59 protein-coding genes (1 of these 59 only partly in view) are annotated in these 54,171 nt (G+C 67.6%); 29 read left to right on the top strand and 30 right to left on the bottom strand.

Annotated elements, in window-relative coordinates; translation table 11 throughout:
* Positions 1–211: 211 nt before the first annotated feature.
* Positions 212–1,789 carry a lysine--tRNA ligase gene (locus NMP03_RS12360; RefSeq protein WP_256505727.1) on the bottom strand — a complete coding sequence of 526 codons (1,578 nt, stop codon included), beginning with the start codon at positions 1,787–1,789 and terminating at the stop codon, positions 212–214.
* A gap of 110 nt (positions 1,790–1,899) precedes the next feature.
* On the opposite strand from NMP03_RS12360, the gene NMP03_RS12355 reads away from it, so the two are divergent.
* The 4 genes from NMP03_RS12355 (at position 1,900) to NMP03_RS12340 (ending at position 7,527) form a co-directional block, all read left to right on the top strand.
* Positions 1,900–2,790, top strand: coding sequence for a bestrophin family protein (locus NMP03_RS12355; RefSeq protein WP_256505726.1), 891 nt, complete (start codon positions 1,900–1,902; stop codon positions 2,788–2,790).
* A gap of 38 nt (positions 2,791–2,828) precedes the next feature.
* Positions 2,829–5,534: an ATP-dependent DNA helicase gene (locus NMP03_RS12350; protein WP_256505724.1), complete on the top strand. Its 2,706-nt coding sequence runs from the start codon at positions 2,829–2,831 to the stop codon at positions 5,532–5,534.
* Between the two features lie 11 nt (positions 5,535–5,545).
* Positions 5,546–6,085: a SixA phosphatase family protein gene (locus NMP03_RS12345; RefSeq protein WP_256505723.1), complete on the top strand. Its 540-nt coding sequence runs from the start codon at positions 5,546–5,548 to the stop codon at positions 6,083–6,085.
* 83 nt (positions 6,086–6,168) lie between these two features.
* Positions 6,169–7,527, top strand: a complete 1,359-nt coding sequence (locus NMP03_RS12340) for an ABC1 kinase family protein (protein WP_256505722.1) — start codon at positions 6,169–6,171, stop codon at positions 7,525–7,527.
* Here NMP03_RS12340 and NMP03_RS12335 read toward each other — a convergent pair.
* The 5 genes from NMP03_RS12335 to rpmF all read right to left on the bottom strand — a co-directional run bounded on the left by NMP03_RS12335 (position 7,496) and on the right by rpmF (position 10,460).
* Positions 7,496–7,846: a MerR family transcriptional regulator gene (locus tag NMP03_RS12335; RefSeq protein WP_256505721.1), complete on the bottom strand. Its 351-nt coding sequence runs from the start codon at positions 7,844–7,846 to the stop codon at positions 7,496–7,498. The genes NMP03_RS12340 and NMP03_RS12335 overlap by 32 nt on opposite strands.
* An 11-nt stretch (positions 7,847–7,857) precedes the next feature.
* Positions 7,858–8,157 (bottom strand): integration host factor subunit alpha, encoded by a 300-nt coding sequence (locus NMP03_RS12330; RefSeq protein ID WP_256505720.1) that lies wholly within the window; start codon positions 8,155–8,157, stop codon positions 7,858–7,860.
* A 95-nt stretch (positions 8,158–8,252) separates the two neighbouring features.
* Positions 8,253–9,224, bottom strand: a complete 972-nt coding sequence (locus NMP03_RS12325; RefSeq protein WP_319937594.1) for a beta-ketoacyl-ACP synthase III — start codon at positions 9,222–9,224, stop codon at positions 8,253–8,255.
* A complete protein-coding gene (gene plsX, locus NMP03_RS12320; RefSeq protein WP_256505719.1) occupies positions 9,221–10,252 on the bottom strand; it encodes a phosphate acyltransferase PlsX in 1,032 nt (343 codons plus the stop codon). The genes NMP03_RS12325 and plsX overlap by 4 nt, the downstream gene beginning before the upstream one ends.
* Before the next feature lie 28 nt (positions 10,253–10,280).
* On the bottom strand, positions 10,281–10,460 hold the full coding sequence (gene rpmF, locus NMP03_RS12315; protein WP_256508120.1) for a 50S ribosomal protein L32: 180 nt from the start codon (positions 10,458–10,460) through the stop codon (positions 10,281–10,283).
* Positions 10,461–10,674: 214 nt separating this feature from the next.
* On the opposite strand from rpmF, the gene NMP03_RS12310 reads away from it, so the two are divergent.
* Entirely contained in the window at positions 10,675–11,112 is a 438-nt protein-coding gene (locus NMP03_RS12310; RefSeq protein ID WP_256505718.1) for an MAPEG family protein, read from the top strand.
* Positions 11,113–11,133: 21 nt separating this feature from the next.
* Here the strand turns inward: NMP03_RS12310 and NMP03_RS12305 are convergent, their stop codons facing one another.
* On the bottom strand, positions 11,134–11,796 hold the full coding sequence (locus NMP03_RS12305; protein ID WP_256505717.1) for an MBL fold metallo-hydrolase: 663 nt from the start codon (positions 11,794–11,796) through the stop codon (positions 11,134–11,136).
* 94 nt (positions 11,797–11,890) lie between these two features.
* Between NMP03_RS12305 and pabB the strand changes: the two genes are divergently transcribed.
* The 5 genes from pabB (at position 11,891) to NMP03_RS12280 (ending at position 16,235) form a co-directional block, all read left to right on the top strand.
* Entirely contained in the window at positions 11,891–13,639 is a 1,749-nt protein-coding gene (gene pabB / locus NMP03_RS12300; RefSeq protein ID WP_256505716.1) for an aminodeoxychorismate synthase component I, read from the top strand.
* Positions 13,640–13,674: 35 nt separating this feature from the next.
* Complete coding sequence (locus NMP03_RS12295) at positions 13,675–14,877, top strand: pyridoxal phosphate-dependent aminotransferase (RefSeq protein ID WP_256505715.1); 1,203 nt, start codon at positions 13,675–13,677, stop codon at positions 14,875–14,877.
* A gap of 174 nt (positions 14,878–15,051) precedes the next feature.
* Complete coding sequence (locus tag NMP03_RS12290) at positions 15,052–15,198, top strand: hypothetical protein (RefSeq protein ID WP_256505714.1); 147 nt, start codon at positions 15,052–15,054, stop codon at positions 15,196–15,198.
* A 49-nt stretch (positions 15,199–15,247) separates the two neighbouring features.
* Positions 15,248–15,907, top strand: a complete 660-nt coding sequence (msrA, locus tag NMP03_RS12285) for a peptide-methionine (S)-S-oxide reductase MsrA (protein ID WP_256505713.1) — start codon at positions 15,248–15,250, stop codon at positions 15,905–15,907.
* A gap of 55 nt (positions 15,908–15,962) precedes the next feature.
* Positions 15,963–16,235 carry a CsbD family protein gene (locus NMP03_RS12280; protein WP_256505712.1) on the top strand — a complete coding sequence of 91 codons (273 nt, stop codon included), beginning with the start codon at positions 15,963–15,965 and terminating at the stop codon, positions 16,233–16,235.
* 150 nt (positions 16,236–16,385) lie between these two features.
* Here NMP03_RS12280 and dinB read toward each other — a convergent pair whose 3' ends face one another.
* From dinB to mgtE, 3 genes are read right to left on the bottom strand one after another with little or no spacing between them, the layout of a single operon-like run.
* Positions 16,386–17,426: a DNA polymerase IV gene (dinB, locus tag NMP03_RS12275; protein ID WP_256508119.1), complete on the bottom strand. Its 1,041-nt coding sequence runs from the start codon at positions 17,424–17,426 to the stop codon at positions 16,386–16,388.
* Positions 17,427–17,467: 41 nt separating this feature from the next.
* Positions 17,468–17,872, bottom strand: a complete 405-nt coding sequence (locus tag NMP03_RS12270; RefSeq protein WP_256505711.1) for a DUF1489 family protein — start codon at positions 17,870–17,872, stop codon at positions 17,468–17,470.
* Between the two features lie 31 nt (positions 17,873–17,903).
* Positions 17,904–19,313, bottom strand: coding sequence for a magnesium transporter (gene mgtE / locus NMP03_RS12265; protein WP_256505710.1), 1,410 nt, complete (start codon positions 19,311–19,313; stop codon positions 17,904–17,906).
* Between the two features lie 133 nt (positions 19,314–19,446).
* Between mgtE and NMP03_RS12260 the strand changes: the two genes are divergently transcribed.
* A complete protein-coding gene (locus tag NMP03_RS12260) occupies positions 19,447–19,902 on the top strand; it encodes a peptidylprolyl isomerase (protein WP_256505709.1) in 456 nt (151 codons plus the stop codon).
* A 56-nt stretch (positions 19,903–19,958) separates the two neighbouring features.
* On the opposite strand, the gene NMP03_RS12255 is transcribed toward NMP03_RS12260, so the two are convergent.
* Complete coding sequence (locus NMP03_RS12255; RefSeq protein WP_256505708.1) at positions 19,959–20,849, bottom strand: LysR substrate-binding domain-containing protein; 891 nt, start codon at positions 20,847–20,849, stop codon at positions 19,959–19,961.
* Between the two features lie 297 nt (positions 20,850–21,146).
* Here NMP03_RS12255 and NMP03_RS12250 point away from each other — a divergent pair, with 297 nt between their 5' ends.
* Positions 21,147–23,438, top strand: coding sequence for a CDC48 family AAA ATPase (locus NMP03_RS12250; protein ID WP_256505707.1), 2,292 nt, complete (start codon positions 21,147–21,149; stop codon positions 23,436–23,438).
* A gap of 160 nt (positions 23,439–23,598) precedes the next feature.
* Here NMP03_RS12250 and NMP03_RS12245 read toward each other — a convergent pair whose 3' ends face one another.
* Entirely contained in the window at positions 23,599–24,831 is a 1,233-nt protein-coding gene (locus NMP03_RS12245) for an MFS transporter (protein ID WP_256508118.1), read from the bottom strand.
* Between the two features lie 178 nt (positions 24,832–25,009).
* On the opposite strand from NMP03_RS12245, the gene NMP03_RS12240 reads away from it, so the two are divergent.
* The 6 genes from NMP03_RS12240 to NMP03_RS12215 all read left to right on the top strand — a co-directional run bounded on the left by NMP03_RS12240 (position 25,010) and on the right by NMP03_RS12215 (position 31,246).
* A complete protein-coding gene (locus NMP03_RS12240; RefSeq protein ID WP_256505705.1) occupies positions 25,010–25,657 on the top strand; it encodes a class I SAM-dependent methyltransferase in 648 nt (215 codons plus the stop codon).
* 74 nt (positions 25,658–25,731) lie between these two features.
* Positions 25,732–26,805, top strand: coding sequence for a type III polyketide synthase (locus NMP03_RS12235; RefSeq protein WP_256505704.1), 1,074 nt, complete (start codon positions 25,732–25,734; stop codon positions 26,803–26,805).
* Positions 26,802–27,491, top strand: coding sequence for a methyltransferase domain-containing protein (locus tag NMP03_RS12230; protein ID WP_256505703.1), 690 nt, complete (start codon positions 26,802–26,804; stop codon positions 27,489–27,491). Before NMP03_RS12235 ends, NMP03_RS12230 begins: the two co-directional genes overlap by 4 nt.
* Entirely contained in the window at positions 27,476–28,585 is a 1,110-nt protein-coding gene (locus NMP03_RS12225; protein WP_256505702.1) for an NAD(P)/FAD-dependent oxidoreductase, read from the top strand. The genes NMP03_RS12230 and NMP03_RS12225 overlap by 16 nt, the downstream gene beginning before the upstream one ends.
* Before the next feature lie 4 nt (positions 28,586–28,589).
* Entirely contained in the window at positions 28,590–28,997 is a 408-nt protein-coding gene (gene msrB / locus NMP03_RS12220; protein WP_256505701.1) for a peptide-methionine (R)-S-oxide reductase MsrB, read from the top strand.
* Between the two features lie 59 nt (positions 28,998–29,056).
* Positions 29,057–31,246, top strand: coding sequence for a transglycosylase domain-containing protein (locus NMP03_RS12215; protein ID WP_256505700.1), 2,190 nt, complete (start codon positions 29,057–29,059; stop codon positions 31,244–31,246).
* Here NMP03_RS12215 and NMP03_RS12210 read toward each other — a convergent pair.
* From NMP03_RS12210 to NMP03_RS12200, 3 genes are read right to left on the bottom strand one after another with little or no spacing between them, the layout of a single operon-like run.
* Positions 31,219–31,851: a M48 family metallopeptidase gene (locus tag NMP03_RS12210; protein ID WP_256508117.1), complete on the bottom strand. Its 633-nt coding sequence runs from the start codon at positions 31,849–31,851 to the stop codon at positions 31,219–31,221. The genes NMP03_RS12215 and NMP03_RS12210 overlap by 28 nt on opposite strands.
* Positions 31,852–31,898: 47 nt before the next feature.
* Positions 31,899–32,348, bottom strand: a complete 450-nt coding sequence (locus NMP03_RS12205) for a YcgN family cysteine cluster protein (protein WP_406697730.1) — start codon at positions 32,346–32,348, stop codon at positions 31,899–31,901.
* Positions 32,345–32,941, bottom strand: a complete 597-nt coding sequence (locus tag NMP03_RS12200) for an SCO family protein (RefSeq protein WP_256505699.1) — start codon at positions 32,939–32,941, stop codon at positions 32,345–32,347. The genes NMP03_RS12205 and NMP03_RS12200 overlap by 4 nt, the downstream gene beginning before the upstream one ends.
* An 84-nt stretch (positions 32,942–33,025) precedes the next feature.
* Between NMP03_RS12200 and NMP03_RS12195 the strand changes: the two genes are divergently transcribed.
* A complete protein-coding gene (locus tag NMP03_RS12195) occupies positions 33,026–33,649 on the top strand; it encodes an ankyrin repeat domain-containing protein (RefSeq protein ID WP_319937593.1) in 624 nt (207 codons plus the stop codon).
* Positions 33,650–33,805: 156 nt separating this feature from the next.
* Here NMP03_RS12195 and NMP03_RS12190 read toward each other — a convergent pair whose 3' ends face one another.
* The 11 genes from NMP03_RS12190 to NMP03_RS12140 all read right to left on the bottom strand — a co-directional run bounded on the left by NMP03_RS12190 (position 33,806) and on the right by NMP03_RS12140 (position 40,763).
* Complete coding sequence (locus NMP03_RS12190; protein ID WP_256505697.1) at positions 33,806–34,291, bottom strand: MmcB family DNA repair protein; 486 nt, start codon at positions 34,289–34,291, stop codon at positions 33,806–33,808.
* Between the two features lie 68 nt (positions 34,292–34,359).
* A complete protein-coding gene (locus NMP03_RS12185) occupies positions 34,360–35,049 on the bottom strand; it encodes a cell wall hydrolase (RefSeq protein WP_256505696.1) in 690 nt (229 codons plus the stop codon).
* A gap of 155 nt (positions 35,050–35,204) precedes the next feature.
* Positions 35,205–35,540, bottom strand: coding sequence for a DUF1491 family protein (locus NMP03_RS12180; RefSeq protein WP_256505694.1), 336 nt, complete (start codon positions 35,538–35,540; stop codon positions 35,205–35,207).
* Positions 35,537–35,995 (bottom strand): PaaI family thioesterase, encoded by a 459-nt coding sequence (locus NMP03_RS12175; RefSeq protein ID WP_256505693.1) that lies wholly within the window; start codon positions 35,993–35,995, stop codon positions 35,537–35,539. The genes NMP03_RS12180 and NMP03_RS12175 overlap by 4 nt, the downstream gene beginning before the upstream one ends.
* Positions 35,985–36,479: a PTS sugar transporter subunit IIA gene (locus NMP03_RS12170; protein ID WP_256505691.1), complete on the bottom strand. Its 495-nt coding sequence runs from the start codon at positions 36,477–36,479 to the stop codon at positions 35,985–35,987. Before NMP03_RS12170 ends, NMP03_RS12175 begins: the two co-directional genes overlap by 11 nt.
* Positions 36,476–37,078, bottom strand: a complete 603-nt coding sequence (hpf, locus tag NMP03_RS12165; protein ID WP_256505690.1) for a ribosome hibernation-promoting factor, HPF/YfiA family — start codon at positions 37,076–37,078, stop codon at positions 36,476–36,478. The genes NMP03_RS12170 and hpf overlap by 4 nt, the downstream gene beginning before the upstream one ends.
* A gap of 51 nt (positions 37,079–37,129) precedes the next feature.
* Positions 37,130–37,810 (bottom strand): DNA polymerase III subunit epsilon, encoded by a 681-nt coding sequence (gene dnaQ / locus NMP03_RS12160; RefSeq protein WP_256505689.1) that lies wholly within the window; start codon positions 37,808–37,810, stop codon positions 37,130–37,132.
* Between the two features lie 6 nt (positions 37,811–37,816).
* Positions 37,817–38,419 carry a dephospho-CoA kinase gene (coaE, locus tag NMP03_RS12155; protein ID WP_256505688.1) on the bottom strand — a complete coding sequence of 201 codons (603 nt, stop codon included), beginning with the start codon at positions 38,417–38,419 and terminating at the stop codon, positions 37,817–37,819.
* 123 nt (positions 38,420–38,542) lie between these two features.
* Positions 38,543–39,352, bottom strand: coding sequence for a shikimate dehydrogenase family protein (locus NMP03_RS12150; RefSeq protein ID WP_256505687.1), 810 nt, complete (start codon positions 39,350–39,352; stop codon positions 38,543–38,545).
* Positions 39,349–39,945 carry a Maf family protein gene (locus NMP03_RS12145; RefSeq protein WP_256505686.1) on the bottom strand — a complete coding sequence of 199 codons (597 nt, stop codon included), beginning with the start codon at positions 39,943–39,945 and terminating at the stop codon, positions 39,349–39,351. Before NMP03_RS12145 ends, NMP03_RS12150 begins: the two co-directional genes overlap by 4 nt.
* A complete protein-coding gene (locus NMP03_RS12140; RefSeq protein ID WP_406698459.1) occupies positions 39,942–40,763 on the bottom strand; it encodes a pyruvate, water dikinase regulatory protein in 822 nt (273 codons plus the stop codon). The genes NMP03_RS12145 and NMP03_RS12140 overlap by 4 nt, the downstream gene beginning before the upstream one ends.
* Before the next feature lie 288 nt (positions 40,764–41,051).
* Here NMP03_RS12140 and hemE point away from each other — a divergent pair, with 288 nt between their 5' ends.
* From hemE to rho, 4 genes are all read left to right on the top strand, one after another.
* Entirely contained in the window at positions 41,052–42,128 is a 1,077-nt protein-coding gene (hemE, locus tag NMP03_RS12135) for a uroporphyrinogen decarboxylase (protein ID WP_406697725.1), read from the top strand.
* Positions 42,125–42,580 (top strand): CopD family protein, encoded by a 456-nt coding sequence (locus tag NMP03_RS12130; protein ID WP_256505683.1) that lies wholly within the window; start codon positions 42,125–42,127, stop codon positions 42,578–42,580. Before hemE ends, NMP03_RS12130 begins: the two co-directional genes overlap by 4 nt.
* A gap of 12 nt (positions 42,581–42,592) precedes the next feature.
* Positions 42,593–42,973, top strand: a complete 381-nt coding sequence (locus NMP03_RS12125) for a hypothetical protein (RefSeq protein WP_256505682.1) — start codon at positions 42,593–42,595, stop codon at positions 42,971–42,973.
* A gap of 193 nt (positions 42,974–43,166) precedes the next feature.
* On the top strand, positions 43,167–44,423 hold the full coding sequence (rho, locus tag NMP03_RS12120; protein ID WP_256505681.1) for a transcription termination factor Rho: 1,257 nt from the start codon (positions 43,167–43,169) through the stop codon (positions 44,421–44,423).
* Between the two features lie 271 nt (positions 44,424–44,694).
* On the opposite strand, the gene NMP03_RS12115 is transcribed toward rho, so the two are convergent.
* On the bottom strand, positions 44,695–45,393 hold the full coding sequence (locus tag NMP03_RS12115; protein WP_256505680.1) for a dienelactone hydrolase family protein: 699 nt from the start codon (positions 45,391–45,393) through the stop codon (positions 44,695–44,697).
* Positions 45,394–45,498: 105 nt separating this feature from the next.
* On the opposite strand from NMP03_RS12115, the gene NMP03_RS12110 reads away from it, so the two are divergent.
* Genes NMP03_RS12110 through NMP03_RS12085 form a run of 6 tightly spaced genes read left to right on the top strand, consistent with a single transcriptional unit; the run spans position 45,499 to position 51,238 of the window.
* Positions 45,499–45,732, top strand: coding sequence for a DUF6489 family protein (locus NMP03_RS12110; RefSeq protein WP_256505679.1), 234 nt, complete (start codon positions 45,499–45,501; stop codon positions 45,730–45,732).
* A gap of 1 nt (position 45,733) precedes the next feature.
* Positions 45,734–47,029, top strand: coding sequence for a tRNA uridine-5-carboxymethylaminomethyl(34) synthesis GTPase MnmE (gene mnmE, locus NMP03_RS12105; RefSeq protein ID WP_256505678.1), 1,296 nt, complete (start codon positions 45,734–45,736; stop codon positions 47,027–47,029).
* Between the two features lie 54 nt (positions 47,030–47,083).
* Complete coding sequence (mnmG, locus tag NMP03_RS12100) at positions 47,084–48,922, top strand: tRNA uridine-5-carboxymethylaminomethyl(34) synthesis enzyme MnmG (RefSeq protein WP_256505677.1); 1,839 nt, start codon at positions 47,084–47,086, stop codon at positions 48,920–48,922.
* On the top strand, positions 48,919–49,539 hold the full coding sequence (rsmG, locus tag NMP03_RS12095) for a 16S rRNA (guanine(527)-N(7))-methyltransferase RsmG (RefSeq protein ID WP_256505676.1): 621 nt from the start codon (positions 48,919–48,921) through the stop codon (positions 49,537–49,539). The genes mnmG and rsmG overlap by 4 nt, the downstream gene beginning before the upstream one ends.
* Positions 49,536–50,318: a ParA family protein gene (locus NMP03_RS12090; RefSeq protein WP_256505675.1), complete on the top strand. Its 783-nt coding sequence runs from the start codon at positions 49,536–49,538 to the stop codon at positions 50,316–50,318. The genes rsmG and NMP03_RS12090 overlap by 4 nt, the downstream gene beginning before the upstream one ends.
* Positions 50,315–51,238: a ParB/RepB/Spo0J family partition protein gene (locus tag NMP03_RS12085; RefSeq protein WP_256505674.1), complete on the top strand. Its 924-nt coding sequence runs from the start codon at positions 50,315–50,317 to the stop codon at positions 51,236–51,238. Before NMP03_RS12090 ends, NMP03_RS12085 begins: the two co-directional genes overlap by 4 nt.
* A gap of 135 nt (positions 51,239–51,373) precedes the next feature.
* Here NMP03_RS12085 and holA read toward each other — a convergent pair whose 3' ends face one another.
* The 3 genes in view from holA to leuS are tightly spaced (at most 17 nt apart) and all read right to left on the bottom strand, a layout consistent with a single transcriptional unit that may run on beyond the window.
* A complete protein-coding gene (gene holA / locus NMP03_RS12080) occupies positions 51,374–52,369 on the bottom strand; it encodes a DNA polymerase III subunit delta (RefSeq protein ID WP_256505673.1) in 996 nt (331 codons plus the stop codon).
* Positions 52,370–52,386: 17 nt separating this feature from the next.
* Positions 52,387–52,887 carry an LPS assembly lipoprotein LptE gene (lptE, locus tag NMP03_RS12075; protein ID WP_256505671.1) on the bottom strand — a complete coding sequence of 167 codons (501 nt, stop codon included), beginning with the start codon at positions 52,885–52,887 and terminating at the stop codon, positions 52,387–52,389.
* On the bottom strand, positions 52,884–54,171 hold the end of the coding sequence (gene leuS / locus NMP03_RS12070) for a leucine--tRNA ligase (protein ID WP_256505670.1). It continues 1,298 nt past the right edge of the window; the window shows 1,288 of its 2,586 coding nt (coding positions 1,299–2,586); its start codon lies off the right edge, out of view; the stop codon is at positions 52,884–52,886. The genes lptE and leuS overlap by 4 nt, the downstream gene beginning before the upstream one ends.

Here is a 54,171-nt window from a genome sequence, read left to right as displayed (position 1 = left end):
GCTAACCACCACTTCGCGCAACTCCGTCAACCAGACCGCTAAGCCGCCAACCAAACCCCGCTGTCCTACAAGCCCTCGCTTTGATAACCAAACCGCATGAACACGTCCCCCTCATCCCCCACCCGCATCGCGTCTCGTGCGGCGGGAGGGGCGAATCCGGGGGGGACGTAGTGTAGCTTTTGTAGCTTTCCGACGTTCGGACCCCCGTCGTTCACGCCGCTCGCCCCAGCGCCTCGCCAATCAACCCCCGCGTATTCGCCACGCCGTACAATGCGACAAAGCTCCCCATCCGCGGCCCCTGGCTGGTCCCTAGCAGCGTCTCGTACAACGCCTTGAACCAGTCGCGCAGATTGTCGAACCCGCCGGTCTTGCCGATTTCGTAGACGATGTTCTGGATGTCCTCGGCCGAAGCCCCCGCAGGCAGCGCCGCCAGTTCGGCATCGAGCCGTTCGAGCGCCGCGACCTCGACGCCCTCGGGCGCGCGCCGCACCGGCTTCTCGGCCACGTCGCGCGTGTACGCGATCGCATGGTCGATCAGCCGGTCGAGCGCGGGATAGCGCGCAGCCGACGCATCGGGGACGTAATTGGCGAGATACCCCCAAACCTGGTCCTTGGTCGTCTCGCCCATCACCCCGACCAGGTTGAGCAGCAGCCCGAAAGTGACCGGCAGCGCCTCGGCTGGCGGCGGGCCGCCATGGATGTGGTGCACCGGATTGCCCAGCCGCTGCTCGACCGGCTGGTCGGCATAGGCCGCGCGGAACTGCCAATATTCGTCGATCGCACGCGGGATGACGCCAAGGTGCAACTGCTTTGCCTTCTTGGGCTCGCGATAGGCATAGAAGGCCAGGCTCTCGGGCGGGCCGTAGCTCAGCCATTGCTCGAGGCTCAGCCCATTGCCCTTCGACTTCGAAATCTTCTGCCCCAGTTCGTCGAGGAACATCTCGTAGTTGAACCCCTCGGGCGGCCGCGCGCCCAGCACCCGCGCGATCTTCGAGCTCTGGATCACCGAATCGATCAGGTCCTTGCCCGACATCTCGTAATCGACGCCGAGCGCGACCCAGCGCATCGCCCAGTCGACCTTCCATTGCAGCTTGGCGCCGCCGCCCAGCACCGATTGCTCGATCCGCTGGCCGTCATCCTCGAAGGCGACGATTCCCGCCTCGGCGTCGATAACCTCGACCGGCACCTGCAGCACCACGCCGCTGGTCGGGCTGATCGGCAGGATCGGCGAATAGGTCGCGCGCCGCTCGGCCCCCAGCGTCGGCAGCATCACGTCCATGATCGCGGCGTAATGGCGCAGCACCCCGCGCAGCGCGTCGTCGAACTGGCCGCCGCGATAATAATCGGTCGACGAGGCGAACTCGTATTCGAAGCCGAACCCGTCGAGGAACGAGCGCAGCATCGCGTTGTTGTGATGCGCGAAGCTTTCGAACTTCTCGAACGGGTCGGGCACCTGCGTCAGCGGCTTGCCCAGATGCTCGGTCAGCATCGCGCGGTTGGGCACATTGTCGGGCACCTTGCGCAAGCCATCCATGTCATCGCTGAACGCCAGCAGCCGCGTCGGCTGGTCGCTGAGTTCGGCAAAGGCGCGCCGTACCATCGTCGTGCGCAGCACTTCGTTGAAGGTGCCGATATGCGGCAGCCCCGACGGACCATAGCCGGTTTCGAACAGCACCGGTGCGCCGCCGGGCTTGCCGCCTGGATAGCGCTTCAGAAGCTTGCGCGCCTCTTCATAGGGCCAGGCCTTGGAAACGAGAGCGGCGTCGCGGATGCTGTTGGTGTCGGTCATGCTGCGCGATCTAGCGTCCGATAGCGTTCCCGACAAATGCGTTGACGGAACCATGCCGGCACAGGGTAATTGTTGCCGCGCACCATTTTGCCAAGCCTCGGATAACCGACATGATCTTGAACAGCACCCCGCGCTTCACGCGGATCGTCCGTGAAGTGTGGCGGCCACTCACCTTGCTGTTCGTCTGGGACGTCGCGGTCACCTATTTCTACACCGAACTGCCCTACACCGCCCCCTCGCTGCCGCTGACGATCTTCGGCACCGTGCTCGCGCTGTTCCTCGGCTTTCGCGACAGCTCGGCCTATCAGCGTTGGTGGGAGGGCCGGATCCTCTGGGGCGCGATGATCAACGCCTCGCGCAACCTGGCGCGCGAGGCGGTGGCGTTCCTGCCCGACCAGCCACAGCGCGCGATCGACCTCAAGCGATCGATCGTCCTGCGCCACGTCGCCTATGTCCACGCGCTGCGCAGCCAGTTGCGGCGCACCGGCGATTGCCCCGAAGTCTATGCGCTGCTCTCGAAGGAAGAGGCCGACGAGGCGATGGCGCGCGCCAACCCCGCCAACGGCTTTCTCGACGGTACCGCCAAGCGGCTGGCGCAGGCGCAGGCCGAAGGCTGGCTCGACACGATCCAGCAGACCCAGGTCGAGCGCATCATGGTCGACATCGCCAATGCGCAAGGCGGGATGGAGCGGATCAAGAACACCCCGCTGCCGATGCAATATCGCTTCTTCCCGCAATTCTTCGCCCGCGTCTTTTGCCTGTTGCTGCCGATCGGGTTGGTCGAGACGTTGGGCTGGGCGACCCCGGTCGGATCGACGATCGCCGGGCTGATGTTCCTCGCCGCGCTCCAGATCGGCGACGACCTCACCGATCCGTTCAGCAACACCATCCACGACGTCCCGCTGACCGCGATGTGCCGGACGATCGAGATCGACCTCAAGCAATCGATCGGCGACCCCGCCCCCGAACCGATCAAGCCGGTGAAGGGCGTGCTCTGGTAAGCGTTTTCTTTCTGTTCCGCCTAGGCTAATCTCGGGAGGTGACCACCCTCCCCTTCCCCGCACTCCACGCCAGCCATTCGGGGGTCTGGCTCGCCGATGCCGACGGGGTGCGCGAACTTTCGCGCGGCGCAGCGATCCGCGCCGCCGCCGACACGCCGGTGATCCTGCTCAACGCACCCTTGGTCGGCCAGCGCCTCGGCCATCCCGAACTCTCAGGGCTCGACCTGCTCGAACTTTACGCCTTCCTCTTCCCCGCGCGCTTCATCGTTCCCACGCCCGCCGGAATCGCGCGCGCCTGCGCGCTGCCGGTGCCCGCGAGCGACGGCGAGATTGCCGCGATGCTGCGCGCCACCGCGATCGCGCTGCTCGATCTGGCGGGCGGCGACTGGTCGGAGCGCGAGGGGGCGTGGACCGCGGCGCAGTCGCTCGCACGCGCGCGCTGGCCCTGGGCACCGGTGGTCGGCCCGCGCCTCACCAAGCCCGCCACCGCCGAACGCTGGCTGTTCTCCAAACTGCCCGAATGGGACGAAGCCGCGCCGCGCCCGGCGCCGCGCACCGTCCAGGTCGACGAGGACGCGGTGCTCACCCGCCTCCACGCGCTGACGGGCGCGGGGGCTGAGATTCGCGCCGGCCAGCGCAGCTTCGCCACCACCGTCGCGCAGGCCTTTGCCCCGCGCGCGATGCGCGACACCCCCAATATGGTGATGGCCGAAGCGGGCACCGGGATCGGCAAGACCCTGGGCTATCTCGCGCCTGCCTCGCTCTGGGCCGAGCGCGCAGGCGGCGCGGTGTGGGTGTCGACCTTCACCAAGGCGTTGCAACGCCAATTGGGGCATGAAGGCGCGCGGCTGTTCCCCGACGCCGCCGAGCGAAAGGCGCGGATCGTCACCCGCAAGGGGCGCGAGAATTACGTCTGCCTGCTCAATCTCGAGGATGCGTTGCAGGGCGGCTTCGCGGGCCGGGCGGCGATATTGGCGCAGCTCGTCGCGCGCTGGGCGGCCTATACCGCCGATGGCGACATGATCGGCGGCGATCTCCCCGGTTGGCTGCCGCAATTGTTCCGCCGCAACGGATCGACCGCGCTGACCGACCGGCGCGGCGAGTGCGTCTATGCCGGCTGCCCGCATTACCGCAAATGCTTCATCGAGCGCGCAGCGCGCGCATCGGCCGACGCCGATATCGTCATCGCCAACCACGCGCTGGTGATGGTCAACGCCGCGCGCGGGCGCGAAGCAACGACCCGCCCCACCCGTTATGTCTTTGACGAGGGTCATCACTTGTTCGAGGCCGCCGATTCGATGTTCGGCGTCGCGCTGTCGGGGGCCGAGACGATCGAGGTCCGCCGCTGGATCATGGGGCCTGAAGGATCGGGCCGTGGCCGCAGGCGAGGGCTGGCGGCGCGCTTGTCCGACGTCGCAAGCTATGACGAACAGGGCGGCATCGCGATCGGCGAAGCAGTCGATGCGGCGCGCGCCTTGCCCGCTGATGGCTGGATTGGCCGCGTGCTCGAAGGCCAGCCGTTCGGCCCGATCGAGCATCTGCTCGCCGCCGTGCGCGGCCTGGTCTTCGCGCGCGACGAAAGCGGCGGGGTCGATGCCGGCTATGGCCTCGAGACCGAGCTCGCCGAACCCGATCCTGCGCTGATCGAAGCCGCCGCCGCAGCCGCGGTCGCGCTCGACGCACTGCTGCGCCCGTTGGTGGTGCTCGGTCGCCGCCTCGAAGCCGTGCTGTCCGACGCCCCCGACTGGCTCGACGGCCAGGCGCGCGCGCGGATCGAGGGCGCGGTGGCGTCGCTCGGCTGGCGCGCCGACATGGTCGGGGCGTGGAGCGCCTTGGTCGCCCGCATCGGCGGCCCCGCCGACCCCGATTTCGTCGATTGGCTCGCGGTCGAGCGCTATGAGGGCCGCGAATTCGACATCGGCATCCACCGCCGCTGGCTCGACCCCACCCGACCCTTTGCCGATGCGGTGCTCAAACCCGCGCATGGCGTGCTGATCACCTCGGCGACGTTGCGCGCGGGCGGCGACTGGGACGTCGCCGATGCCCGCGTTGGTGCGCCGCATCTGATCCGCCCGCCGCTGCATTTCGAGGCGCAAAGCCCGTTCGACTATGCCGGCCAGGCGCAAGTGCTGATCGTCACCGACATCAAGCGCGGCGATCTGCCCGCGCTCGCCAACGCCTATGCCCGGCTGATCGTCGCCTCGGGCGGCGGCGCGCTCGGGCTGTTCACCGCGATCCGGCGCTTGCGCGGTGTCCATGCCCGCATCGCCGATCGGCTGGCGCGCGAGGGGCTGACCCTGCTCGCGCAGCATGTCGATCCGATCGACACCGGCACGCTGGTCGACATCTTCCGCGACGATCCGGCAAGCTCGCTGATCGGCACCGACGCGCTGCGCGACGGTGTAGACGTCCCCGGGCGTTCGCTCAGGCTGGTGGTGATGGAGGGGGTGCCCTGGCCCAAGCCGAGCGTCCTCCACGCCGCGCGGCGACTGGCCAATGGCGGCAAGGACTATGACGACCGGCTGGTACGCGCCCGGCTGGCGCAGGCGTTCGGCCGGCTGATCCGCCGCGCCGACGATCACGGGGCGTTCGTGCTGCTGTCCTCGGCCTGCCCGACGCGGCTGCTCACCGCCTTCCCCGCCGGCACCCCGATCCGCCGCGTCACGCTCGACGAGGCGGTCGAGATCTCGCGCGGGCTGGCCATCGCCGCGACGCTGGGGCAAGAGAGCCGCGAGACAGCCTGACGGAGACGACGATGCCCAGCCTGACGTTGCTTCGCCACGCCAAATCGAGCTGGACCGACCCCGTCACCCGCGATTTCGATCGCCCGCTCAACGCCCGCGGCAAACAGGCTGCGCAGACGATCGGCCGCTATCTCAAAGCCGAGCAACTGGGGTTCGACCATGTGGTCGCCTCGCCCGCAATCCGCGTGATCGAAACGCTCGACCATTTCTACACCGGCTATGGCGAGAAGCTTGCCCCCGCCTGGGATCGCCGCATCTATCTGGCGTCGGCCGCGACCCTGCTCGACGTCGTCCACGATCTGCCCGCGGGTTCGCAAAGGGCGCTGATGGTCGGGCATAATCCGGGGCTCGAGGACCTGGTGCTGCTGCTGGTCCCGCAATCGAAGCGCGACGCGCTGCGCGGCGAGGTCGAGCTGAAATATCCCACCGCGGCGGTCGCGGTGCTCGAATGGGAGGGCGGCTGGGCCGATGCGCGTGAAGGCGGCGCACGTCTCACCCGCTTCGTTCGCCCGCGCGACCTCGATGCCGCGCTCGGCCCCGACGACGACTGAGCCGATACCGCCGATAGGTCAGCGTTGATCGCGCCGCCGCCGCCGCCATATCGCGGTGACACCGTATCGCGAGGATTTGCTGCATGACCGACCCCCGCGACGCCCGCGGCCGCGCCGTCCCCGCCAGCCGGCTGGCGCGCTTCGGCGCCTTCGGCAAACTCGCGGGCGGGCTTGCCGGCGGGATGATGGCCGAGGGCGCACGCCGCCTCGCCGATGGCCAGCGTCCCAGCATGGGCGAAATGATGCTGACCCCGCGCAACATCGGCCGCGTCGCCGACCAGCTCGCGCACCTGCGCGGCGCGGCGATGAAGCTGGGGCAGATGATCTCGATGGACGCGGGCGACGTGCTCCCCACCGAGCTCAGCGACATCATGGCGCGGCTGCGCGAGCGCGCGCATCACATGCCCCCGGCGCAGCTGCAGGCGGTGCTGATCGCCGCCTGGGGCAAGGACTGGCGCAACCGCTTCCGGCATTTCGAAGCGCATCCGATGGCCGCCGCCTCGATCGGCCAGGTCCATCGCGCGACCTTGCCCGATGGCCGGCTGCTCGCGATCAAGGTACAATATCCCGGCGTCGCCGCCAGCATCGATGCCGATGTCGACAATGTCGCGACCTTGCTGCGTGTCTCAGGGCTGATGCCCAAGACCCTCGACATCGCGCCCTTGCTCGCCGAGGCCAAGCGCCAGCTCCACGAAGAAGCCGATTACGTCCGCGAAGGCGAGCAGATCGAACGCTTCGGGGCGCTGCTCGCCGCCGATCCGCGCTACCAGGTGCCCGCGCTCGAACGCTCGCTCACCACGCCGCAGGTGCTGGCGATGGAATATGTCCCCGGCGTCGCGATCGAAAGCATCGTCGATGCCCCGCAGGCCGAGCGCGACGCCGCGGCGCATGCGATGATCGACCTGGTGCTGCGCGAGCTGTTCGACTTCGGCTGGATGCAGACCGATCCCAATTTCGCCAATTACCGGATCCAGCGTGATACCGGGCGGATCGTCCTGCTCGATTTCGGTGCCGCGCGCCCGGTCACCGCGGAAACGCGCGACGGCTATCACGCGCTGTTGATGGCGGGGCTCGACGGGGATCGCGACCGTGCGCGCGATGCCGCGGTCGCCTCGGGGTTCCTCGGCGAAGCTGCCGTCGCGCGCCATCGCGCGCTGATCGACCGGATGATCGACGTGGTAATCGGCGAACTCGGCCGCCCCGGCGCCTTCGATTTCGCCGATCGCTCGTTCGTCGGCGTGCTCCGCGAACAGGCGATGACGATGGCGAACGATCGCGACACCTGGCACATTCCGCCGGTCGAGACCTTGTTCGCGCAGCGCAAGATCAGCGGCACCGCGTTGCTCGCCGCGCGGCTCCAGGCCAAGGTCGACGTCCGCACGATGGTCGAGCGCTATCGCACCGCGGCGTTCAGCTCCGATCGCGAACCAATGCCTGGCTGAGCCGGTCGCGCACCTGCACCAGGGGCGATCGTCCCGCGGCGCCCGCCGCCGCGGGCTTTGGCTTCGCCGCGGCCTCGGAGGCCAGCAGCTTCTGCACCCCCAAGATCGTATAGCCCTCGTTGTTCAGCAGCCGGTGGATCCGCCGCACCAGCGCGACGTCCTCGGGACGATAATAGCGCCGCTGCCCGGCGCGCTGCAGCGGGCGCAGCTGCGGAAAACGTTGTTCCCAATAGCGCAGCCGGTGTTGCGGCAGCCCGGTTTCGATCGCCAGTTCGCCGATCGTGCGAAACGCAGTTGCCGTTTTGTCCGAACCCGCCATTTGGTCGTCCGTCAGCTTCCCGCCACGATCCGCTCGCGCATCATCTGGCTGGCACGGAAGGTGAGTACGCGGCGCGGCGCGATCGGCACTTCTACCCCGGTCTTGGGATTGCGCCCGACGCGTTCCCCCTTGTCGCGCAGGATGAAGCTACCGAAGCCCGAGATCTTGACGTTCTCGCCCTTGGTCAGCGCATCGCACATATGATCAAGGATATCCTCGACCATTTTCGATGAATCGGTACGCGAAAGACCCACTTCGCGATGCAGGGCATCGGCCAGGTCGGCCCTCGTCAACGTGCCACCCGAATCCATTACGCTTATCCTTCAAACATCTCGATCGAAGATGCTAACACATCGACCGAATCGCGCAAATACAGTCAGGTGGCGTCAATACCGGTGTCAACGTACTAATAACGGACGATCGCTGCGCCCCAGGTGAATCCGCCGCCCATCGCTTCGAGCACCAGCAGGTTACCACGCTCGATTCGTCCATCGCGTACCGCAACGTCGAGCGCGAGCGGCACCGATGCTGCGGAGGTGTTGGCATGCTGGTCGACGGTCACGATCACGCGCTCGCGTGCCAGTCCCAGCTTGCGCGCGGTGGCATCTAGGATGCGCGCATTCGCCTGGTGCGGGACGACCCAATCGACTTCGCTCGCATCGTGCCCCGACACCGCCAGCGTCTCGGTCATCACCGCCGCCAGGTTGACGACGGCGTGGCGGAACACCTCGCGCCCCTTCATCCGGACCTTGCCGACGGTACCGGTCGTCGAGGGACCGCCATCGACATAGAGCAGCTCGTTGTGGCGCCCGTCGGCGTGGAGCCGCATCGCCAGGATGCCGCGATCGGCCTCCCCCTCGGCCACTTCTTGCGCCTCGAGCACGATCGCCCCCGCGCCGTCGCCGAACAGCACGCAGGTAGTGCGATCCTCCCAGTCGAGGATCCGCGAAAACGTCTCGGCACCGATCACCAGCGCACGCCGCGCGGCGCCCGACCGCAGCATCGAATCGGCGACCTGCAGCGCGTAGAGGAACCCCGAACACACCGCGCCGACATCGAACGCGACGCAATCGTCGATGCCGAGCGCCGCCTGCACCTTGGTCGCGGTGGCGGGGAAGGTCTGGTCGGGCGTGGCGGTCGCGAGCACGATCAGGTCGATCGCCGATGCCTCGATTCCCGCGGCGGCAAGCGCGGCGCGGCACGCATCGGTCGCCAGCGTGCCGGTGGTCTCGCCCTCGCCCGCGACATGGCGGAAGCGGATACCGCTGCGCTCGACGATCCATTCGTCCGAGGTGTCGACGGCCTCGGCGAGTTCGGCGTTCGAGACGCGGCGCTTGGGCAGCGCCGATCCCGTGCCGGTGATGACCGAACGAATCACGCTGCTTTCGCCTCGAAATTACCCAGGTCCTCGGCGATCCGGCGCCCCAGATCATCGCGCACCATCTTGGCCGCCACCGCGATCGCATTTTCGATGCCGATCGCGTTGGCGCCGCCATGGCTTTTCACGACCAGGCCGTTGAGGCCCAGGAAGACCGCGCCATTGTGGTTGTTGGGATCGAGATGATCGCGCAGCAATTCGGTCGCGGGCTTCGAGATCAGGAAGCCGACCTTCGAGCGGATCGAGCTGCGGAACGCGCGCTTGAGCAGGTCGGCGACGAATCGCGCGGTGCCCTCAGCGGTCTTGAGCGCGATATTGCCCGAAAACCCGTCGCACACGATCACATCGACTTCGCCGCGCGACAGCCGGTCGCCCTCGATGAAGCCGGCGAATTCGAGCGGCAGATGCGGCGCGGCGCGGATCTCGGCAGCGGCATCGCGGATGATGTCGGTGCCCTTCTGGTCCTCGGTGCCGATGTTGAGCAATGCTACCCGCGGCCGCTCGAGATCGAGCGCGGTGCGCGCATAGGCGGCGCCCATGACCGCGAACTGCACCAGGTTGCGCGCGTCGCACTCGGTGTTGGCGCCCAGGTCAAGCATCACCGTGTCGGTGTCGCCGAGCGAGGGCATCAACGCAGCCAGCGCCGGCCGGTAGATCCCCGGCATCGTGCGCAGCGACAGCTTGGCCATCGACATCAGCGCGCCGGTATTGCCCGCCGACACTGCCGCGGCCGCACGCCCCGCCTTCACCTGCGCGATGGCGATTCCCATCGACGTGGTTTTGGCGCGGCGAATCGCCTGGCTCGGCTTGGCGTCGGACTTCACCACCTCGGGCGCGTGCAGCACTTCGGATGCCGCGCTCAAATTGGGGTGGGTGCGCAGCTCTTCGCGAATCGCATTTTCGTCGCCGACCAGCAGAAAGTGCATGTCGGGGAAGCGGGCACGGGCCCGCGCGACACCCGCGAGCATGACCGCCAAGCCACCATCGCCGCCCATCGCATCGACGGCGATCCGTGCGCTCGACCCCATCTAGCTACTGCCTCTCGGGTGACGTGGCTTAAGCCTCGACCGCCACGATTTCACGACCGTTATAATGGCCGCACGAACCACACAGGATGTGGGGACGCTTCAGTTCGCCGCAATTGGGGCATTCCTGAAACGACTCGACCGACAGCGAATCGTGCGAACGGCGCATGCCGCGCTTCGACGGCGACGTTTTTCTTTTTGGAACGGCCATGTCGGCAAACCTTCTTCGATATTCTTCAAAACGTTCGGGGTCGCGATTCGCTGCACCGACGAGCGGGACAAACGACACGGACAAGCCGGTCGCATGCTAGACCGACATCCGGGCAGGTCACGAAGCGAGCGTGCGCCTATACCGAATTCCCGCGCCGTTGCAAGGGTTGGCCTGCCGTGCGACGCTGCCTGCGACACGATCGGGGGAAGAAGCGATGCACGGATTGATGCTGCCGATCACGCTGGCGACGATCGGGATCGCCGCGCTCATCAATGTGTGGCTCGGCATCCGCACGATCCGCGTGCGATTCAGCGATCGGGTGGCGCTGGGCGATGGCGGCAATAGCAAGTTGCTCGCCCGCATGCGCGCGCAGGCCAATTTCATCGAATATACCCCGATCGTCCTGCTGCTGATCGGCGGCATCGAACTGGTCCGCGGCCCTTCGACGCTGCTCGGGGTTGCGGCGGTGGTGTTCCTCATAGGCCGCTTGCTTCATCCCTTCGGCATGGAAGGCCGCCTTTGGCCGCGCCAAGTGGGGATGATCACGACGCTGACGATCACCGCGCTGCTGGCAGGCTATGCGATCCTGATCTCGCACAGCCCCGATCCGCGAACGATCGAAGCCCCCGCCCCCGCGGTAATGACCGGCTGACCGCACCCGACCGCGGGGCCCTCAGCCCTGCGCCAGCACCCGATCGGCGACGAAGGGATTGTTCAGCCGCTCGACCCCGAACTGGCTGGGTTCGCCATGCCCCGGCAGGAAGACGGTGTCGTCGCCCATCGGCCATAATTTGGTCACCACCGAATCGATCAGCGTCTGAGTATCGCTCAGCGGAAAGTCGGTACGGCCGACCGATCCCTTGAACAGCACGTCGCCGACCACCGCCAGCTTCGATTCGGGATGGTGGAACACGACATGCCCCGGGGTGTGGCCGGGGGTTTCATAGACGTCGAGCACCAGCTCGCCCACCGTCACCGTGTCGCCCTCGACCAGCCAGCGCGAAGGTTCGAACGGCACGCCATGGATACCGTAATTGCGTCCGTCCTCATCGAGTCGCGCGATCCAAAAGCGATCGGCCTCGTGCGGCCCCTCGATCGGCACGCCGAGCTCGTCGGCGAGCGGCTTCGCCTCGCCGCAATGGTCGATATGCCCGTGGGTCAGCACGATCTTTTCGACCGTCACGCCCGCCTGCGCGATCGCGGCATGGATCCGCGGCAGGTCGCCGCCGGGGTCGATCACCGCGGCACGCATCGTCTTGGTGCACCACAGCAGCGTGCAATTCTGCTGGAGCGGGGTGACGGGGATGATCGCGGCGCGGAGCGGATGGTCGGTCATGCGCACGGCATAGGCACCGCGCCGACCGACCACAACTGCCCCCGCCTTACAACTAGCCTTGCCCCCGCGCGAACATGGCGTCAGTGCTGGCGTGATGGCGCTCACCGCTCCTTTCGTCCTGTTCGACGACGCGCGTCCGGACGGCACCGCACGGCTCTATCGCGATCCGGTGCGCGTGCTGGCGACCTCGCGAGTGGCCGATATCGCGCCGATGCTCGCCGAGATACGCGCCGCAACCCGCGCCGGCCTCCACGCCGCGGGGTTCCTGGCCTATGGCGCGTCACCGGCGTTCGAGGCGAAGGCGCCGCCCAGCGACCACGATCCACTGCTGTGGTTCGGCCTCTTCGAAGGTCACGCGCCCTTCGATCCCGCCACGCTGCCCGATCCGCGCGGCGCGTGGGTGGGAGCCCCACGGCCGCTGATCGAGCGCGCCACCTATCAGCGCCAGGTCGCCGCGGTGCAGGCGCTGATCGCAGCGGGCGACATCTATCAGGCCAACCTCACCTTCCAGGCGAGCGTGCGCGTCGAGGGCGACCCGCTCGCCGCCTATGCCCGGCTGCGCGCCGCGTCGCGCGCGGGCTGGGGCGCGGTCGTCGCGACCGGCGATGTGACCTATCTCTCGCTCTCGCCCGAACTCTTCTTCGCGCTCGACGCCGGCAAGCTCGTCGCGCGGCCGATGAAGGGCACCACCCCGCGCTTGTGTGACCCCGCATCCGATGACGCAGCCGCCGCGGCGCTCCAAGGCGATCCCAAGCAGCGCGCCGAAAATTTGATGATCGTCGATCTGATGCGCAACGACCTGTCGCGAATCGCGGTGCCCGGCAGCGTTGCCGTTCCCGAGCTATTCGCGGTCGAACGCTATCCGACGGTGCAGCAGATGGTGTCGACCGTCACCGCCGATCTCGCGCCCGGCCATGACGCCATCGACGTCGTATCGGCGCTGTTTCCCTGCGGATCGATCACCGGCGCCCCCAAATTGCGCGCGATGCAGGCGATCGCCGATATCGAGACCGCACCGCGCGGGCTCTACACCGGCGCGATCGGTCGCTTCGACCCTAATGGCGACGCGCAGTTCAACGTCGCGATCCGCACGCTGACGCTGCGGGGCGATCAGGCGACACTGGGGCTCGGCTCGGGAATCGTCGCCGATTCGGTCGCCGCCGACGAATGGGACGAATGCCTCGCCAAGGGCGCGTTCCTTACCGCCGCGCCGCGCGGCTTCGACCTCATCGAGACGATGCGCTTCGACCCGCGTGAGGGGATCGCGCTGCTCGAACGCCATCTCGAACGGATGAAGGCCAGCGCGCAGGCGTTCGGCTTCCCCTTCGATCGCCACGCCACCCGCAACGAGCTCCAGGCCGCGACCTTCCGGCTCGAATGCGCCGCCAAGGTCCGGCTGCTGCTCGCCCCCGGCGGCGCGGTGGCGATCGAGGTCGCGCCGCTGCCCCCGACGCCTACCGCCCCGGTAGAAGTCGCATTGGTGCCGCACCGCGTCGCCCCCGCCGACTTCCGCCTGCGCCACAAGACCAGCGACCGCGCCTTCTACGACGAACCCCGCCGCGCCGCCGCCTGCTTCGAGGTCGCCTTTGTCGACGCCGCCGGCTTCGTCACCGAAGGCAGCTTCACCAGCGTCTTCGTCGAGCGCGACGGACTGCTCGTCACCCCGCCGCTGTCCCGCGGGTTGCTCCCCGGCGTCCTGCGCGCCGAACTGATCGCCACTGGCCGTGCGATCGAGGGCGACCTCACCCCCGCCGACCTCGCGCACGGTTTCTTGATCGGCAACGCGGTGCGCGGACTGGTATCGGCTGTTACGGTTGCGAACCCATCGGGCGCGAGCGTATAGGCCGCGCGCGCCTCCTTCCCCGAAAGCCCACGCCCATGAAGCCCTCCGCCGCGCTCGACCGCATCAGCCCCTCGGCGACCCTCGCGATCACCTCGCGCGTGCTCGACCTGAAGCGCGCAGGCGTCGACGTGATCGGGCTCGGCGCGGGCGAACCCGATTTCGACACCCCCGATTTCGTCAAGGAAGCCGCGATCGCCGCGATCCGCGACGGCAAGACCAAATATACCAATGTCGACGGCACCACCGAGCTGAAGGAAGCGATCGCCGCCAAATTCACGCGCGACAATGGCCTCACCTATGCCGCCAACCAGATCACGGTGAACGTCGGCGGCAAGCACACGCTGTTCAACGCGCTGGTCGCGACGATCAACCCCGGCGACGAGGTCATCGTGCCTGCCCCCTATTGGGTCAGCTATCCCGACATCGTCGAATTCGCCGGCGGCAAGCCGGTGTTCATCGCCGCGGGCGCCGACCAGCAGTACAAGGTGACGCCCGAACAGATCGAGGCGGCGATCACCCAGAACACCAAATGGCTGATCCTCAATTCGCCCTCGAACCCCACCGGTGCCGCGTATAGCGCCGGTGAGCTGCGCGCGATCGGCCGCGTGCTCGAACGCCATCCGCATGTCTGGATCATGGCCGACGATATGTACGAGCATATCGTCTATGGCGATTTCGAATTCGCGACGATCGCACAGGTCTGCCCGACATTGTACGATCGCACGCTCACGGTGAATGGCTGCTCCAAGGCCTATGCGATGACCGGCTGGCGGATCGGCTTTGCCGGCGGCGCGCCCTGGCTGATCAAGGCGATGGCCAAGCTCCAGTCGCAATCGACCTCGAACCCCTGTTCGATCGCCCAGGCCGCCGCCACCGCCGCGCTCAGCGGCGACCAGTCGTTCCTCAAGGAACGCAACGCCGCGTTCCAGGTCCGCCGCGACCTCGTCGTCGGGATGCTCAACGCGATCCCCGGCATCACCTGCCCAACGCCCGAGGGCGCGTTCTACGTCTATCCCGAGTTCTCGGGCCTGATCGGCAGCCAGACGCCCGGCGGCACGGTGATCGACACCGACGAGGCGTTCGTCACCTATCTGCTCGACGAGGCCAAGGTCGCCTGCGTCCAGGGCGCAGCGTTCGGCGTCTCGCCCGCGATGCGGATCAGCTACGCCACCAGCGATGCTTTGCTGCGCGAGGCATGCACGCGGATAGCCACCGCAGTAGATGCATTGAAACGCTGAGTTTCCGTAGCGGCGCATTGCTGCGTCGTTACCCGAACCCTAGATGAACGATCACGCAAGCGGTCGTTCACCGCGGACCCTTATATGTTTGCTGGCAAGGCACCCGACGTCCGAGTGCCCGGTTCCGACGTAGCTGAAAGTACCAGTGCTTTCCGCCAGCAAGGAAGAAAGACGATGCTCAAGTTTCTGCGCGCCGGCTATTTCCGGCATTTCCTCAGCGGTTTCGCGATCGGTGCGATCGGCCTCGTCGCGGTGCAGACCGCGCAGCCCGAAAACCCGCCAATGTATTCGGCCAGTGCGGTAACCGATTCGGTCGGCTGAACGTATCTGGTGTAACAGGGGCGCACCCGCCCCGTACCGGAGTCGCGTGATGCTAAAACCGATCCTGATCGCTGCCGCGATCGCCACTACCGCCCTCGTGACGCTGCCCGTCGCCGGCCATGCCGAGCGCGCCGTCCCGATCCCCGCCCCCGCGATCGACGTTCCCGTCACCAAGGGCCAGGCGGTGGCGGTGTTCGCCGGCGGCTGCTTCTGGGGGCTCGAGGCGGTGTTCGAACAGACGAAGGGCGTGCGCCAGGTCGTCAACGGCTATGCCGGCGGCACCCGCGACACCGCGAATTACGCCTCAGTCAGCACCGAAAGGACCGGTCACGCCGAAGCGGTGCGGATCGTCTACGACCCCGCGCAGGTGAGCTACGGCACGCTGCTGCGCGTCTATTTCTCGGTCGCGCACGATCCGACCCAGCTCAACCGCCAGGGGCCCGATACCGGCCCCAGCTATCGCTCGGCGATCTTCCCGCAGACCCCGCAGCAGAAACTGGTGGCGCAGCGCTATGTCACCCAGCTCGGCAAGACCAAGGCGTGGGGCAAGCCGATCGTCACCCGGATCGAAGGCGGCGGCTTCTTCCCCGCCGAGGCCTATCACCAGGACTTCTACCGCAAGAACCCCAACCATCCGTACATCGTGCGCTGGGACAAGCCCAAGGTCGCGGCATTCCGCGCCGGTTTCCCCCAGCTGGTGGGCAGCTGACGCAACCTTCGATCGCCAAGTGCGTACTAGCGCCGACTTTGCACAGGAGATTGCCATGAATGAGAACATCGTCGAAGGCACCGGCCGCGATATCGGCGGCTCGCTCAAGCAGGCAGCGGGCGACGTGCTCGGCCGCAACGACCTCCGCGCCGAAGGATCGGCCGACAAGCTCGGCGGCAAGACGCAAAAGGCTGCCGGCCACGCCCAGGCCGCGGTCGAAGAACTCGCCGGCCCGGTGGTCGATTTCGTCCGCCGCCAGCCGTTGCTGTCGCTCGGGATCGCCGGCGTGCTCGGCTATTTGCTGTTGTCGGGCGGTCGCCGCGACTGATTGCCATCCCAAACCGTTCGTCCTGAGTAGCCGCTGAGCTCGGCGAAGCGGCGTATCGAAGGACCGCCCAGCTTAGGACAATGTCCTTCGATACGGGCCTTCGCCTTCGCTCAGCCCCTACTCAGGACGAACGGTCTGTTGGGAAGGTTGCTACCCCAGCGGCAACCCCGGCTGCGCGTCCTCCCCGCGCTCCTCCCCCAGCGCCGACAGCGTCAGCCCCAGCAACCGCACCGGCATCTCGACCGGGTAGAGCGCGCGCAACAGCAGATCGCCCGCCGCGCCGAACGCCGCGCGATCGGCCACCCCCGCCGGCACGGTCCGCGCGCGCGTGATCGTCCGGAAATCGTTGTAGCGCAGCTTCAGCGTTACCCGCCGCCCGCGCGCCTGGTGCCGCTCGATCCGTACCCAGGCGGCATCGGCCACGCGCTCGAGCCCTTCCTGCAGCGAGTCCCAGTCCGACAGATCATGCTCGAAGGTCCGCTCGGCGCCGATCGACTTCGATTCGCGATTCACCCGCACCGGGCGATGATCCTCGCCGCGCGCCGCCGCGTATAGATATTCGGCGAAGCTGCCGAACGCGCGCCGCATCTCGTCGACCGTCAGCCCGGCCAGGTCGGCGCCTGTGAGGATCCCCATCCGCTCCATCTTCGCTGCGGTCACCGGCCCCACGCCATGGAAGCGCCGCACCGGCAGGCTGCCGACGAACGCCGCGCCATGCCCCGGCGGGATCACGCACAAGCCATCGGGCTTGTTCTGGTCCGAGGCGAGCTTGGCGATGAACTTGTTGTACGACACCCCCGCCGACGCGGTCAGCCCGGTCTCGGCGGCGATCCGCGCGCGGATGGCGGCGGCGGTATCGCGCGCCGAGCCGATCCCCGCGAGGTCGGCGCTGACGTCGAGATACGCCTCGTCGAGCGACAGCGGTTCGATCAGCGGGGTGAACTCGGCGAAGATCGCGCGGATCTGCCGCGACACCGCGCTGTAGACGTCGAAGCGCGGCGACACGAACACCAGATCGGGGCAGCGCTTGGCTGCGGTGACCGAGGGCATCGCCGATCGCACCCCGAACGTGCGCGCTTCGTAGCTCGCCGCCGCCACGACGCCGCGCGCGCGCGATCCCCCCACCGCCACCGGCTTGCCGCGCAATTCGGGAAAGTCGCGCTGCTCGACCGAGGCGTAAAAGGCATCCATGTCGATATGGATGATCTTGCGCACCCCCGGCGCGGCGGCGCTCACAGCAAGGCTAAGGCGTGCAATTCGCCGATCATCGCCGACGGCATCGCCGCGATCGCCGCGCCGCCCTCCCCCAGGTCGCGCGGCGCATCGGCATCCTCCAGATAGCGCCAGCCCTGGTGCGCGCGCTTGGGTCGCGCCTCGACCAGCACCAACGCGGGATCGATCAGGATCGCCACGCGCCCACCCTCGGCCTCGCCGAACCCCAGGATCGGCGATCGCGCGACCAATTGGTGCTTCAGGATCCAGAATAGCGACCCCTGCCCCGCCACCTCGGCATGCCGCTTGGGCAGATAGCGCGTGGTCAGGAACACCGGCCCCGCCTCGGCACGCACCGCCAGGCGCGCGCGCAGATGCTCGACGCTCTCGGCGGCAAACGCGACCTTGGTCAGATGCAACGGCATCGCCCGCATTTGGGCGGGGATGCGCGTGCGATCAACCCATCGTCACCAGGCCGCTGAGAACGGCGAGCCCGAGAAACGCCAGGAACCCCATCGAATCGGTGACCATCGTCACGAAGACCGACGAAGCGACCGCCGGATCCTGCTCGAGCCGTTCGAGCACCACCGGCACCAGCACCCCGGCAAGTCCCGCGACCAGGATGTTGAGCAGGATCGCCGACGCGATCACCATCCCCAGCATCGGGCTGGCGTACAGCAACGCCGCGCCGCTTCCCAGCAGCACCGCGATCGTCAGCCCGTTCATCAGTGCGACCAAAATCTCGCGGCGGACGGTGCGCAGCGTGTTCGATTTGGTCAGCTGGTTGGTCGCCAGCGCGCGCACCGCGACCGCCATCGCCTGCGTGCCCGCATTGCCGCCGATCGACGCGACGATCGGCATCAACACCGCCAAGGCCACCATCTGCTCGATCGCGCCGCCGAACGCTGCGATGATTCCCGACGCCAGCATTGCGGTGAACAAATTCGCGATCAGCCAGCGCACCCGCGCTTGATAACTGTCGCGGATCGGCTCGTTGATGTCGCCATCGCCCGCGCCCGACATCAGCAAAGCGTCCTCGCCCGCTTCCTGGCTGATGATGTGGACGATGTCGTCGACCGTCACCACCCCCACCAGTCGCCCGCTGGGATCGACGACCGCCGCCGAGATCAACGCATATTTCTGGAAGCGTAGCGCTACCTCCTCCTGGTCCATGTCGACCGGGATCAGCGTCTGTTCGCGCTTCATGACGTCGGTCATCGACACGACCCGCGGGGTGCGCAGCACCCACGACAAATTGCAGGTGCCGACCGGGCGATGCGCGGGATCGACGACGAAGATTTCCCAGAAATCGGTGGTCAGCTGATCGTCGGCGCGCAGATAATCGAGCACGTCGCCGACGGTCCAATGTTCGGGCACCGCGATCAGCTCGCGCTGCATCAACCGGCCCGCCGATTCCTCGGGGTAGGACAGCGCCTCCTCGATCGCCGCGCGATCGTCGGGGTCGAGCGCGCGCAGCACCGCGCGCTGGTCTTCCTCGTCGAGGTCCTCGATGATCGCGACCGCGTCGTCGGTGTCGAGCTCGCCCGCGATGTCGGCGAGCTGGCGCGGGTTGAGCGCGTCGACCAGCGCGTCGCGCACCCAGTCGTTCATCTCGGCGAGCACGTCGCCGTCGATTCGTTCCGAAATCGCCGCCGCCAGCGATGCGCGCATGTCGGCGGGCGCGATCTCGATCAGATCGGCGATGTCGGCGGCGTGGAGCGGTTCGACCAGCGCGTTGGCGCCCTCGTTGTCGCCGGCTTCGACCGCGTCGAGGATCGCGCGGACGAATGCGGGCTTGAGCCGATCGTCCTCGTCGAGCCCGGTCTCGCGCGCTTCGTCGATGTCGGGAAGCTCGGCCTCGCTCATATCGTGCCCTCCCGTTGCGCTGCACCAAAACATGGCCTTAGCCCAGCCGATTCGGGCTGCCAATCCGCGCCCAACGTTGCCAGCGCCCGCCTGGGTCCCTAAGTGGCGCGCACCCTATCCGGAGAATGCTGCAATGTCCGATACCCCAGCCACGCTGACGCTGACCCTCGACGGCGGCGACGTCACGATCCGCCTTCGCCCTGATCTCGCGCCCAACCATGTCGAACGCATCACCACGCTCGCCAAGCGCGGTTTCTACGACGGGGTGGTGTTCCATCGCGTGATCGACGGCTTCATGGCGCAGGGTGGCGACCCCACCGGCACCGGCACCAGCGGTTCGGACCTGCCCGACGTCGCCGCCGAATTCAGCCGCGAACCGCACAAGCGCGGCGTGTGCTCGATGGCGCGCACGATGAACCCCAACAGCGCGAACAGCCAGTTCTTCATCTGCCTCGACGACGCGACCTTCCTCGATGGCCAGTACACCGTCTGGGGCGAAGTGACCGAGGGCATGGAGCATGTCGACGCGCTGCCCAAGGGCGAACCGCCGCGCGCACCCGGCAAGATCGTCAAGGCGACCGTCGCCTAACCACCCGTTCGGGCCGAGCCTGTCGACCCTTCGTCGACAGGCTCGGCCTTGGCGTTTCAGATCGCGGGCTCGGGCCCCATCACCTCGACCAGCCAGTCGTGGAAGATCTTCACCGGGCGCGTGGCGAGCGCGCGCGGGCGGCACACGAACCAGTAGCTGTATTCGCTCGCCACCGGCTCGAACAACCGCACCAGTCGCGGATCGCGCGCGCCTTCGTAATGCATCTCGAGCATGAACGCGACGCCGAGCCCCTGCGCCGCCGCCTCGAGCATCAGCGGCCCCGAATCGAAATGGTCGACCGCCAGCGGCTCGAGCGCGGGAACCCCCGCCGATCGCCGCCACTCGACGAAGGTGTCGGGCATGTCGCGATGCACCAATGCGGTCAGCCCGCCGAGTTGCTCGGGGGTCGTGATCGGGTTCGCGCCCTCGATCAGCGCCTTGGCACCGATCACATAGACGCGGTTGCGATCCAGTCGCCGCGCATACAGCGCCGGATCGACCTCCTGCGCCAGGATGATCGCGGCATCGAGTGTGTCGCCCAGCCGTGCCTCGCGTCGGCCCCCGGTATCGACGTCGATGTGCAGCTGCGGATGCGCGCGGCGCAGCTCGCCCAGCCGCGGCATCAGCCGCTGCGAGGCATAGAGCGGCAGCACCCCTAATCGCAGGCGCAGCAATTCGGCGCTGTGGCTCATCGATTCGACCGCGTCACTCATCGCATCGAGCGCGGGGGCGATCTGTGCCAGCAGCCGCTCGCCCTCGGCATTGAGCAGGATCGCCTGGTGGCGGCGCTCGAACAGCGGCTTGCCGATGAAACGCTCGAGCGCCTGCACCCGCCGGCTGAGCGCGGGCGACGACAAGGCCAGCTCGACCGCGGCGGCCTTGATCGATCCCAGCCTCGCCACCTCGACGAACGCTTCGATGGCCGAAAGGGGAGGAAGGCGCCGCATGGCATCGATTGTGCACTGCATCAGTAGGAAAATCCATGGGCTTGCGCATGTCGTCGACGCGACCGCCCGAACGATTGCAGTTTATGCAATCATCATACAATTATTCGCACTTGCGAAGAATCATGCTGCACTGCACATAGAGCAGGCCTTTCAGGCATCCTCTCCTAAACCTTTCACGGCCGGTCCCCAGGGATCGGCCTTTTTTTTGGCCTTCTTTTTGTAGTCGCGGAGGCTTTGCCCTCGCGCGAAGGGAACCCTGCCCCTATCTCGCCCGCTCTTACGCGGGAGTAAAAGCTTATGGCCGACCAAGACGACAGCCCTGTGCGCAAGCTGCAAGTCGCGAGCGCACGCGCCGAGGACAGCGGCCGCGGCGTGGCCCATCTGCCGCGTGCGTTCATGACTGCGCTGGCGCTGCAGGAAGGCGACGTCATCGAGATCGTCGGCAAGCGCACCACCCCCGCGCGCGCGGTGCTCCCCTATGCCGAGGACGAGGGGCTCGAAATCCTTCGGCTCGACGGGCTACAGCGCGCTAATGCCGGCGTCGGCTCGGGCGATTTCGTCGAGGTGCGCAAGGTCGAATCGAAGCCCGCGACTCGCGTCGTCCTGGCACCTGCGTCGCAGAATTTGCGCCTCCAGGGGTCGGCGACCGCGCTCAAGCGCACCTTCCTCAACCGGCCGCTCTGCCAGGGCGACACCGTCTCGACCGTCGGCCAGCAGCGCGTCGCCAACATCCCGCCCAACGTCGCGCAGCATCTGCGCGCGCCGGCCTATGCGCTGCAGGAAATCCGCCTCGCGGTGATCTCGACCGTCCCGCGCGGCGTCGTCCACATCGCCGAGGGCACCGAGATCGAGCTCCGCACCGATTACGAAGAGCCCAAGGACGCCCGCCGCGCCGACGTCACCTATGACGATATCGGCGGCATGACCGCGACGATCGACCAATTGCGCGAGATGGTCGAATTGCCGCTGCGCTACCCTGAATTGTTCCAGCGGCTTGGCGTCGATCCACCCAAGGGAGTGCTGCTGCACGGCCCCCCCGGCACCGGCAAGACCCGCCTCGCGCGCGCGGTCGCCAACGAATCCGATGCCGAATTCTTCCTGATCAACGGCCCCGAGATCATGGGCTCGGCCTATGGCGAGTCCGAAAAGCGGCTGCGCGAAGTGTTCGAGGAAGCGACTCGCTCGGCACCATCGATCGTCTTCATCGACGAGGTCGATTCGATCGCCCCGCGCCGCGACCGCGTCCAGGGCGAGGCCGAGAAGCGCCTCGTCGCGCAATTGCTGACGCTGATGGACGGGCTCGAGGCACGCGCCAATCTGGTCGTCATCGCCGCCACCAACCGGCCCGAGGCGATCGACGAAGCGCTGCGGCGTCCCGGCCGCTTCGATCGCGAGATCATCGTCGGCGTCCCCGACGAGCGCGGCCGACGCGAGATCCTCGGCATCCACACCCGCGGCATGCCGCTCGCCGAAGACGTCGATCTCGACGAGCTTTCGCGTACCACCTACGGATTCGTCGGCGCCGATCTCGCCGCGCTTACCCGCGAGGCGGCGATCGATGCGGTGCGGCGGATCATGCCGCAGCTCAACCTTGGCGATCAGACGATCCCCGCCGAGGTGCTCGACACGCTCTCGGTCAAGCGCAGCGACTTCATCGAGGCGCTCAAGCGCGTCCAGCCCTCGGCGATGCGCGAGGTGATGGTCCAGGTGCCGCAGGTCCGCTGGAGCGACATCGGCGGAATCGATGCCGCGCAGGAGCGGCTGCGCGAGGGCGTCGAGCTGCCGATGCGCGAACCCGCCGCTTTCCGCCGGATGGGTATCCGCGCCGCGCGCGGCTTCCTGCTCTATGGCCCGCCCGGCACCGGCAAGACGCTGCTCGCCAAGGCGGTGGCACGCGAATCGCAGGCAAACTTCATCGCCACCAAGTCGAGCGACCTGCTGAGCAAATGGTATGGCGAAAGCGAGCAGCAGATCACCAAGCTGTTCGCGCGTGCGCGCCAGGTCGCGCCGTGCGTGATCTTCATCGACGAGCTCGATTCGCTGGTTCCCGCGCGCGGCAGCGGCGCGGGCGAGCCGCAGGTCACCGAGCGCGTGGTCAACACCATCCTCGCCGAGATGGACGGGCTCGAGGAGTTGCAATCGGTGGTGGTGATCGGTGCGACCAACCGGCCCAACCTGATCGACCCCGCGCTGCTGCGCCCCGGCCGATTCGACGAACTGGTCTATGTCGCCGTCCCCAATGCCGCGGGGCGCAAGCGGATCCTCGAGATCCAGACCGAGAAGATGCCGCTGGCGGACGATGTCGACCTCGCATCGATCGCCGATCGCGCCGAGCGCTTCACCGGCGCCGATCTCGAGGACGTCGTCCGCCGCGCAGGCCTGATGGCGCTGCGCGAATCGCTCGCCAGCGCACAGGTGAGCATGCGCCATTTCGAAGCCGCGCTCGGCGAGTCGCGTGCGACGGTGACCCCCGAGATGGAGCAGGAATACGAGCAGATGGCATCGCGGCTGAAGCAGGATTCGGTCGCGCTCCAGCCGATCGGCTTCATCGCCCCCGGGATGGTGCAGGGCCGAGGACCCAAGGGCTAACCTCCACCAACAAACCCCCCTCCCTGAAAGGGAGGGACTGGGGGTGGGTCGAGTGCTCGCGATACGGCAGGGTAGCCCATGCACCTCCCGTAACCCCAGGCCTCCACCAACCCCGCCCCCTCCCTTCCAGTGAGGGGAGATCCGCGCCGCCGGCCTCCAATTACCCCCGCCGCAACGCCACCCAGGAATAAGCCAGCAACACCACCAACGCCCCCGCCGCCACCAGATACGGCAGCGGGTGCCACAGCTCGTACAGCCCCACCCCGATCGACGGCCCCAGCACGAAGGCCGCGCCGTTCACCGACGTCACCTTGCCCGCGACCGAGCCCTGCGCCGCCGGCCCCACCGCCAGCGACGCCCCCGCGGTGAACCCAGGCCGCAAAAACCCGAATCCCATCGACGCCAGCCCGAACCCCATCGCGATCCCGTACAGCGACACCGCGCTCCCCACCGCGACGCAGCCGAGCGCGGCGAAAATGCACCCCGCCAGGATCAGCGCCGCGGGCCGCAGCTTCAGCAACGGGATGAACCCCCATTGCACCAGCAGCGACGCCCCCGCGCCGATCATCAGCACGATGCCGGTCGCGCCCAGCGCCTCGATCGGCGGCACCCCCAGCCGGTCGATCACCAGAAAGCCGATCGCCTGCCCCGTCATCGCCTGCGCATGCCCCATCACCAGCCCGATGATCATCCAGGCGCGAATCCGCGGGTCGAAGAACCCAACCGGCTCGGCGCGCGATTGCGTTGCCGCGGCGATCGCCGCGCCCGAGGATTGCCCGCCGATCGAGGGATAGCTCTGCGCCGCGCCATGCGTTTCCGACGGCGATCGATCGTCGGGCAGCAGCCGCCACACGATGATCGTCATCGCCAGCCCGAACAGCCCGAACAGATAGGCGGGTCCCGACAACCCGACCTCGACCGCGCCGATGCTGCCCAGCACCAGATACGGCCCGATCGCCGGCCCCAAAATCGTCCCCAGCCCGAATGCCGACCCCAGCAGTGCCAGCGCCTTGGTCCGCTCCTCGCGCGTCGTCTGGCCCGCCACCATCGCCTGCACCGCGGGCGGCGCCGCAGCGCCCAGGCTGCCATAGATCATTCGTCCGCCGACGAACGCGACGAAGGCCGCGGTCGGCGCGATCCAGCCGTTGATCCCCGCCATCAGGAAGATCGCGCAGACGAACAGCGACAGCGTGAAGCCACACAATCCCAGCAACACCATCGCGCGCCGCCCGCGTCGATCCGATCGATTGGCCCAGAATGGGGCAGCGATCACCCACAGCAATGCCGACACCGAAAACGCCGCCGCCACCGCGCTGTCGGCGACCCCCAACGATCTTCCGAGCGCGGGCAGCACCGATTGCAGCGCGGTATTCCCCGCTGCGATGGTGAGCATCACCACGAACAACAACGCAAAGGTGCGATCGAACCGGTCCACCGGTTCGGATTAGCCGCCCTGTCGAGCCAGGCAAGCCATGGCGCGGTGCAACTCAGACGCTTACAGGATCGTTACAACTTTACGACTCCGTCGTGACGCGGCATGGTCGCCGCACTTTTCCCAGCATGAGTTCGCGATGACCCCTGTAACGACGACGCCTTCCAGTCGCGCCGCCCGACGTTCGGATGCGACCCCCTCGCCCTGGGGCATGTTCCTGCGCGGTTTCATCAAACATCCGGTGATGGTCGGTTCGATTATGCCGTCGTCGAAGAAGCTGATGGATCGCATGCTCGACCGCGTCGACTGGTCGGCGACCAAGTTGTTCGTCGAATATGGCCCCGGCACCGGCAATTTCTGCCAGGCGGTGCTCGATCGGCTTGCCCCCGACGCGACCTTGCTGGCGATCGACACCAATATCGATTTCGTCCGCTATCTGCGCCAGACGATCCGCGACCCGCGCTTCATCGTCGTCCACGGCTCGGCCGCCGATGTGCGCCAGATCATCGCCGATCACGGCCATGCGCACGCCGATTACGTGCTCTCGGGGCTGCCCTTCTCGACGCTGCCGCCGGGCGTCGGCGACGCGATCGGTCTGGCGACGCGCGACGTGGTGCGGCCCGGCGGCGCTTTCCTGGTCTATCAATTCTCCACCAAGTGCCGCGATTTCTTCGATGCGCATTTCGGCCGTATCGACCACGAGATGGAATGGTGGAACGTACCGCCAGCCCAATTGTATTGGGCATGGGCCGACGATGCGCCGTGCGAGGTCGAACTCGCCGCGTAGCCGCCGCCCGGTAACCAAAGCCGCCTCACCGGGTAGCGAAGCCACGGCGTGAGTACGCCCGTCAGCGAGGGCAAGTGCAGCGAGTCGACGCCTGTTTGAATGCCGTCGCTACTGCGGTGCCGACCCACGATATCCATGCGGCCTTCATCGATTGGGCGCAGCGACGGATGCCCGAGCGGCGCGACGCGATCCTGTTCCGCCGGATGGCCGACCGCGCAGGGATCCGCCATCGCTGGTCGGTGCTGCCCCCCACCGCCGCGGGCGGGTCGCCCGTCGCCTCGGACGGCTTCTATGGCGGCAGCCGCCTGCCCGGCACCGCCGAGCGGATGGAATCCTACGCCGAGACCGCACCGATCCTCGGCATCGCGGCGATCGAGGCGCTGCGCGAGCGCGCCGACCTGTCGGGGATCACCCATTTCGTCGTCGCCAGCTGCACCGGCTTCGTCGCGCCGGGGATCGACCAGATCATCGCGCGTGCGATCGGCCTGCCGCCCAGCACCGAACGACTGCTGGTCGGATTCATGGGTTGCTATGCCGCGGTCGCCGCGCTGCGCAGCGCGCGGCATATCGTCCGTTCGCAGCCCGAGGCTCGCGTGCTCGTGCTGTGCGTCGAACTCTCGACGCTGCACCTGTCGGACACCGTCGAGCTCGAACCCCTGCTCGCGATGCTCCAATTCGGCGACGGTGCCGCAGCGGCTTTGGTCAGCGCGGACCCGCAGGGGCTTGCGATCGATTCGCCCTTCGCCACCACCTTGCCCGACAGCGACCAGCTGATCCGCTGGAACATCACCGATCAGGGCTTCGTGATGCATTTGTCGGGCGAGGTCCCGGGCCGGATCGCGGCGGGACTCGCCGATCCCGATTTCGTCGCGACGCTCACCGGCGGGCACGACCCGCAGGCGATCGATGCCTGGGCGGTCCATGCCGGGGGACGATCGATCCTCGATTCGGTCGAGCGCTCGCTGTCGTTGCCACGGGGCGCGCTGGCCGATTCGCGCGACGTGCTCGAATCCTTCGGCAACATGTCGTCGGCGACCTTGATGTTCGTGCTCGAACGCACGCTTCAGCGCCGCGTCGAGCATGGCGTCGCGCTAGCTTTCGGCCCCGGCCTCGCCGCCGAGGGGTTCGCGTTCCGGAGCGTCGGATGACGCTCGCGCGGCGCGCCATCGCCGAGGAGCTGATGGACGCCGCCGATCTGGCGCCCGAAACCTATGCCGCGGTGCTGCGCGACCTGGCGCAGGTGAACGCGATCACGCTTGCGGCGCGACCGACGCTGGCGTTCCTCGATCGCATCGCACGGCAATCGCGCGACCTTCGCATCCTCGATGTGGGCTATGGCGATGGCGACATGCTGCGGCGGATCGCCGGCTGGGCGAAGCGCCGCGGTGTCGCGATCGACCTGGTCGGGATCGATCTCAACCCGCGCAGCGAGCAGGTCGCGCGCGCAGATACGCCGCCCGACCTGCCGATCACCTATCGCACCGGCGACTATGCCGATCTGGCGGGCGAGGGCTGGGACGTGATCCTCAGCAGCCTGGTCGCGCACCACATGACGCACGACCAGCTCGTTGCCTTCCTGCGCTTCATGGATGCGCAGGCGCGGCAGGGCTGGCTGGTCAACGACCTCCACCGCCACGGGTTCGCGTATGCCGGCTATCCGTTGCTCGCGCGGGTGATGCGCTGGCATCCGATCGTCCGCCACGACGGCCGGCTGTCGATCGCGCGGTCCTATCGCCCCGGCGAATGGCCCCCGATCCTCGCCGAGGCCGGCATCGCCGAGGCGCGGATCGCCCGCGCCTTCCCCTTCAGGCTGTGCGTATGCAAGCGCCGCTGATCGTCGGCGCCGGGCCCGCCGGCTGCGCCGCGGCGATCACGCTGGCGCGCGCGGGCGCTCCGCCGCTGGTGATCGAGCGCAACGCCGAGACCGGCGACGCGATCTGCGGCGGATTCCTGAGCTGGTGCACGCTCGACGCGCTCGAACGGCTCGGCATCGCGCGTGATACGCTCGGCGCTGCCGACGTCACGCGCGTCCGGCTGTTCGCGGGAAGTCACCGCACCGAAGCCGCGCTTCCCCACGCCGCCAAGGGCGTCTCGCGCCGCCACCTCGACACGCTGATGCAAGCCCATGCGATGACGTCAGGAGCGACGATCGACCGCGGTGTCGCGGTGCGCGGGTTCGATGACGGCACGCTCCGCCTCGCCGATGGCGGCGAACTCGCGCCGCCCACGCTGTTCCTCGCCACCGGCAAGCACGACCTGCGCGGCCTGCCCCGCGACACGCCGACGCTCGCCGACCCGACGATCGGCCTGCGCACGCGGATCCCCCCTGCCCCCGGCCTGACCCGGCTGGTGCGCGGTGCGATCGAACTCCATCTGTTCGATCGCGGCTATGTCGGGCTGATGCTCCAGGAAGACGGCAGCGCCAATCTGTGCCTCGCGGTCCGCCGCTCGCGGATGCGCGCCGAGGGCGATCCCGAAGCCCTGCTCGCTGCGATCGGCCGCGAAGTTCCCGCGCTCGGTGACCGGCTCGCCTATGGCAGCGGCGCGATCGATGCGATCGCCAACGTCCCCTATGGCTGGCGCGCGCTCGCAGCCCCCTTCGCGGCGTGGCGGCTCGGCGACCAGGCGGCGGTGATCCCCAGCCTGGCGGGTGAAGGCATGGGGATCGCGATCGCCAGCGGCGTCGCCGCCGCACACGCTTGGGCCGCAGGCGCCACCGCCGACACCTACCAACGCGCCTTCGCGCAGCGCTCCCGCGCGCCTGTTGCTCGCGCCCGCCTGCTGCGCGACCTCGCCGAACGCCCCGCCGGCGCCCGGCTGCTGCTCGCCGCCGCCGCCGCCATCCCCGGCGGCGCCGCGCTCGCCGCGCGGCTGACCCGCATCACCCACCTGCCCATTGACGCTCGCCCCCCGGCACAACACATTTGAGCCTATGGAAAAGCTCAACCTGTCCGAAGCCGAATGGCGCGATCGCCTGACCCCCACCCAATATCATGTGCTGCGCGAAGCCGGCACCGAACGCGCCTTTTCGGGCGAATTAAACGCCAACAAGGCCGACGGCATCTATCATTGCGCCGCCTGCGAGCTGCCGTTGTTCGACAGCGACGACAAATATGATTCGGGATCGGGCTGGCCCAGCTTCACCCGGCCATTGAGCGCCGACGCCGTCGAGGATCGCCGCGACACCAGCCACGGCATGGTGCGCATCGAAAGCCTGTGCGGCCGCTGCGAAAGCCATCTCGGCCATGTCTTCCCCGATGGCCCGCCGCCCACCGGCCAGCGTTACTGCATGAATTCGGTATCGCTCGACTTCCGCCCGCGCGACGCAGCGACCGACTGACCGCGCCTGCTCGCCGGGCCTTGTGAGAGGTCGGGCGAGCGCGTATCCAGCACCCACTCATGGCAACCGCGAAGAAAAAGACCCGCGCGCCGCGCTGGCGCCGCATCGCGGTTTGGACCCTCGGCACCGGCGTCGCGCTGGCGCTCGTCGCGCTCGTGGCGCTGGTCATCGCGGTCTACACCGCGCGCACCTCGCTGCCGTCGTACGACACGCTGAAATCCTCGCCCAACGGCCAGATGATCCGCGTCCATGCCGCCGACGGCACGGTGATCGTGTCGCTGGGGCCGAGCTATGGCGAGTGGATCGAATATGGCGATATCCCCACGGTGATGCGCCAGGCGATGGTCGCGGTCGAGGATCGCCGCTTCCGCTCGCATTGGGGGATCGACCCGATCGGCATCGCGCGTTCGGTCAAGCTCGCCTATCAGCGGCGCGGCACCGATCGCCGGCTGCAGGGTGCATCGACGATCACCCAGCAGGTCGCGCGCACCGTCTTCCTGTCGAACAAATATGATTTCGGCCGCAAGGTCCGCGAGGCGATCCTGGCGCTCGCGATCGAGCAGAAGTTCAGCAAGGACCAGATCCTCGAACTCTATCTGAACAAGGTGTATTTCGGCGGTGGCGCCTATGGCATCGACGCCGCCTCGCGCCGCTTCTTCGCGCACCCTGCGACCAATTTGTCGCTGTCCGAGGCGGCGGTGATCGCGGGCTTGGTCAAGGCGCCCTCGCGCTATTCGCCCACCGCCGATGCCGAGGCGGCGCGCGGCCGCGCCGGCGTCGTGCTCGACATCATGGTCGAAACCGGCGCGATCAGCCGCACCGAAGCCGATATGGCCGAACCCTCCGACGTGGAGCTCGCGCCCGAGCCCAAGCGCAACAGCGTGCGCTACTTCACCGATTGGGCGCTGCCCCAGCTCGAAATGCTGATCGACGAAACGCAGGCGCCGCTCGACGTGTGGACCACGCTCGACCTGCCGATGCAGGCCGCCGCCGAGCGCGCGATCCGCACCAACACTCCCGCCGGGGTCCAGGGCGCCTTGGTATCGCTTGACCGCGACGGCGCGGTGCGCGCGATGATCGGCGGCAAGGATTATGTCTCGTCGAACTATAACCGCGCGACGCAGGCGACGCGCCAGCCGGGATCGGCGTTCAAGCTGTTCGTCTACCTCGCCGCGCTCGAAGCCGGGATCAAGGCCGACGACGCGGTCGTCGACGCGCCAATCACGATCAACGGCTGGAGCCCGCGCAACAGCTCGGGCCGGTTCGCGGGCGCGATGGATATCCGCACCGCCTTTGCCTATTCGGTCAACACCGTCGCCGCGCGGCTCGGCCAGGAAGTAGGCTTCGCGACCGTCGCCGACATGGCGCGGCGCTTCGGCATCACCACCCCGATCGACACCCGCCCCGCCATGGTGCTCGGCACCAGCGACGTGCGGCTGATCGACATGACGCGCGCCTATGCCAGCGTCGCGCAAAAGGGCGTCGCGGTCGCGCCCTATGGCATCACCCGCGTCACCGCCAACGGATCGGTGATCTATGCGCACGAGGTCGATAGCTCGCGCGTGCTGGTCGCGCCCTATGTCGCGGCGCAGATGACCGACCTGCTCCAGACCGCGGTCGCCACCGGTACCGGGCGCGCGGCGTCGATCGGTCGCCCGGTCGCGGGCAAGACCGGCACCACCACCTCGAACAAGGATGGCTGGTTCATGGGCTTTTCGAGCGGCCTCACCACCGGGGTGTGGATGGGCCGCGACGATGCGCGCGCGGTCGGCGGACTGCAGGGCGGCACCGCACCCGCCAAGGCCTTCGCCAGCTTCATGCGCACCGCGGTCGCCAAGCGACCGGTCGAGGAATTCGACACCAAGATCACGCTACCCGAATGGCAGCTCGAGCCCGACGACGAATCCTATTTCGGCGAACCCGACAATGGCGTGTTCGTCGACGAATATGGCCTGCCGATCACCCCCGATCGCCAAGCCACCCCCGATGGCGAGGGGGTGTATGTGACCCCCGGCGAGGAAGAAGCCGCGCCGCCCCCCGAGGACGAAGCGCTCGACGCCGACTGGATCAACCGCGCGCTGGGGCGCAACCCGCCGCCGCGCCGCGAGCGCGAAGAGCGCGCGCCGCCGCCGCCAATCCGCGAGATGCCGCGCGACCAACGCTATCGCGACGCGCCGCCCAGGGAACAACGCTATCGCGAAGCCCCACCGCGCGAGCGCTATTACGAAGACGAACGCCCATACCAGTGAAGCCCAGCGCCATGGCGGCGTAGCCACGCCATCGACGGCGCGGGGTCTTCGCCGAGCAACCGCGCCACCGCCGCATGGAAGGCCGGGCTGTGGTCCATGTGGAGCCGGTGCGCGACCTCGTGCGCCACCACTCCTCGCCGGACGAACCCAGGCGCCAGCACCAGCCGCCAGCTATAGCGGATCGCCCCCGTCGCAGTGCAGCTGCCCCAGCGCGACCGCGGATCGCCGATCGCCACGCCGCTGATCGCGATCCCCGCCGCCGCCGCGATCGCGTGGGTATCGGCATCGAGCAAGCGCAACGCCTCGCGCTTGAGCCAGCTTTCCACCCGCGCGCCGAGCCGATCGGCGGGGCCACCCACCACCAGCGCCCGATCCTCAAGCACCGGGATCCGCCGCGCCGCCTCGCGCCAGACGATCGTCAGCCGCTCGTCACCGAAGGGGAGCTCGGCGCCATCGACGAAGGGGATCGCTGCAGGCAGCCGCGCGCGCTGCGCGTCGATCCAGCCGCGCTTCTCCTCGGCCCAGGCGAGCGCCGCGCGTGCCGATCCGCGCTTGGGGATCGTCAGCCGCACCCGCCCGCTCGCTGGGTCGACCGACAGCCGCATGCCCCGGGCGCGGGGGTGGCGGACGACATCGATGTCGCCCGCGCTGCTCACAATTCGCGGTCGATCAGATGATGTTCGAGGTCGCCCGCGTCATTCTCCGAAATCGTCCAGCCGCGCACCGACACGCCGGCGCGATGCACCGCGTCGCGGTCGCCGCACACCAGATGATGCCATTCGGGCAGCGGCAGGAAATCGGCGCGTAGCCGGTACGCGCAGGTCGATGGCAGCCAGTGGATCCGGTACACCGCCTTGGGCGTCAGCCGCACGCAATCGGGCACATAGGCGCGGCGGTTGCGATAATCGCTGCACTGCGCGGTGGCGTTGTCGAGCAGCTTGCACGCGACATTGGTCGCCGCCAGTTCGCCGGTGTCCTCGTCCTCGAACTTGTGGAGGCAGCATTTGCCGCAGCCGTCGCACAGCGCTTCCCACTGGCCGCGGTCGAGCTTTTCGAGCGGGATATCGCCTTCCCAGAAGCGCCCGGTCGCGGGCGCGTTCAACGGACCCAGCGCTTGAGCATCTCGGTCACCGCTTCGGGGCTTTCATCGGCGGGGATCAGCGCGATCGGCTGTCCTTCAGGCCCCATCAGATAGGTGATCCGCGTGTGATCGACCAGATACGCGTCGGGATTGGGCGAATCGCGCTTGGTCGCCATGCCGGCATAGCCCTTGAGCGCCGCGGTGATCGCTTCCTGCGATCCCGTCAGCCCCACCGTACGCGGATGGAAATTGGCGACGAATTCGCCGACTATTGCGGGGGTATCGCGCGCCGGATCGACGGTGATGAAGATCGGCACCACCTTGGCGGCAAGCGCAGGATCGCTCGCCTCGAACTGCTTCAGCCCGGCGCCGATATTCTGCATGTCGACCGGGCAGACATCGGGGCAGAAGGTGTAGCCGAAATAGACGATCCGATATTTGCCCGCGAAATCGGTGTCGCGCACCGTCTTGCCTTGCGGGTCAGTCAGCGCGAACGGCCCGCCGATCCGCGCGCCGGCAAGCGGGGGTTCGCCCGCAGGCTCGGACGCCGGCTGGCCGCACGCGGCAAGCAGCAGGAACAACAGGGCGGCGACGCTGGTTTTGAACTCGTTCATGGCACCGCCAGCCATGATCTGATAGGCGAAGCGTTGCAAGCCGCAGACCTTGCGACGCCCGTTACTGATTGGGGATATCTGCCCGTGACCATTACCGCCCGCGCTCGGATCGCGCTCGTCTTCTCGCTCATGGCGCTGCCCGCGACCTTCGCCAGCCCGGTCGCCGCGCAGCAATTCTCGGCCAGCTACAAGTTCCTGAAGGCGGTCCGCGATGCCGACGGCAACGAGGTGAACAAGATCCTGGGCGAACCCGGCCAGTCGATCATCAACACCAAGGATCGCTCGACCGGCGAGGGCGCGGTCCACATCGTCACCAAGCGCGGCGACGCCACCTATCTGCGCTTCCTGCTGCAAAAGGGCGCCAATCCCAATCTGGCCGACGCGCGCGGCAACACGCCGATGATGCTCGCGGTAGAAAACGGCTTCAGCGAGGGGATCGAGGCGCTCAAGACCTACAAGGCCGATCCCAATCTGGCGAACAGCAGCGGCGAAACCCCGCTGATCCGCGCGGTGCAGATGCGCCGCTTCGAACTGGTGCGCGACCTGCTCGCCGCAGGTGCCGATCCCGACCAGACCGACGTGATCGCCGGGCTCTCGGCGCGCCAATACGCCACCCGTGACGCGCGCTCGCCCGCGATCACAAAATTGCTCGCCGACGCCCCCAAGCGCGCGCGGGCGCCGGCGGCTGCGGCGGGGCCGCGGCTTTAAATAGCGCGATCGTTCGGTTCAGGCATCACCCCAACCGTTCGTTTCGAGCGAAGTCGAGCAACCGCCACGTAGCGCATCATCACCGTTTCTCGACCACGCTCGAAACGAACGGGGGGATGGTAGGTGCGCCGGAAAGGAACCACGTGAGGGCACGCCTCACAACCCAGCCGCAAGCCCCACCGTATCGGGATCGACCAACCCCATCACCCGCCGCGCCGCGCGCCGGGCAAAAGCCAGCGTACATTTGCGCCGGGTAGCCGCCGCCAGCGGATGCGTCCGCGCCTCGCGCAGGATCGCCGCGTCGTAGCGATCGGCGACGATCACCCCCGCGCGCTCGGGCAGGAACGCCTCGCGCTCGAGCGGCGCGGTGTCGAACCCCTCGGGCACCGCCCAGAAGAAGCGGTCACAATGCCCCAGATAGTCGGTCCATTTGCCGTCGCCCAGCAAATCGGCGCGCGACACCTTGATCTCGACGATCACGATCCCGCCATTGGCGTCGATCGCCATGAGGTCGGCGCGGCGGCCCCCTGCCAGCGGCACCTCGGCGATCGCGACGCAATCGTGGCGCAGCAGCATGCGCGACACCCCGCGCACGACATCGGCGGCGCAGGGCGACAGCGGCACGGCGGGGGCGAGCATCATCCCCGCGCTTTAGAACATTTCGCGAACGATGAAAAGCCGGCCCGCCGAGGACCGGCTTCGTAAATCACTCAGCGATAGAAGATGTGGTTGCCCACCGACGCGACCTTCGCCAGCTTCCAGCGCGGCGACACATGGCGCGCGTGAAAGAACATCGCGTTCGACGCCTTGCTCTCCCACAATTCCTCGCGCGCGACCTTGGCGATCGCGACCGCGGTCTTCCACGCGGTCGATCCGGTCGAGACATTGGGCAGACGCCCGCCGCGCACGAACGAGAATTGCCCGCGCTGCTTCAGCACCGAGCAGGCCGACGGCGGGAAACGCCCCGAATCGGCGCGGTTGAGGATGACTTCGGCGACCGCGAGCTGGCCTGCGAGCGGTTCGCCCTTCGATTCATAATAGACGCCGATCGCCAGGCAGCGAAGCTCGTCGTCGGGCGAATCGGGGATGCCCTGCGCTGCAACCGCGTCGGAAAGCGAGGCATAGTCGGCGTCGGGGCGGGCGTCTGATTTGGTGCTGTCGGCCAGCGTCTGCGGGCCCTGGTCGCCTTCGCTGGTCCATTCGGCGGGCACGATCGGTGCCGGCGGGATGGGAACCTGTGCGGGGTATGCGACGTTCTTGGTCTGGATGTCGGGTCGATCGACGGCAAGGAACTCGGTATTGGCGAGTTCGACCGCGAGACCCGGGGTCGTGGCGCACACCATGGCGGCCGCGCAGAGAGTCACCGCCACCGATCCGGCGGCACGTGCAAAGAACTTCATTTCGGAACTAATAAATGCGGTGGATGCGCGACCGACTGCTGTACTTCAGCGCCGATCGGGCGGGTCCCCCGACTGCGTAACCGATCGGGATCGCACCCCGTTCGACACAACGCGTCCAAACCAAGCGGCGCCTATCGTTGTGCAGCGCAATATTGTCAATCGTTAACGATTATTTCAGCGACCAGGCGTTGCGCGGCTGCGACGTCGAGCTCTACCACCCATAGATCGGGGTCGTTACGGCGCCGACGCTGCCAATATTGAGTCGCGGTTTGCGAATCGGCATCGACCGGCCCCGCGACGATCAACGCTGGCAGGCCATCGGGGCCATATCCACGCTCGCAAAAGCCCACATGTCGCCCGCGATCGAGCGTTTGCACCAGGATCGCGCCGCCCATCGCCTCGCCCTTGGCCAGCACCATCGCGCTGCCGCCGGCATCGTGCGTCCGCCGCAGCAAGGCGCTTACCCGTACATGCGCCGCGAGCCGGTTCACCCCGCGCGGTACCCCGGCAACCCAGCGAGCGCGATGCGCGACCGCATGAAGGTGCCGGTGCCGCGCGCCGCCTCCTCGCCATCGCCCGCGATCAGCCGCGCATCGGCGACGAACACGCGCCGCTGGCCGCTGATCCAGCGCCCCTCGGCGATTACCGGCCCCTCGCGCAGCGGCGCGGTGAACAACAGGTTGAACTGCGTCGTCAGCAGGAAGCGATCGGTGACCAGGCTGTTGGCCGCGTAGAAGGCGGCATCGTCGAGCATCTTGAAATAGCTCGTCCCGTGCGCCGCGCCCGCGGCGTGGAAATAACGCTCGTCGATCGTGAAATGGATCCGCGCCATGCCGGGCCCACTGATCTCGAGCCGCGAATCGAACAACTGGTTGATCGGCGCGGCGGCATAGAGCGCCTCGAGCGCGCGATAATGCGCCTCGGCGCCCGAGGGTTCAGGCGGCATCGCGGTTTTCGACCCCGGTCAGGAGCGCGAACAACGCATCGTTCGATCCCGCCCCGCGCAATTTGTCGGCGAGCGTGCGATCGCGCAGCAACCGCGACACCCGCGCCAACGCCTTGAGATGATCGGCGCCGGCATCGACCGGCGACAGCAGCAGAAACACCAGATCGACCGGCAGCGCATCGACCGCATCGAAATCGACCGGCTGGCTCAACCGCACGAACATGCCGCGCACCCGGTCGAGCGATTCGATCCGCGCGTGCGGGATCGCGATCCCGCCGCCAAACCCCGTCGATCCCAGTTTCTCGCGCGCCGCCAGCCGCTGGCCGACCAGTTTGGCGGCCAGCCCCAGCCGCTCGGCGGCAAGCGCCGCGAGCTGCTGGAACAAGGCCTTCTTCGCGCCGACCGATACGCCCGACACCACGCAATCATGCGTCAGCAATTCGCCCAGATCGGACGCGCCCGGGCTGCCGGCGCGATCATTCACGAAGCGCGGTTGGGCTCGACCCAGCCGATCGTGCCGTCGTTGCGGCGATACACCATGTTGAACGCACCGGTGCCGCTGTTCTTGAACAGCATCGCATTGGTGTGCCGCAAATCGAGCATCATCACCGCATCCGAAACCGTCGCGTCGGGAATATCGACCCGCGTTTCGGCGATGATCAGCGGTGCATCGGCCACGACCTCTTCAACCTCGTCGGGAGTACCGCCGAACACGGTGTAGCCGGCATTGTCGTGGCTGTTGTCATAGCCCATGCTCTCGGCGACCGCGTTCGCCTGGCCGGCGTTGCGATCCTTGAGCCGGCGCATGTAGCGGCGCAGCTGCTTTTCCACCTTGTCGGCGGCGCCGTCGAACGCGCCATGCGCATCATTGCCGTTGTTGGCGCTCTTGAGCACCAGCCCCTGCATCACATGCGCGACGATGTCGCAGGTGAAGCCATGGTCGTGCGGGCCCTTGCCGAACACCACCTGTGCCGAGATCGCGCGCGAGAAATATTTGTCGGCAATCGCCTGGAGCCGGTCGGTGACCTGCTGCTGGAGTGCACCGCCCGTTTCGACCTGATGGCCCGAGACGCGAACTTCCATGACAATCTCCTAATTACAAGAGGTCGGACCTAGGGTTGCGCGATACCGGCGTCAACCGGACGCCCAGAGCGGTTCCTTCAGCCCGGCAACGAACGCAGCATGCCGCGCGAGCTCCTCCGCCGACGCGGCGAACACCCGCGGCGGACGGATCGCGACGACGATCGGCTCGGCGAAATCGATCGTCTCGACCACGGTTTCTTCGAGCAGCCCGAGCCCGATCTGCCGCCCGCCCGACAATTCGACATAGACCTGCGCGAGCAACTGCGCGTCGAGCAACGCGCCGTGGAGCACGCGGCGGCTGCGATCGACCCCGAAGCGGCTGCACAAGGCGTCGAGGGTGTGCTTGGCGCCGGGCAGCTTCTGCCGCGCGATCTGCAGCGTATCGACCATCCGTGACATCGCCACGCTCGGTCGTCCGCAGCGCTGCAATTCGCCGTTGAGGAAGGCGAAATCGAACCCGGCATTGTGCGCCACCATCGGCGACTCGCCGATGAAGTCGAGCAGCGCTTCGACCTGCTCGTGGAACAGCGGCTTGTCGCGCAGGAAGGCGTCGGACAAGCCGTGCACCGCCTGCGCTTCGGGCGGCATCGGCCGTTGCGGGTTGAAATAGACGTGGAAAACCTCGCCGGTCTCGCACTGGTTCACCAGCTCGACACAGCCGATCTCGACCACCCGGTCGCCCGCGGCGAAGCTGAGGCCGGTGGTTTCGGTATCGAAGACGATTTCGCGCATCGGACCTTATTCTCCCGGCAGCGCGCCAACGCAAGCGATCACCCGCGCGACTGCCGCGCGGGTCTCGTCGAGCGGGCCGGCGGTGGAGATCACGTAGTCGGCGCGCGCGCGCTTCTGCGCATCGGGCAATTGCCGCGCCAGGATCGCCTCGAAGCGCTCGGGCGTCATCCCCGGCCGCGCGAGCACTCGCGCGCGCTGGACCTCGGCGGGCGCCGACACCACCACGATCCTGTCGACCTGCGACCAGCCCTGCTTCTCGAACAACAAGGGAATATCGAGCAGCACCAGCGGCTTGTCGACATGTGACGCCATGAATGCGGCACGCGCCTGCGCGACCATCGGATGCACGATCGCCTCGAGCCGCGCGAGCGCTGCATCGTCACCGAACACCGTCGCCCCCAGCGCGGCGCGATCAACCCCCGCGGGCCCGGTAGTGCCGGGAAACGCCGCCTCGATTTCGGAAAGGGCCGCGCCGCCCGGCCCCTGCAAGCGATGCACCTCGGCATCGGCATCGAACACCGGCACCCCGGCATCGGCGAACATCGCCGCGACGGTCGACTTGCCCATCCCGATCGAGCCGGTTAGCCCGAGAATTACTGGACCTACCATTCCGACCACCGTTCGCCCTGAGCTTGTCGAAGCGCGCCCCGCACCATCCGCGAACGGTCCAACCGAAGATGCGGGCCGTGCTTCGACAAGCTCAGCACGAACGGAGTCTGGGGCATCTCACTCTCACGCCGTCAGCAGCGTCCGCAGCTCGGCATCCTTCCCCCGCGGCGCCTCGACCCCGAAGAATAATTCGAACGCCAGCGCCGCCTGCCCGATCAGCATCTCGAGCCCGTCGATCGTCGCCAGGTCGCGCGCGCGCGCCGCCGCCAACAGCGGCGTTTCGAGCGGAGCATAAACGATGTCGTAGACGATCGCGTGGTCGGGCAGTGGATCGAGGTCGATCGCCAGCGCGGGCTGCCCCGCCATCCCCAGCACGCTGGCATTGACCAGCAGGTCGACCGGCGGCAGCGGCGAATCGAGCGGGACGATGTCGCCCTTCAACCCGAACGCCGCAAGCAGTCCCGCGCCCTTCAGCGGGTTGCGCGCCATCAGCGTCACATGCGCCGCACCGATCCGCGACAATGCGAACAGAATCGCCCGCGCCGCACCGCCCGATCCGACCAGCGCGACATGCGCGCCGACCAGATCGGTCGCCCCCAGCGGCGCATAAAAGCCCGCGGCGTCGGTATTGGTCGCGACCAAGCCGTCATCGTCGCCGCGAAACACCGTGTTCACCGCGCCGATCGACTGGCGCAGCCCGCCCGGATCGGGGAGATGGTCGAGCGCGGCTTCCTTGTGCGGCAGCGTGACGTTGCACCCGCGCCATTCGGGATCGCCCGCGCGCTCGGCGAAATAGCCGCCGAGCTCGCTGGCCTCGACGCGATGCCGCTCGTAGCGCGCATCGATCCCAAGTTCCGCGAGCCAGAAACCGTGGATCAGCGGCGACTTCGAATGGTCGATCGGATCGCCGATCACCTCTGCATAGCGCGTCATGCCGTCAACACCCCTCGAACCCGCAGATAATCGACCAGAGGCAGCATCGGCAGCCCCAAAATCGTGAAATGGCTGCCCTCGATCCGCGAGAACAGCTGCACCCCCGGCCCCTCGATACGATAACAGCCGACACAGCCCGCGATCGCTGGCCATTCGGCATCGAGATACGCCTCGATAAACGCATCGGACAGCGGCCGTACCGTCAGCCGCGCGCGATCGACGTGCCGCCACACCGGATGGCCGTTCTCGACGATCACCGCCGCCGAATACAGCTCGTGCGTCGCGCCTGCCATCCGCCGCAATTGCGCCGCGGCATCGGCGCGGTCGACCGGCTTGTCGATAAGGCTCCCATCGGCGAGCGCGACCACCGAGTCGCAGCCGAGCACCAGCCCCGCACCCGCCAGCCGCGACACCTTGCTCGCCTTTAATTCGGCGAGCGCATCGGCGGTATCGCGCGCCGACAATCCTTGCGCGGCGAAGCTCGCCTTGGCGGCATCCTCGTCGACCTGCGCCGCAACCGCCTCGTGCGGCACCGCCGCGGCAGTCAGCATCGCGCGCCGACTCGCGCTCTTCGAAGCCAGGATCAGCGTCATGCGTCGCGCTTCGCGGCGGCGCGTTCGTTGCACAGGGTGATGATCGCCGCGGCGGTTTCCTCGATCGAGCGCCGCGTGACGTCGATCACCGGCCAGCCATTATCGGCGAACATCCGGCGCGCGAACGCGACTTCGCGCACCACCGCCTCCTGGTCGACATAGGCGGTCTCGGGCGCCTGGTTGAGCGACAGCAAGCGGTTGCGCCGCACCTGGATCAGTCGGTCGGCGCTGGTGGTCAGCCCGACGATCAGCGGGTTCTTCAGGCTGAACAACTCGCGCGGCGGCGGGCTTTCGATCACGATCGGGATGTTGGCGGTCTTGTAGCCGCGATTGGCAAGATAGATCGAGGTCGGGGTCTTCGATGATCGCGAAACGCCGGCGAGCAGGATATCGGCCTCTTCCCAATCCTCGGCGGCGATCCCGTCGTCATGCGCGATCGTGAACTGGATTGCATCGACGCGCGCGAAATAGGCTGCATCGAGGATATGCTGCCGCCCCGGCCGCGCCTTGGCCTCCTGCCCCAGCAACCCCGACAGCGCGTGGCTCACCCCGTCGAGCGGCGCGATCGCGGGCAGCCCCATCGCCCGGCAGCGCGCCTCGAGCGTCCGGCGCACTTCCTTGTTCACCAGCGTGAAGATGACGAGCCCGGGATTCTGCGCGATCTCTTGCAGGATCCGCTCGAGATGCGCTTCGCTTCGCACCATCGGCCAGAAATGGCGCAGCGTCTCGACGTCGTCGAACTGCGCCAGCGCCGCCTTCGCGATATTCTCCAGCGTCTCCCCGGTCGAATCCGACAGCAGGTGGAGGTGCAGCTTCATCACCGACGGGGCCGATCTGTGGACAACATGGTGACAGTGGCTAGCGTAACCCGGCCCCGTGGCCAAGCCGTGCAAAACCGGGGGTTCGATCCCCATGCCGTCCACAATCCCTGCGCAGAGGCCCGATCTTGTCCCCACCCTGTGGAAAACGTGGAAGCGCGTCCCGACTCATCGGCGCTCGGCGCGCGCCTCGGGGTCAAGCTGTTGGCAAAAACCGCACGACGCCTTAAGCCCCGACATCCACGCGCCATCTACCATCAACATCCTTTTTCAAGATTCTTCTTAACTATGAAGGAAGGCAGACTGACCCCCGTGCAGACCCCCGGCTCGATCAAGAAACCCCTGCTCGCGACCTTGCTCGGCGAGAAGCAGCGCGTCGCTCCCGTCTGGCTGATGCGGCAGGCGGGGCGCTATCTTCCCGAATATCGTGCGCTCCGGGCCGAAAAGGGGGGCTTTCTCGCGTTGGCGATGGACCCGCCCTCGGCCGCCGAGATCACGATCCAGCCGATCCGTCGCTTCGGCTTCGACGGCGCGATCCTCTTCTCGGATATCCTGACGGTGCCGATGGCGCTCGGGCAGGACCTGTGGTTCGAAACGGGGGAAGGGCCACGCCTCGCCCCCACCGCCGACGATCGCGACGCGATCGAGGCGCTGGTGCCGCCGAGCGAAGACGTGCTCGCGCCGGTGTACGAGACGGTGCGCCAGGTCGCCACGATGCTCCCGCCCGAAACTACCTTCCTGGGGTTCGCTGGAAGCCCGTGGACGGTCGCGACGTACATGATCGCAGGCCAAGGCTCGAAGGACCAGCACAAGGCCAGAAGGCTGGCGTACGGCGATCCTGCGGCAATGCAGCTGCTGGTCGACCGGATCATCGCGGTGACGATCGAGTATCTCGCCAAGCAGCATGAAGCCGGGGTCGCCGCGGTCCAGCTGTTCGACAGCTGGGCAGGTAGCCTCTCGCCGGCGCAGTTCGAACGCTGGGTAATCGCCCCCAACGCCGCGATCGTTGCCGGGCTGCGGTCGCGCTGCCCCGAACTCATCATCATCGGCTTTCCCAAGGGGGCAGGGGGCAAGCTCGGCGCCTATGCGCGCGAAACCGGGGTCGATGCGATGGGGATCGACGAGACCGTCGACCCGGTCTGGGCAAACCGCGAACTGCCCGCCGACATGCCGGTGCAGGGCAATCTCGACCCGCTCGCGCTGATCGCCGGCGGTGACGCGCTCGACGCCGCGATCGACCATATCCTTGCCGCCTTCGCCGATCGCCCGCATGTGTTCAATCTGGGCCACGGCATCCTGCCCGACACCCCGATCGCGCATGTCGAGCAACTGCTAGCGCGCGTCCGCGGCGCCGCGCCGCGATGACCGGCTTCCTCGGCCAGGCCTATCCCTGGATGAAGACTGCGCATCTGATCTTCGTGATTTTCTGGATGGCGGGGCTGTTCATCCTGCCGCGCTATCTGGTCCATCACCAGGAAGGCTTGTCGATCGCGGGCGAACCCGAACGCTGGATCGAGCGCGAGGCGAAGCTTCGCAAGATGATCCTCACCCCCTCGCTGATCGTCGTCTGGGTGCTCGGGCTTCTGCTCGCCGCCAATCTGGGGCTGTTCGAGGGCGAAACCGGGCTTGGCTGGTTGCACGCCAAATTGCTGCTGGTAGTGCTGCTGTCGGGCTATCACGGCTGGGCGGTCGGCTATGGCCGCAAGCTCGCCGCGGGACGCCCCACGCTCGCGGCGCGGCAATTGCGGTTGATCAACGAAGTCCCCGCGATCGCCGTGACGCTGATCGTCATCCTGGCGATCGTCAAACCCTTCTAAAAGGCGATATCGATGCTGCTTCCCCTTCTTGCGCTCGCACTCGCCGCTCCCGCAACCGCCGCCGCCGCACAGGACAGCCAGGCCGCCGACGTCACCTGCGTCGCGGTGCTCGGCGCGATCGTCAACACCGTGCCCGAGGCGCAGCGCCCCGGCGTGCTCGCTGGTACGATGTATTACGTCGGGCGGATCGACGGGCGCGAGCCGGGCTTCGACCTGCAAAAGGCGATCCTCGCGACGCTCCCGTCGGACGAGGCCGGGCTGAACGCCTTCGTGAAGCAACATACCCCCCGCTGCGGCAGCCAGCTGCAGGACAATGCCAAGCGGCTGGCATCGGTGGGCAATGCGGTCCAGGCGCGGGCCAAGACCGGCGGCGCGGCGCCCAAGGGCCGCTGACGCCGCGCCTGTTGGGCGCGCCGATCCGGCTTGACTTGATTTCGCCGCCTACCTAATCCGGCGGTCTGTGGTCGGCAGCGCATCCGCGTCTGCCGGCTACTGTCTCCCTCCAGCCTCGCCCGTGTGCCGAACCCTTCGCGTTCCACCGACCGACGCTATCCTTGCTTCCTGCCCAGACCGGACACCTCAGCGCATGCACCTCAAGGACCTCAAGAAGAAACCGCCCGCCGAACTGGTCGAAATGGCCGAAGGGCTCGGGATCGAAGGCGCGTCGACGATGCGCAAGCAGGACCTGATGTTCGCGATCCTCAAGGTCCAGGCCGAGCAGGGCGAGATGATCATGGGCGTTGGCACGATCGAAGTGCTGCCCGACGGCTTCGGCTTCCTGCGCAGCCCCGAGGCGAGCTATCTCGCCGGTCCCGACGACATCTATGTCTCACCCAACCAGGTCCGCAAGATGGGCCTGCGCACCGGCGACACCGTCGAAGGCGAGATCCGTGGGCCCAAGGACGGCGAACGCTATTTCGCGCTGACGCGGCTGGTATCGGTCAATTTCGACGACCCCGACGTCGTCCGCCATCGCGTCAATTTCGACAATCTTACGCCGCTCTATCCCGACGAGAAGCTGACGCTCGATCCCGCCGACCCGACGGTCAAGGACAAGTCGGCGCGGGTGATCGACATCATCTCACCCCAGGGCAAGGGCCAGCGCGCGCTGATCGTCGCGCCGCCGCGCGTCGGCAAGACCGTGCTGCTCCAGAACATCGCGCGTGCGATCACCGACAATCACCCCGAGGTGTTCCTGATCGTCCTGCTGATCGACGAGCGGCCCGAGGAAGTCACCGACATGCAGCGCAGCGTGAAGGGCGAGGTCATCAGCTCGACCTTCGACGAACCCGCGCAGCGCCACGTCCAGGTATCGGAAATGGTGATCGAAAAGGCCAAGCGCCTGGTCGAGCACAAGAAGGACGTGGTGATCCTGCTCGATTCGATCACCCGCCTCGGCCGCGCCTACAACACCGTCGTGCCGTCGTCGGGCAAGGTGCTGACCGGCGGTGTCGATGCCAACGCGCTCCAGCGCCCCAAGCGCTTCTTCGGCGCCGCGCGCAACATCGAGGAGGGCGGCTCGCTCTCGATCATCGCCACCGCATTGATCGACACCGGCAGCCGCATGGACGAAGTGATCTTCGAAGAGTTCAAGGGCACCGGCAACTCCGAGATCGTCCTCGACCGCAAGGTCGCTGACAAGCGCATCTTCCCCGCGCTCGACGTCGGCAAGTCGGGCACGCGCAAGGAAGAGCTGCTGGTCGACAAGGGCAAGCTCAGCAAAATGTGGGTGCTGCGCCGCATCCTCATGCAGATGGGCACTATCGATTCGATGGAGTTCCTGCTCGACAAGATGAAGGATTCGAAGACCAACGAAGACTTCTTCGACAGCATGAATCAGTAGCCGAATGCGGCCTGCGCCATGCTGGCGCAGGACTCGCATCGGCTCGGCCGGCGGTGCCGAAGGCAACCGACCGACGTCAGCACTTAACTCCCCTCCCTGAAAGGGAGGGGCTGGGGTGGGTCGAGGCCGGGGGTTACGCAAGCCAGGCTCGCGACGATAACCGTATCGCGAACACTCGACCCACCCCCGACCCCTCCCTTTCAGGGAGGGGAGCAAAGCGCCCGCCCCGCGCCGGCTTTCTAAGGGGAGGGCCGAAACCCGCCCCCTCAATTCACCCCAGATATTCCCCGAAAAACGCCATCGTCCGCGCATCGGCCAGCTCCGCCGCCTCGGGCGACCGCCGATTCCCCACCTCGGTCGCGAACCCGTGATCCTCGCCGGCATAATCATGCAGCGTCACCATCGGGTGATCATCCAACCCCTCGTGCATCTTCGCCTGCGTTTCCGGCCCCACGAAATGATCGTCCTTGGGGACATGCAGCAGCACCGGCTTGGCGATCGCGTCGGCCTCGCCCAGCAACCCGTCAATCCCCACCGCATAATAGCCGACGCTCGCATCGGCATCGGTCCGCGCTGCGGTCATGAAGGCCAGGCGGCCCCCCAGGCAATATCCGACCACCCCCACCTTGCCGCCCTCGGCGAGATGGCTGCGCGCCGCGGTGATCGTTGCTTCGATATCGGCGACGCCCTGGTCTTGGTCGAACTTGCCCATCAACCCCAGCGCCTGCTGCATCTCGGCATCGACATCGGGGTCGAGTTCGATCCCGGGCTCGATCCGCCAGAACAGGTCGGGTGCGATTGCCAGATAGCCTGCGGCGGCGAGCTTGTCGCATTTCTGGCGGATCCCGCGGTTCACCCCGAAGATTTCCTGGATGACGACGATCGCCGCACGCGCGGCACCTTCGGGCGTGGCGACATGGGCGTTGAAGCTGCCATTGTTATCGAGGGCGGGTATCGAAATCTCGCGCATGCGAACTCCTGAAAATCATGGGGTGGAAGCGGCGATAGGCGGATGCCCGACGATCGCTTAGAACGGCCTTGCGACGCGGTCGCTTGGAAGCTGGAGATTGTGCCGATGAAGATCAATGTCGAGGTCGATTGTACCCCCGAAGAGGCGCGTCGCGCGATGGGGCTGCCCGATTTCACCCCGGTGCACGAACGCTATGTCGCGATGATGGTCGATACCGTCGACAAGGGCGTCAGCCCCGAAGTGCTCGAATCGATGATGCGCAGCTGGGCGCCGATGGGCGAGGCGGGGATGAACTTCTGGCGCCAGATGTTCGACATGTCGGGCAAGCGACCCGAATAACATGGCCACGATCTATGCGGTGTCGAGCGGCCATCCGCCCGCCGCGATCGCGGTGCTGCGCGTCAGCGGTACCGACGCGTTTTCGGTGGTGACCGCGCTGGCGGGCAGCTTGCCGCCGCCACGGACGGCGCGGCTGCGATCGCTGCGCGATCCGGCGACCGGCGCGTTGCTCGATCAGGCGATCATCCTCGCCTTTCCCGCTCCGGCGACCGCCACCGGCGAGGATCTGGTCGAACTCCATCTCCACGGGGGCAGGGCGGTGGTGCGCGCGGTCGAGGCGGCGCTCGCCGCCGACCCGCGCACCCGCGCCGCCGAAGCGGGCGAGTTCACCCGCCGCGCCTTGCTCAATGGCCGGATCGACCTGACCGAGGCCGAGGGGCTCGCCGACCTGCTCACCGCCGAAACCGAATTGCAGCGCCGCGCCGCGGTCCAGGCGAGCGGGGGCATGTTGCGCCGCACCATCGACACGCTGCTCGACGATATCCTGGCGGTGTCGGCGCGTGCCGAGGCGTTGCTAGACTTCTCCGACGAAGCCGATGTCGGCGACGACGATGCCGCGGTAGCGTTATTGCGGACCGACATCGCCAAGCTGGCCGCAACACTGACCGACCTGCTCGTACGCCCTACCGTCGATCGCCTGCGCGACGGATTTCGCGTCGTCCTCGCCGGTCCGCCCAACAGCGGCAAGTCGACGCTCATCAACGCGCTCGTCGACCGCGAGGTCGCGATCGTGTCCGACATCGCCGGCACCACCCGCGACCGGATCGAAGCGCATGTCGTCGTCGAAGGCTACCCGATCATGTTGACCGACACCGCCGGCTTGGCCGAAGACAGCAGTGACGCGATCGAACGCATGGGCATCGCACGCGCGCATGACGCGATGGCGCAGGCCGATGTTATTTTGTGGCTGGGCGACGATGTCGTGCCCCGGGCTCATGCCGATCGCGCCATCGCGCTGCATCCCCGCGCCGACGAAGCGGGCAGGGGAGGCACCCGAGAGGGCCGGCTGGCGATTTCCGCGCGCACCGGCGAGGGCTTTCCCGAATTGTGGCAACGCGTCATCGCCGCGATCGCCGACCTGACGCCCCCTGCCGACAGCGTAGCGATGAACCAGCGCCAGCACGCGCTGATGGGCCATTCGCGCGATGCCGTGGAAGCCGCATCGCGCGAGACCGATCTTTTGCTGGTCGCCGAACACCTTCGCCGGGCACGCCTCGCCTTCGATCGCATTACCGGCCGTGCCGATGTCGAAGCGATGCTCGACGCATTGTTCGGGCGTTTCTGCATCGGCAAGTGATGTTCCACGTGGAACAGCTTTGACGGTCGCGCTCGGTGCTTCTAATCGTCGGCGATGACCTATGACGTGATCGTGATCGGCGGCGGCCACGCCGGCACCGAAGCCGCGGCTGCCGCAGCCCGGCGCGGTGCGCGCACCCTGCTGCTGAGCTTTTCGCGTGCAACGCTCGGGGCCATGTCGTGCAACCCCGCGATCGGCGGGCTCGGCAAAGGGCATCTCGTCCGCGAAGTCGATGCGCTCGACGGCCTGATCGCACGCGCCGCCGATGCCGCAGCGATCCATTACCGCATGCTCAACCGCAGCAAGGGCAGCGCCGTCCAGGGCCCGCGCGTCCAGGCCGATCGCAAGCGCTACGCCGCCGCGATCCAGGCAATGCTCGCCGACCAGCGCGATCTTGAAATTGCCGAGGGTGAAGCGGTCGCGCTGATCTTCAACCCCGACGGCAGCGTCGGCGGTGTCGAGCTATCCGACGGCACCCGAATCGAATCGCAGGCCGTCGTGCTTGCGACCGGCACCTTCCTCGGCGGCCGTATCTTCCGCGGCGAAGAGCGCGGCGAGGGCGGGCGGATCGAAGAACGTGCCGCGACGAAGCTTGCCTTCCAGTTGCGCGACCAAGGCCTGCCGATGGCGCGGCTCAAGACCGGCACCCCGCCACGCATCGACGGTCGGACAATCGACTGGGCGCGACTGCCGCAGCAGGTCTCGGATGCCGAGCAATGGACGATGTCGTCGCTGCCGCAGCCCACGCGCCTGCCGCAATTATTCTGCGCCATCACCCGCACCAACGATCACACCCATGACGTTATCCGTGCCGCACTCTCGCGCTCGCCGCTGTTCACCGGCGCGATCGATGCGCAGGGGCCACGCTATTGCCCCTCGATTGAGGACAAGATCCACCGCTTCGCCGACCGCGACGGCCACCAGATATTCCTCGAACCCGAAGGGCTCGACGATCCGACGATCTACCCCAACGGCATCTCGACCTCGCTCCCGACCGATGTGCAGGCGGCGATGATTGCTTCGATCGATGGCCTCGAGCGCGCGCGGATCACCGCCCCCGGCTATGCGGTCGAATACGACCATATCGATCCGCGCGCGCTCGCGCCGACGCTCGGGGTGCGCAGCGCGCCGGGGCTGTTCTGCGCGGGTCAGATCAACGGTACTACTGGCTACGAGGAAGCCGCGGGGCAGGGGCTAGTCGCGGGCCTCAACGCTGCTGCGCATGCGCTCGGGCTTGCCCCCGCGATCTTTGATCGCGCGACAAGCTATCTCGGCGTGATGATCGACGATTTGGTGTTGCAGGGCGTGACCGAACCCTATCGCATGCTCACCGCGCGCGCCGAATACCGCCTTCGCCTGCGTGCCGACAATGCCGAAACCCGGCTGACCCCGACAGGCATCGCGCTCGGCTGCATCGGCCAAACGCGCCAGACGCATTTCGCACGACGCCAGGAAGCCCGCGCCGCGATCGACGATGCGCTCGGCCGACAATGGCCGCCACAAGCGCTACGGCTGCGCGGCGCCGATGTCGCGCTCGACGCCGGTCGTCGCAGCGGTGCCGACTGGCTCCGCTTCCCCGCGGTCCAGCCCGCCCACGTCCTCGACGACGTCTATGCCTTCGACGCGGCGGTCCTCGCCGAGGCGGTGCAGGACGCGCATTACGCCCCCTATCTCGAACGCCAGGATGCCGAAGTCGCCACGATGCGTGCCAATGACATGATCCCGATTCCTGCCCAGCTGGCGTTCGGCGACATCCCAGGTCTGTCGGTCGAGATGGCCGAACGCCTCTCGGCGGCGCGCCCCACCACGATCGGCGGCGCGGCGCGCGTTCGCGGGATCACCCCCGCGGCGATGACCGCGATCCTGCTCCATGCAAAGCGCCAGGCCGCATGACCGAGGACGATGCGCGCGCATGGATGGCCGAGCGCTGGCCCGCCGAGGCGATCGATCGCCTGAACGCCTATGAATCCCTGGTACGCGGAGAAGCCGGCCAGCAGAACCTCGTCGCGCCCTCGACCCTCGATCATTTCTGGACCCGGCACATCGTCGATTCGGCGCAGCTGGTGGCGATCGCCGATGCGCGCGCGGGGCAGGGCAATTGGATCGACATCGGCAGCGGCGCCGGGCTCCCCGGAATCGTCGCGGCGATCCTCCAGCGTCGCCCGGTGACCTTGGTCGAGCCCCGCCGCCGCCGTGCCGATTTCCTTAGCGCTGCAGTCGAACGCCTCGCCATTGCTGGTACAAACGTAGAGCAATCGCGTATCGAAACCTTCCGCGCGTCGGGCAACGCCGTGCTGTCCGCCCGCGCGGTCGCCGCGCTCGACCCGCTCTTCGAATCCGCCTCGCACCTTGCGGACAAACAGACGCTCTGGCTGCTGCCAAAAGGCCGGTCGGCGCAATCCGAATTGGAATCGGCGCAGCATCGATGGCATGGACTGTTCCACGTGGAACAGAGCGTAACGGCTGCCGACTCGCAGATCGTGGTCGCAACAGGGGTGATGCTTCGATGATCGTCGTGACCGTCGCCAACCAGAAGGGCGGGGTGGGGAAAACCACCACCGCGATCAACGTCGGCACCGCGCTCGCCGCGACCGGGCTGCGCGTACTGCTGATCGATCTCGATCCGCAGGGCAACGCCTCGACCGGCTTAGGCATCGGCCGCAACGACCGCGAGCGATCGAGTTACGATCTGCTCGTCGGTGATACGTCGCCCGAGGAAGCCGCGATCGCCACCCGCGTCCCCCGGCTCGATATCGTCCCCGCCACCGTCGACCTTTCGGGCGCCGAGATCGAGCTGATCGAGTTCGAGGCGCGCACCCATCGGCTCGACCAGGCGATCGCGCGCGGCGCACAGCATTGGGACGTCGTGCTGATCGATTGCCCGCCATCGCTGGGCCTGCTGACGATCAACGCGATGGTCGCCTCACACGCGCTGCTGGTGCCGCTGCAATGCGAGTTCTTCGCGCTCGAGGGGTTGAGCCAGCTCCTCACCACGGTCGAAAGGATCCGCAGCCGCTTCAATCCCGGGCTCTCGATCCTCGGCGTGGTGCTGACGATGTACGATCGCCGCAACCGCCTGACCGACCAGGTCTCTGACGACGTCCGCACCGTGCTAGGCAAGGTCGTGTTCGAGACGGTCATCCCGCGCAACGTCCGGCTGTCTGAGGCACCGAGCCACGGCATGCCCGCGCTGATCTACGACTATAAATGCGCAGGGTCGCAGGCCTATATCGCGCTGGCCCGCGAAGTCATCGGCCGGCTCCCCAACCTCGCGAAGGCAGCAGCATGACCGATCCCGTCCCCACCCCGGGATCGCGCAAGCCGCGCCCCGGTCTCGGCCGTGGCCTCAGCGCCCTCCTCGGCGACGCGACGCCCGCGCGCGATGCTCCCAACGAGGACGGCAGCATGCCGGTATCCTCGGGCTTGCGGATGCTGCCCGTCAGCTCGCTCACCCCGCATCCGGGGCAGCCGCGCCGCCATTTCGACGAGACCGCGCTCGAGGACCTCGCGCAATCGATCGCGCAGCGCGGGCTGATCCAGCCGATCGTCGTCCGCCCGCACGGCAAGGATTATCAGATCGTCGCAGGCGAGCGCCGCTGGCGCGCGGCGCAGCGCGCGCGGCTGCACGAGGTGCCGGTGATCGTCCGCGACCTCGACGACGCCGAAACGCTCGAAATCGCGCTGGTCGAGAATATCCAGCGCCAGGACCTCAACGCGATCGAGGAGGCCGACGCCTATCACAAGCTGATCGAGGCGTTCGGCCACACCCAGGAAGCGCTCGCCAAGCTGGTCGGCAAATCGCGCAGCCACGTCGCCAACCTGCTGCGCCTGCTCGATTTGCCGGTGATGGTGCAGAAGCAGGTGATCGACGGCGCGCTCAGCATGGGCCACGCCCGCGCGCTCATCAACGCCCCCGATCCAGAAACGCTCGCCGAACGCGTGATCGCCAAGGGACTGTCGGTACGCGATACCGAGCAGCTAGCGCGCGAGAAACAGGGCGGCGGTCAGAAGCGCGTCGCGGTGACGCAGGGCAATGGCGGCGGCGAGGGGGGTGCCGATATCGAAGCGCTCGAACGCCAGCTCGGCGATGTCCTGGGGCTGACGGTGCGCGTCGCGCATGCCGGGCAGGGGGGCACGCTGACGATCAGCTATTCGACGCTCGACCAGCTCGACATGGTCTGTCAGCGGCTGAGCGGCGATGTGATCTAGGACTCAGGTCACGCCCTATCGCCGTTGGTGCTGAGCCTGTCGAAGCACCGTTCTTCTATCAGGCGCCAATCGAAGGAAAACACCACTGCTTCGACAAGCTCAGCACCAACGGTTGAGGGCGGGTTAACCTAACGCCTACCCGAACCGCGCTGCCGCCCGAGCGATCGCCAGACACTCTCCCTCGGCCAATATCGCCCCAGCGTTCGCCGGCGCGACGATCGCCCGCTCGGCGCCGCGGACCCGGTCAATCGCACGCGCCAGCTGCGGCGAAGACCATTTGCGCAACGCTTTGACAGTATTGGGCTTTTCCTTCCAGAATATCCGATTGCGCTCGACCACCGCCTCGATTCCCTCGCCGCCATCGACCTCGCGGCGCATCTCGGCCAGCGCCATCAGCCGGCGCACCAACTGCCGCAGCATCGGGATGTTGGCATTCTCCGCGCTCACCAGATGCAACGCCGCCGCGGCGCCGGCCGCATCGCCGCCGATCACCGCCTCGATCGCCGCGAACATCCCGCTTTCGTCGAGATCGGCGCCGATCGCTTCGATCGCGTCGAGATCGGCATCGACCGGCCGGTTGGGCGCGGCATCGACGAACAACGCCAGCTTTTCGATCTCCTGCGCCAAGATCGCGCGGTCGCCCCCCGTCGCCGCCAGCAACCGTTCGCCGACATGCGCACCCAGCCGCAGCCCATGGTCGCGCGCGATGCCCTGCACCATCCGCACCGCTTCCTGCCCCTCGGGAACGTAGAAGGCGCAAGCGGCGGCGGTCCGCGCGCCCTCGGCCAGCTTCACGATCTTGCCCGACTTTTTCACCGTCGGCGCGATCGCCACCACCGGGTTGCCCGCACGCTCGGCCGCCAGCAGCAGCGTGAAGGCCTCGAGGCATTCTTCGCCCGCGCCGGTCACGCGGATGAAGCGCCGGTCGCCGAACAGCGACATCGACGCCGCCTCGTCGGCCAGCCGCCCGGGATTGTTCTTGAGGAAGCTGCCCTCGAAATCGACGCGCTCGGCGCCGTCGCCCAGCGCTTTGGCCAGCCGCCCGGCAAGTTCATTGGCGCTCGCCTCGTCGGGGCCGTGCAGAAGGTATAGCCGCGTATCGGCGTCGGGCGCCTCCAGGCGCGCGCGCATCGCCTGCGGCTTGAGGTTCACTCCACCCCGTCGGTGCGCTGCGCGTACAGCGCGATCCGCGCGACGATCTGGTCGGCCACGATCCCCGACAGCCGCTCGAGCGCGGTCTGCTCGGCGGCGATCGTCGCATATTCCGAACCCACGACGTCGATTCCCGCGTCGGACCCCGCCGTGGCGTCGACCAGCACCCCGCCATTGGCGAGGTCGACCAGCTGGTAGCGCGCGCGCAGCGTCCGTCGCTCGCGCGTGATCGTGTCGTTGCGCCGCACGCCGAGCCCGGTGATCTGGTCGTCGAGCACTACCTGCAACCGGTAGCGCGCCGCGCTGCCGCTGCTTGGCGCCAGCCGATCGCGCAGCGCGTTCGACATCAGCCACCCCTGCTGCCCCTCGATCGGAGCGACCTCGACCGAGGCGAGCGTCTGGCGCACCGCGCCATTGGGCCCGCCGCCATAGAGCGGGCGCATCCCGCAACCCGGCAATGCGGCGGCGAGCGCCAGCAGCGCGATCAGCTGTTTCATGCGACCAGGTTCACCAGACGGTCGGGCACGACGATCACCTTTCGCGGCGGTTTGCCGTCGAGGACGCGTAGCACATTGGGTGACGCCAGCGCAGCGGCTTCGACCGCCTCGCGCGCCATCCCTCGCGGGATCGTCAGCGTATCGCGCAACTTGCCGTTGACCTGGATCGCGATCGTCACCTCGTCCTCGACCAGCAGTGCCGGATCGACTTCGGGCCATAGCGCATCGGCGATCAGCCCCTCGGCCCCCATCGCGGCCCAGGCTTCCTCGGCGATATGCGGCGTCATGGGCGCGACGATGCGTACCAGCGCACGGATCGCGGCGGTACGCGATGCCGAAGGCGCCGCCTTCTCGATCGCGCTCACCAGCTCGTACAATTTGGCGACCGCCTTGTTGAACTGCAGCGCCTCGATATCGCCCGCGACGCCCGCGATCGTCTGGTGCAGCTTGCGATCGAGCGCCTTGTCCTGGCCTTCGGCCGGCTCCACCGCATCGAACAGCCGCCACAGCCGCTGGACGAAGCGCCACGCCCCCTCGATCCCGCTTTCGGACCATTGCAGGTCGCGCTCGGGCGGGCTGTCCGACAGCATGAACCAGCGCACCGCGTCGGCGCCGTACTGGTCGACGATGCCGGTCGGATCGACGGTGTTCTTCTTCGACTTCGACATCTTCTCGATGCGGCCGAGCGTGATGGCCTCGCCGGTCGCGATCTCGGTGCCGTCGCGCACTTCCTCGGGCGACAGCCACTTGCCGCTTGCCGATTTGTACGTCTCGTGCGTCACCATCCCTTGCGTGAACAGCCCCGCAAACGGTTCGGCGACATCGAGCTTGCCGATATGCCGCAGCGCGCGCGTCCAAAAGCGGGCGTAGAGCAGATGCAGGATCGCATGCTCGACCCCGCCGATATATTGCGCCACCGGCAGCCAGCTTTCGGCCACTGCCTTGTCGAACGGTTTGTCCTGGGGCTGGCTGGCAAAGCGGATGAAATACCAGGAGGAATCGACGAAGGTGTCGAGCGTGTCGGTCTCGCGCCGCGCGGGCTTGCCGCACGCGGGACAGTCGACATGCTTCCACGTCGGATGCCGGTCGAGCGGGTTGCCCGGAATGTCGAAGCTCACATCTTCGGGCAGCACCACCGGCAATTGGTCGGCGGGCACCGCCACCGCGCCGCAATCGTCGCAATGGACGATCGGGATCGGCGTCCCCCAATAGCGTTGCCGCGACACCCCCCAATCGCGCAGCCGCCACACGGTGGTGCCATGCCCCCAGCCCTCGGCCTCGGCG

Source organism: Sphingomonas qomolangmaensis, from assembly GCF_024496245.1.
In the GTDB taxonomy this organism is placed as follows: Bacteria; Pseudomonadota; Alphaproteobacteria; order Sphingomonadales; family Sphingomonadaceae; genus Sphingomonas; species Sphingomonas qomolangmaensis.
The sequence above is the reverse complement of the archived record's forward strand: the minus strand, read 5'-3'. Positions and strand labels throughout refer to the sequence as shown.

What these genes read in the sequence shown, in the direction of transcription:
- NMP03_RS12360 (WP_256505727.1), bottom strand. Translation starts at nt 1,789, where the DNA reads ATGACCGACACCAACAGCATCCGCGACGCCGCTCTCGTTTCCAAGGCC.
- NMP03_RS12355 (WP_256505726.1), top strand. Translation starts at nt 1,900, where the DNA reads ATGATCTTGAACAGCACCCCGCGCTTCACGCGGATCGTCCGTGAAGTG.
- NMP03_RS12345 (WP_256505723.1), top strand. Translation starts at nt 5,546, where the DNA reads ATGCCCAGCCTGACGTTGCTTCGCCACGCCAAATCGAGCTGGACCGAC.
- NMP03_RS12340 (WP_256505722.1), top strand. Translation starts at nt 6,169, where the DNA reads ATGACCGACCCCCGCGACGCCCGCGGCCGCGCCGTCCCCGCCAGCCGG.
- NMP03_RS12335 (WP_256505721.1), bottom strand. Translation starts at nt 7,846, where the DNA reads ATGGCGGGTTCGGACAAAACGGCAACTGCGTTTCGCACGATCGGCGAA.
- NMP03_RS12330 (WP_256505720.1), bottom strand. Translation starts at nt 8,157, where the DNA reads ATGGATTCGGGTGGCACGTTGACGAGGGCCGACCTGGCCGATGCCCTG.
- plsX (WP_256505719.1), bottom strand. Translation starts at nt 10,252, where the DNA reads ATGGGGTCGAGCGCACGGATCGCCGTCGATGCGATGGGCGGCGATGGT.
- rpmF (WP_256508120.1), bottom strand. Translation starts at nt 10,460, where the DNA reads ATGGCCGTTCCAAAAAGAAAAACGTCGCCGTCGAAGCGCGGCATGCGC.
- NMP03_RS12310 (WP_256505718.1), top strand. Translation starts at nt 10,675, where the DNA reads ATGCACGGATTGATGCTGCCGATCACGCTGGCGACGATCGGGATCGCC.
- NMP03_RS12305 (WP_256505717.1), bottom strand. Translation starts at nt 11,796, where the DNA reads ATGACCGACCATCCGCTCCGCGCCGCGATCATCCCCGTCACCCCGCTC.
- pabB (WP_256505716.1), top strand. Translation starts at nt 11,891, where the DNA reads ATGGCGCTCACCGCTCCTTTCGTCCTGTTCGACGACGCGCGTCCGGAC.
- NMP03_RS12295 (WP_256505715.1), top strand. Translation starts at nt 13,675, where the DNA reads ATGAAGCCCTCCGCCGCGCTCGACCGCATCAGCCCCTCGGCGACCCTC.
- NMP03_RS12290 (WP_256505714.1), top strand. Translation starts at nt 15,052, where the DNA reads ATGCTCAAGTTTCTGCGCGCCGGCTATTTCCGGCATTTCCTCAGCGGT.
- msrA (WP_256505713.1), top strand. Translation starts at nt 15,248, where the DNA reads ATGCTAAAACCGATCCTGATCGCTGCCGCGATCGCCACTACCGCCCTC.
- NMP03_RS12280 (WP_256505712.1), top strand. Translation starts at nt 15,963, where the DNA reads ATGAATGAGAACATCGTCGAAGGCACCGGCCGCGATATCGGCGGCTCG.
- dinB (WP_256508119.1), bottom strand. Translation starts at nt 17,426, where the DNA reads ATGGATGCCTTTTACGCCTCGGTCGAGCAGCGCGACTTTCCCGAATTG.
- NMP03_RS12270 (WP_256505711.1), bottom strand. Translation starts at nt 17,872, where the DNA reads ATGCCGTTGCATCTGACCAAGGTCGCGTTTGCCGCCGAGAGCGTCGAG.
- mgtE (WP_256505710.1), bottom strand. Translation starts at nt 19,313, where the DNA reads ATGAGCGAGGCCGAGCTTCCCGACATCGACGAAGCGCGCGAGACCGGG.
- NMP03_RS12260 (WP_256505709.1), top strand. Translation starts at nt 19,447, where the DNA reads ATGTCCGATACCCCAGCCACGCTGACGCTGACCCTCGACGGCGGCGAC.
- NMP03_RS12255 (WP_256505708.1), bottom strand. Translation starts at nt 20,849, where the DNA reads ATGCGGCGCCTTCCTCCCCTTTCGGCCATCGAAGCGTTCGTCGAGGTG.
- NMP03_RS12250 (WP_256505707.1), top strand. Translation starts at nt 21,147, where the DNA reads ATGGCCGACCAAGACGACAGCCCTGTGCGCAAGCTGCAAGTCGCGAGC.
- NMP03_RS12245 (WP_256508118.1), bottom strand. Translation starts at nt 24,831, where the DNA reads ATGCTCACCATCGCAGCGGGGAATACCGCGCTGCAATCGGTGCTGCCC.
- NMP03_RS12240 (WP_256505705.1), top strand. Translation starts at nt 25,010, where the DNA reads ATGACCCCTGTAACGACGACGCCTTCCAGTCGCGCCGCCCGACGTTCG.
- NMP03_RS12230 (WP_256505703.1), top strand. Translation starts at nt 26,802, where the DNA reads ATGACGCTCGCGCGGCGCGCCATCGCCGAGGAGCTGATGGACGCCGCC.
- NMP03_RS12225 (WP_256505702.1), top strand. Translation starts at nt 27,476, where the DNA reads ATGCAAGCGCCGCTGATCGTCGGCGCCGGGCCCGCCGGCTGCGCCGCG.
- msrB (WP_256505701.1), top strand. Translation starts at nt 28,590, where the DNA reads ATGGAAAAGCTCAACCTGTCCGAAGCCGAATGGCGCGATCGCCTGACC.
- NMP03_RS12215 (WP_256505700.1), top strand. Translation starts at nt 29,057, where the DNA reads ATGGCAACCGCGAAGAAAAAGACCCGCGCGCCGCGCTGGCGCCGCATC.
- NMP03_RS12210 (WP_256508117.1), bottom strand. Translation starts at nt 31,851, where the DNA reads ATGCGGCTGTCGGTCGACCCAGCGAGCGGGCGGGTGCGGCTGACGATC.
- NMP03_RS12200 (WP_256505699.1), bottom strand. Translation starts at nt 32,941, where the DNA reads ATGAACGAGTTCAAAACCAGCGTCGCCGCCCTGTTGTTCCTGCTGCTT.
- NMP03_RS12190 (WP_256505697.1), bottom strand. Translation starts at nt 34,291, where the DNA reads ATGATGCTCGCCCCCGCCGTGCCGCTGTCGCCCTGCGCCGCCGATGTC.
- NMP03_RS12185 (WP_256505696.1), bottom strand. Translation starts at nt 35,049, where the DNA reads ATGAAGTTCTTTGCACGTGCCGCCGGATCGGTGGCGGTGACTCTCTGC.
- NMP03_RS12175 (WP_256505693.1), bottom strand. Translation starts at nt 35,995, where the DNA reads ATGCCGCCTGAACCCTCGGGCGCCGAGGCGCATTATCGCGCGCTCGAG.
- hpf (WP_256505690.1), bottom strand. Translation starts at nt 37,078, where the DNA reads ATGGAAGTTCGCGTCTCGGGCCATCAGGTCGAAACGGGCGGTGCACTC.
- dnaQ (WP_256505689.1), bottom strand. Translation starts at nt 37,810, where the DNA reads ATGCGCGAAATCGTCTTCGATACCGAAACCACCGGCCTCAGCTTCGCC.
- coaE (WP_256505688.1), bottom strand. Translation starts at nt 38,419, where the DNA reads ATGGTAGGTCCAGTAATTCTCGGGCTAACCGGCTCGATCGGGATGGGC.
- NMP03_RS12150 (WP_256505687.1), bottom strand. Translation starts at nt 39,352, where the DNA reads ATGACGCGCTATGCAGAGGTGATCGGCGATCCGATCGACCATTCGAAG.
- NMP03_RS12145 (WP_256505686.1), bottom strand. Translation starts at nt 39,945, where the DNA reads ATGACGCTGATCCTGGCTTCGAAGAGCGCGAGTCGGCGCGCGATGCTG.
- NMP03_RS12140 (WP_406698459.1), bottom strand. Translation starts at nt 40,763, where the DNA reads ATGAAGCTGCACCTCCACCTGCTGTCGGATTCGACCGGGGAGACGCTG.
- hemE (WP_406697725.1), top strand. Translation starts at nt 41,052, where the DNA reads ATGAAGGAAGGCAGACTGACCCCCGTGCAGACCCCCGGCTCGATCAAG.
- NMP03_RS12130 (WP_256505683.1), top strand. Translation starts at nt 42,125, where the DNA reads ATGACCGGCTTCCTCGGCCAGGCCTATCCCTGGATGAAGACTGCGCAT.
- NMP03_RS12125 (WP_256505682.1), top strand. Translation starts at nt 42,593, where the DNA reads ATGCTGCTTCCCCTTCTTGCGCTCGCACTCGCCGCTCCCGCAACCGCC.
- rho (WP_256505681.1), top strand. Translation starts at nt 43,167, where the DNA reads ATGCACCTCAAGGACCTCAAGAAGAAACCGCCCGCCGAACTGGTCGAA.
- NMP03_RS12115 (WP_256505680.1), bottom strand. Translation starts at nt 45,393, where the DNA reads ATGCGCGAGATTTCGATACCCGCCCTCGATAACAATGGCAGCTTCAAC.
- NMP03_RS12110 (WP_256505679.1), top strand. Translation starts at nt 45,499, where the DNA reads ATGAAGATCAATGTCGAGGTCGATTGTACCCCCGAAGAGGCGCGTCGC.
- mnmE (WP_256505678.1), top strand. Translation starts at nt 45,734, where the DNA reads ATGGCCACGATCTATGCGGTGTCGAGCGGCCATCCGCCCGCCGCGATC.
- mnmG (WP_256505677.1), top strand. Translation starts at nt 47,084, where the DNA reads ATGACCTATGACGTGATCGTGATCGGCGGCGGCCACGCCGGCACCGAA.
- rsmG (WP_256505676.1), top strand. Translation starts at nt 48,919, where the DNA reads ATGACCGAGGACGATGCGCGCGCATGGATGGCCGAGCGCTGGCCCGCC.
- NMP03_RS12090 (WP_256505675.1), top strand. Translation starts at nt 49,536, where the DNA reads ATGATCGTCGTGACCGTCGCCAACCAGAAGGGCGGGGTGGGGAAAACC.
- NMP03_RS12085 (WP_256505674.1), top strand. Translation starts at nt 50,315, where the DNA reads ATGACCGATCCCGTCCCCACCCCGGGATCGCGCAAGCCGCGCCCCGGT.
- holA (WP_256505673.1), bottom strand. Translation starts at nt 52,369, where the DNA reads ATGCGCGCGCGCCTGGAGGCGCCCGACGCCGATACGCGGCTATACCTT.
- lptE (WP_256505671.1), bottom strand. Translation starts at nt 52,887, where the DNA reads ATGAAACAGCTGATCGCGCTGCTGGCGCTCGCCGCCGCATTGCCGGGT.